Genomic DNA, 51420 nt, shown 5'->3' on the forward strand with positions numbered 1-51420 from the left:
CTTCCACCATTTCCTGCTGTGCTGTCTGTACGCTCTCGCCTTTGGCTAAGCGGTCGAGCAGCACGTCTTGCCGGAGTTTAATCACCTCCATGCCCACCAGGGCGCACTCCCGAATGGCGTGGGAGATAACGCCCCCGTGGCGCATTTCTGCCGCCTGCTCCAGCGCGAGGTATTCCGAATCCTTGAAGCGAACGCGAGCGGGGTTGTCCAAGTGCTCGCCTTCCGCTTTCCGGGTGGTGGGAATACGGGGTTCACGGTTCAGCATTGCGATTTCCTTCTTACGGTTTGCTGAGTTCGCGGCCTTCACAGGCAGGCGGTTAGGGTTAAGCGGCGATGGCGATAAGCCGCGGGCAAAGCTCGATAGCCTTCACCTTTCCGCTTGTGAGCTTTTCGGCTACCAAAGCATGCACCTCAGAAACACCATGCCGACCAGTGGCCCAGCCAGAAACAGTGCCCTGCTTGACGCCCAGGGCTTCCGCTGTTTTCTGCTGGTTACCAAAGTGCTTGATAAGTTTTTGGACTGGGTTTTCCATAGGTATGCCTAATATAGAAAGGATTACCGATATACTAGATATAGGAATACCTTTTTGCAAGCGTATAGGTTCGCCTATATCTTGCTGGGATATGACTATTGGTGAACGGGTAAAGCGTGCCCGCAAACACGCAGGACTGAATCAGAGGGAATTGGCCAAGGCCATTGGCATTACACAGCCATCTCTCTCTGAACTTGAGCGCGGCGAATCGCGCTCAAGCGCATACCTCGTACAGATTGCATCTGTTTGTGGGGTGGATGCGTCTTGGCTGGCCACCGGCTCAGGGGAAATGCTTACATTTGGTGCCAGGAGCCCTGGTGGTCCGGATGAATTAGAGTTTCACAATACCGAGATTGTCGAAGGTGGCTCCCCCCTCTCTTCTGATGACGTCGAGCTGCCATGCTTCCGTGAAGTCGAATTTTCCGCTGGCGATGGCCGCACCCAGGTAGTTGAAAACGGGGGCCACACCATGCGGTTCCCGCTAGCAAAGCTCGCTGCTCGTAGCGTCTCCCCTGAAAATGCGGCATGCGCGACGGCCACGGGCACTTCAATGATGCCAACGATTGCTGACGGGTCGCCTATTGCTATCGACAAAGGCACCCGGCACATCATCGACGGCAAGATTTACGCGCTCGATCACGGCGGAATGCTTCGCATCAAGCGCCTGTATAAACTGCCGCTTGGCCGGGTTCGGCTGGTATCAGACAACTCTGAAGAGTACCCCGAAGAAATTCATTCACTAATGGGTCCCGATGCTCCCAAGATCATCGGGCGGGTGTTCTGGTGGGAAGTGTTTGATTAAGGGGGGGCTATGTCGCGTAAATTTATCAGCACGTTAGGGGGCTTTTGGTCTGTAAGCGTCAATGGTTATATCTTCCTTCATGATAAGGAGGATTTTCATGAGCTAACTCAATCTGCTAGGGCCAAGTATGACAAAGATGATTGGCTGCAGTTTCTAGTAGCGTTATCGAACCGATCAGTGCTGCCAGATGCTCGCCTCCACGCCGCTATACAAGCTGACGCCATAAAGTCCATTCAGGACTACTTTGAAAAAAATCCCGACTCATTCCCCAGGTATGAGGCTGAAGGCCAGAAGGCCAGAAGGCAGCAGAGATTGCAGAAACTTTTCTTGAAGCATGCACGTCTTGCCCGGCATCTAAAGGGCTTTTCACGAAAGAAAGCATAGTCATAGACGGTTTAGAGTATTGGATATTGCGCGAATATTATGCGCAGAGCCTGACCGAACGGCTGACCAACAAAAAGCGCGAGGCTAAAAAGGTTACTATCGCCCCGATCAACATAGACGGTATAACGGGGAACTCTACGGATTTTAGAATTCGCGTATCCGGCGAGTGGATCAGGATATGCCCCGAAGGCGTCCGAAGGCCTTAACGAAAAAATTAACACGCTAACCCGCCCACTGAGGCGGGTGTTTTTTTGCCTATCAAAAAATATAGGTATTCCTGTTGACTGAATTGAAAGGTATGCCTATATTTAGAGCGCGAACACAGCTCACCGTGTTCAGGCCTTCACAGGCCACGCTCTTTAAAAACAGGATGAGCCTAGCCAGCCGTAGCGGGTGACGCCGCGAGAGTTCGCTAGGAGTACGCCGCCTAGGGCTGTCGAAATTCTGGGAGCGCCGGAAGGCCGCGCTAACTGCGAGAGTGAGACGAATGCCTGCCGCCTGGGCTGAGAATACAGGCGGAATCGAGGAGTGTCCTTGCCGTTCAAAGCGGGACTCATGGACGAGGGCATTCCACCGATGCTCCTGCATCAACTCCCCTGCGCAAGGATGCGCACTCATTACCCGCGCCCAGCGGGCTTTTTTCGGAATGCGGCTGCATCGGCTGCATTCCCGCGCTGCTTTCCTACACACGACTCACAGCACTGGCACTGCGAGAGCCACGAGGCAGCGCGCCCAACACAGGAGGCTTTATGGAAACGCTACCCACTAAGGCAATCACGAAAGGCGAGCTGAATAGCCGCAACGACAAAACGGCAGCCATCCGCTACAGCAAGCGCCGAGTTATTGACCAGCGTATGGCTGACAGGGCGCTGCGCCACCAACTCCGCGAGGTGTGGGATGACCCGCTTCATCTTGCGTGAGCGGTATCGCCACCTAGTAGTCCCCCGCCCCGATCTGGGGCTTTTTTGTAGCCGCAAAAATGCTAAGCGAGCAGCCAAGCGTCGCGGCTATCCCTTTGAACTCATCTTCAAGGTGAAACGACATGCCAACGAGAACGCTTAGCCTCATCGCACTTGCCGCCATCATCGGCGGCATGATCGTGGCCAGTAAGCTGGACGCATCCGATAAAGAGCGGATGCATCGGAAATACTGCCAAGAAGTGGCTGTTTGGGAAGCGGAAAAAGCACGCGGCATTGACCCGCTAGACCGTACCGGTCACCCGGACTACCGGGGTAACGCTGCAGAGGTGTGCCCAGGTATGCGCCCTGCTGAATTCACCCCCTCTTACCCTTACCCATTATTGGTTCAGTTCTGAGGTGCTTTATGAACCGTAATAAGCAAATCCATCTACGCGCCGAATCTCTAAGCGAGTCGATCCATGACGGTGACGCCGAAGGCATTGCGCGTTTTGGCACATACCTGAATGAAGTTGGCGACTTGGCCAGCGCTATCGAAGAGCTGACTGCCACCACCACCATCGCGGATATGGTCGATGCCTATATCCAGTCACCCTCTGGAGAAGCGGTGCTATTTGCTTGGGCTAAGGATGTAGCCGAAGACGAGCTGCTAGGCGAGGAAGAAGACCGCGCAGAAATGGCAGCCAACTGGAGAGCGGCATGAGCGAATGGCGACTCACAGGCAAAGCAGGCTGGGATGAAGAGACTGGCGTGGCGGTTTACTACGTCACCAAAGACAGCACCAGCTTGAACGTCAATGACCACGTTGAGCTAGGCAAACTGCTTGCAGAAGCACAAAACCAAGAGCCAAGCCGCAAAAACTAAAAAGCCCCTTTCGTGCGGCAACACGTCAGGGGCCTGGATCAACGGTAAGAAGATCAATTGGGAGTATAACCCATGAATTCAACGAGCGAAAAACCACGGCTGCGCGTGCCCGCCGTGGGGCGCTATCGCGTTGTCGATAGCACCGACCACTTGGAGCTATGGCGCCAAGTCGATAAGACGCCGACCACAGCAGTTCGCGAAGCCAGCGTAGACGGCCAGCAGATCACCACGCTGGACGCGATGCATGTCATCGAGCTGGCCACCAAAGTCTTTGGCCCTATGGGTATTGGCTGGGGCTATCGCATTGAGGATGAGCGCTTTGACGTGGGCGCTCCAGTGCTAGGTAACAAAGGTGAGCTGATCGCCCATGAGCAAACCCACACGATCCGCTTGGCGCTCTGGTACCGCTGGCAAGGCGACCGCGGCGAAGTCACTCAGTTTGGCCATACCCGCTATGTCTATCGCACCGGTACCGGCAAATGGAAAACAGATGGCGAAGCGCCAAAGAAGTCGATCACTGACGCTATCAAGAAGTGCCTGTCACTGTTGGGCTTCGCGGCAGACGTCTATTACGGCAAGTTCGACAACAAGGACTACACCCAGGCACAGCAAGCGGCTACTCGCATTGCGGTAGCCGAAGACCAGGACGCCGAAATAGAGAAGCTCCGGCAGGATTACGCGGACTGGCTCAAGCGTGAGTGCGACACCCTTCGCCACCAAATCCCCCACCCCAAGAGCATCGAGCTGGCTGCCGGCCGAATGATCGACCGCATTCCAGACAAGGCATCCATGGCCCGCGTCGAGCCCGACAAAGGCAGAGACATGATCATCAAGGCCCGTGATGAAGGTATCGCCCGGGTATACGCCGAGAAGGAAAAGGCTAAGCAACCACAAGAGGTAACGCAAAATGACTAATGCAGCCCCCAAAACCGACTACAAAGGCGAACTGGTAAAGCTGGATGCCGTTGAGCAGGCCCTGGCAGGGCTGCGTGAAAAATACGGCACCGTGCCCGACATGCAAACCAAAGAGGGCTACGACCTTTGCAAGAAAGGCATTAAAGAGCTCACCACCTACCGGACCAGCACCGATAAGCTCCGGAAGGAAATCACGAAGCCGCACCGCGACTTCATCGACCGCGTGAATCAATACGGCAAGGACCTGATTGAAAAGCTAGAAGCCATTGAGAAGCCGCTGAAAGACGCTAAGCAGCACGAAGACGAGCGCGCTGAGCGGGAAAAGCAGCAACGCATCGCCAAGCTGCGTGAGCGCATTCAGGTTGAAATACTCAGCTACAAGGATACTGCCGTTGGGCTCGACTCAAATGCTCTGGCTGAGCTGCATGATGACGCCGTGAACATCAACACGGACGGCTATTTTGACGTGACCAAAGAGGCCGAGGACGCCAAGGCGGACGTACTAAAGCACATCAGCGAAATGCACGGCCGCGCCCTTGAGAAAGAGCGCCTGGCAGCCGAGCAAGCCGAAGTGGAAGCCGAGCGCCGCCGCTTGCGCGAGGAAAACGAAAAGCGCGAAGCCGAGCAGAAGGAGCTGGAAGAGCTGCGACGCTTCAAAGCCGAGCAGGAAGCGAAGCGTAACCCCGAGCCTCAGCCACAGCCGAAACCAGAACCTGAGCCAGCTCCCCTGCCCGCTGCTGCTGAGCATAAACCGCTGAACACCAGCCGCCTGAGCGCTGCCGCCCAGCGGCATGAAGCGGAGGTTTTGCGAGGTGGCCAGATGCAAGCACCGGAGCAAGTCACGATCAGCCGCGGCGAATACGACCAGTTGCTCGCGGATCAAGCCAAGCTGCGCGCCCTGGAAGCCATGGGCGTTGATAACTGGTCAGGCTATGAGCAAGCCATGCAGCAGCTAGCCGCTTAAACCTTCCCATTATCTCTGGGGCCGGAAGGCCCCTTTTCTTTATAGCTCACGATGAGGCCTCCCAATGACTCTTACCAGCACCCCAACCACATTTCATATCCATATCCCCGTTCGCGTTCTGCTGAGCTATGGCGACAAGCGCCTCGGGGATATCGTCACGCATCCCGAAGGCGTTGACGGAGCTCGCAAGGAGCTTCGTCAAATGCTCGAAAAGGGCAAGCAAGTCTTGGTATGTGACAGCAGCTGCGACAACCGCAATCCCGACGGTTCATGCGCGGGCCACTCCAGTGCCAAAACGAAAGCCGCTTAACCCTTACCCAACCCTGGGGCCGCTGGCCCCACTACCCCCACCTCCATGAGGTAACTCGCAATGTCACACCCAACCGATGTGACCAAGTTCCTAGAGGACTTGGACGGCGGCGTATTGGCTGAACGCCTGGGTACTGTTCTGAGCCACGCAGCAGCGGCGGCAACGAACAACCCGAAGAAGAAAGCCAAAGTATCGATTGATCTGACAATCGAGAACATTGGCTCCGGCAGCCGGGTCGGCGTGGCTCATAAATTGGGCTTCAAAATTCCGACCGAGCACGGCACTCAGTCGGAAGAACACACCACCGAAACGGTCATGTGCGTGAACACTGGCGGCGAAATGACGCTAGAGCCTAAGAACCAGTTCGACATGATCGGCCACCCCCACCGCGATAAAGACTCGCACCAGGAGAAGCACTAATGTCATTGACTAAAGACGCCCTACAGCACCTTGAAGCAAACCACAAAACCGGTACCGAAGCCGCCGAGGGTCACGCACTGATTGTCGGCGACAACTTCAAGCTGGTGGACATGGAGAAGTACCAGGATAACCGCCGCCGATTCCGTGGCCAGTTCAAAACCAAGGGCTTGCGGGACTTCATTTCTTACGTATCAGCTCGTCAAGCCGATGCCCCGGTATTCATCGATCGCGACGCCATGGCGGCATGTTCCTACCTAGATATCGGCGATAAGACATTGCCTGGTCACTGCGACCACTCCGCTACGCTCAATCTACCCAAGACTCCAGAGTTCAGCGCCTACTTGAACGCTGACGGCAGCACTTTCGGGCAGGAGGAAATGGTCGAGCTGGTCGAAGACTGGGGCCACCTGCTGACGTTTGAGAACAGCAAAGGCGAAGCGCTGGAGCGCGGTAAGGTCATCCATGCGTTTCGCAAGGTCAGCTTGGATGACCTGACAAGCATCGAAAGCGATAAGCAGGAGCATTCTAGCCGTGTGGGCGTGATGAATAGCGTCACCGTGAAGAATGCTGACCGCCTGCCCACGGTGATTTACTGGAAGCTTACACCTTACGAGGGACTGACAGAGCGCTCTCTAGCGATGCGCGTTTCCAGCAAGACCAAAGGCGGGCCATCGTTTGGGCTGCGCGCAATCGCGCTGGACGCGGCCAAGGAAGAGATCGCCGCCGAGTTCGCCAAGCTGGTGACGGACGGCTTACCAGAGAGCGAATGCTTGTTGGGTACCTTCCAGCCCTAACAGCAGCACCCAACCACAGAGGGCCTTCGGGCCCTTTTCCTTTGGAGGTCACATGGCTCAGAAGTTACGCGATATCGCCGTCAAAACGGGCGAATACCAAGACCGTCAATCGGGGCAAATGAAAGGCCGCTGGCAAAATGTCGGCGCTTTGATGAAGAACGACGACGGCAGCGAGTTTATTATCATGCACCGCTGGTTTAACCCAGCAGGGCTACCTAACCCCGAAAACCGCGACAGCGTGGTGATGTCCTGTTTCAAGCCAAACCGGCAGCAAGGCAACGGGCAGACGCCCGCTAACAACGGAGGCTATCAACAGCCGCCTCGCAACCAGAATCCACCTCAAGGTCAATCCGCGCAACAAGGTCAATCGGTGCCCTATGGTGCCCCCGATCCAGCGCAGTACAACGATTTTGATGACGAGATTCCATTCTGAATGACACATCGCGCCTGACCGCACGCACATCGGCTCGGGGTGGCGCGTGGGTTACTTGTACCAATAAGCCAGTGCTGCTGAGATATGCCGCCCTCCTTGGCTCTACCCCGCAAACGTTGGCATGGCGTCAGCGAATGCGGGCCGAGTTGACTGTTAATCAGTAGGCATAGGCAAAGCCGTTTGCCCCACGATACGGGGCTCTATGATTTATTTAAATTCCTCATCTCTTTTTCTAATATCTGGACAATTTTTTTCAGATGGTCGTTTCTTTCATTATCAGGTTTCCCACCGAGCCTATTAGTATTTTCGTATTCCGCCATATCAAAAACAAACTTGTTTTCATATTTATTCCCGTAAATGTCTTCAAATAAAACACTCACATCCACACATGCCTCAAAAACCTCTTTACCAATTTCATGAAAAAGAAAAATATGGCTTTCTATGATCTGACCAATACCTAAATTCTTTATTCCTTTTTTAACAAATCCATGCTCATGAATTCTTTCTACAATCTTTCTCTCAGCATCAAAAGAATTTCCGCGGCCTTCTATTTCAAAACTGACATTGAAGGCTATACCTTTACCTAAGTTCTTAATGATTATAGTTCTATCATTTATAACTCGTCCTTCAGCAAGCTCTACAACCACTAATGGCCTAACACTACTAATCACTTCTTGTTCAATCTGCCTCTGCTGCTGGTTTCTCATCCTCCATGTTTCTATAGCTAAAACCATTGTAAGAATAGCTATAGCCACAGTTGCTCCTGAGGTTGCTACAGAACTATAAAAAACTGCCACACCTTGATCTCTAACAATGCCGCTTAGTATTAAAAAAGCAACCACTGAAACGCCAAAAGCACAGACACAGAAATATAAAAGCGTTCTTAAATAATTCATTCGGCTTCCTTTATAAACAGAAGGTAAATGTAATGTCGCGTACTCATACTATACGTCACTTTCACCTATTCTGCGGTCTAGGTGGCGGCGCCCTTGGCTTCAATCGAGGCCATGCCCGCGTTGGTAACACAGAAGCCAAGTTCCAATGCCTGGGCGGCATCGACGTAGACCCGGGTGCTATCGCTGACTTTCAGCGGCTCACCGGTACCCCCGGCACTGTGCTGGATATGTTCAGCCGCGATCAGTACGAAGCTTTTCATGGTCATGAGCCACCCAACGACTGGAAGGAAGCCACGCCTGCAGACATACAGGCAGCCGCCGACAATCAGCGCCCCAACATCATCTTTCTAAGCGCGCCATGTAAAGGCTTCAGCGGCCTGCTCTCACAGACACGCAGCACCACGCCGAAGTATCAGGCGCTGAACCAACTCACTGTTCGCGGCATGTGGCTTGCCTTGGAAGCGTGGGCAGACGATCCGCCCGAGCTGTTAATTTTCGAGAACGTGCCGCGCATTGCTAGTCGTGGCCGAGAGCTGATGAACAAAATCACCAGCATGCTGCAGCGCTATGGGTACCACGTCGCAGAAACTACCCACGATTGCGGCGAGATCGGCCACTTGGCGCAATCTCGCAAGCGCTTCCTGCTGGTGGCCCGCCACGCCGAGAAAGTACCGCCCTTCCTGTATGAGCCGATCAAGCGACCGCTTCGCGCCGTGGGCGACGTACTTGGTCAAATGCCGTTGCCTGGTGATGAGCTGGCTGGACCTATGCACCGTGTGCCTCGCTTGCAGTGGAAAACATGGGTGCGCCTAGCGTTTGTGGAAGCCGGTAGCGATTGGCGGTCACTGAACAAGCTGGCGGTAGAGGATGGCTACCTAAGTGACTACCTAATCGTGCCCGAATATCGCTCAGGCTACATGGGAGTGAACCAATGGCATGAACCCATGGGCACCGTGGCGGGACGCAGCACACCCACTAATGGCGCGTTTAGCATTGCAGACCCTCGCTTCAACCAATCTGCAAAGTGGAAGGATGGCCAAGCCTACGGCGTGCGACGATGGGATGGCCCTACCGGTGCCATTACGGGCCAGCAGTCGCCCGGGCAAGGCGCTTTTGCTGTCGCTGATCCACGCCGCAAAGGCCCCACTTATGGCAAGTACGCCATCACGCCGTGGGATAAATCAGCGGGTACCGTGATCTCTGGAAGCACAACCGGCCAAGGAGCGTTTGGCGTTGCCGATCCACGCCCGGGGCTAAGCCGGTCGAAAGGTGATCACTATTTGACCGCTGGCCACTACGGCGTTGTGCCGTGGCAATCATCGTGTGGTGCCGTTTCGGCATCCGCTGGCCATGACAACGGCCATTGGTCGGTGGCTGACCCTCGCTTGCCTGAGCCCAACTACAGGCTGGTAGCCGTGATTCGCGCACTCGACGGCACCTGGCACCGCCCCTTTACTACTTTTGAACTGGCCGCCCTTCAGGGGCTAGTGGATCCCTGCGAACACCTGGAACTTGAGGGCTTGAGCGATACCGCTTGGCGTGAGCGTATCGGCAACGCGGTGCCGGCACCTGCGGCTGAAGCTATCGCAGGCGTGATGGGTACCACTCTGCTGCTGGCTTGGTCTGGAGAAACCTTCGCGCTTGGCAGTACGCCCATCTGGGTGCGGAATGTCGCTGCCAGCCTATCGCTGCAACAAACTAGAGACGTATTAAATTAGGCCGCTGTGCAGCGGCTTTTTAATTTTTACTGACCTGTCTTTTAAAATTTCTATTTTGTATATTCTGAAACCAACAGCATCAATAGTTAATTGCAATGGCGAATTTCGATATCGGTGTATTTTTCTCCATCACTAAAGTGATATGAATATATTACAGCACCACCAGAATTAATAAAATCTGCAGTTCCGACTGAAGGATTACAAACACTCCCTCTAGCAACTTGCGTCAGCGCCTGCATGATATCTTGATCCTGCAAACCCATCTCAGCATAAACTTGCTCAAGGTATGAGCGATTGTAGTCATACATCGTATTTAAATAAACGGCGTTATCAGCAGCAAAGACAGTTTGAATTACTGTATTTGAATTGATCCTCATCGGCAGGCTAGGGGCTAACATGGAAGCCATATTTTGAGCTTGCTCACAAATTTGAGTATTTTTTTGTTCACAATAAGCTTGGGCAAATGTATTAGCACTCATAAGCATGCTTGTTAATGAAAACAACGCTGAAAACATTACCTTTTTATTCACGCTCAACAACCTCAATGATTATCTTGTAAAAGTCTTATGCACGGCGAAGTAAAAAATTCACAAGAAGCGATTAGATAAACTAAAAACTTCCCGCTAATGATTAAAACTCCACTCTCGAATAACTATCTAATTAGCAAAGCCGGAACAGCTTGCATTGTCATCATATCAATGACAACTGTGTCGTATCAATTAAAGTTTCGAGGAAATTATAAGCGTGTTCTTCCATTTGATACGAGGAGCAACGAATTTTTATGGCAAAGGCAAGCATCACGCCATCTGCCGCAGTGATTAAAAAGGAGAACCAACAATGGACGACATTACAGTCTCACCGCTGAGCTGGCCTGCGACAAAGCCACGAACCCCAGTAAATAAGCGTAATCAAGGCAGTTTCGGACAGCGCAATAGCAGTGGGTGGAGCCTCAAAGAGCTAACCGTTGCTGAGTCTCGAGACCGAGTGATGCCCGTGCTGGACAAATTTATTCGCCATTGCCAAACATATCGCGTGCCGCCTGACTCCATCAATATCAACACTGACCTAGCTTTGAGAATGAATTCCATAGGGCGCAAAAAGGATGAAGCTATGCGCGAACCGAATTGAGCTAAAAGATCTATCCAACGCCAAGAGAATCGCTGCGAGAGTCCACAAACAACGGCTTATTCCTGATACGCCACGCTGCCGATTATCGACCAGGTTATTCAAAGACTACAGCCGCCAATGAGCGGTTTTTTATTGCGAGGTGTTTATGAGCGAACTACAGCCATGCCCATTCTGTGGAGGGAAAGCCGAGCTAGTTACCTGTGCTCCAGAATACTGGGTGAGATGCCTAACATGCGGCGCAGGTAGCGATACTACCGCGAGCAGTAAACGGGCTACCGATAATTGGAATCGTCGTCCCAGCCAAGAACCTGAGCATACGGCATGCCCCGAAGGTTACAGCTTGGTGCCCACCAAGATAACGGCAGAGTCTGGTCACAAGTATGCATTGATGGGCGAGTTTTCTGAGTCGGTAACGCTGACTTGTCCTGATTGTGATACAGAGGAGCCGGACGAGCATTGCGAAATTTGTAATGGCCTCGGGGAATACGAGCAATTGGTGGCTATTGAGTGGAACACCATCAAGCGTATTCATGACCGAATAGTTTCTGCGTCCGCTCCACCAGCAGCGCCGTGTTAATTTTTCCCACCGATGAGTAGGCCGCCAACTGGCGGTTTTTTTGTGCCCGCAGGCCCTGCTCGGGCCTCGCTGTCCACCAAGGGAGACGCCATCATGGACCTGTTATTAACGCCAGGTGAGATAGAAACCCTGACTGGCCGCAAGCGAACCAAGGAGCAATGCGCCGCGCTTGATGCCATGGGGGTGCGCTGGAAGATCAACGCCAGCGGCGCGCTGATCATTGGTCGCCGGCATGTAGAGCAAGTGCTGTGCGGTGAGAACGTCAGCCAAACACCAGAAACCAAGCGACCTAATTTTGAGGCCTTACACGCATGACGCAGGAAAACCCAGGCATCCCCCGGGTGTATTGGAAAAGTGGCGCATGGCGCTATAAATGCAACGCCCGCCAGAAGGCGCTGGTGGGCAAAAGCTGGATACGCTTGGGAGAAACAGCCAAAGAAGCCCAAGCCGCCTATGAACAGTGGCTAGAGCGGCTATTCCCCAAGGCGGGCATGGGCCGCATATTCGACCGCTATGAAGCTGAGATCATCCCCGCCAAGCCTGCTGAAGCGACGCGTCGCTCCAACCTGCAGGAGCTTAAGAAGCTGCGCGCTGTGTTTGCCGAGTGCGAGCCAGGCGATATAACGGTACACGACATTTATCGTTATATGGATGCTCGCGGCGTCCAGTCGAAAACACAGGCCAACCATGAGTTGGCTCTGCTCAAGCACATCTTCCGGTACGCCCAGCGCTGGGGAATCGTGGAACACAACCCCGCCGATCCGGTGACCAAGTTCAAGCTCAGGCCACGTGACCGCTATATCACGCACGCAGAGTTCAGCCGCTTTCTAAAATTCACCTCTCCATGGGTACGTCGCTACGCCCTACTGAAATACAAAACCGGACTACGCCAACGTGACCTGCTCACGCTTCGACTGGATCAGCTCACTCCGGACGGCATCGTGTTACGCAGCAGCAAGGCAGGCAAGCAGGCCGTCATTCCCTGGGATGATGAGCTGAAGCGTTTAGTGCAGGAGATAAAGGCCGACAATCTAGGTCGTGGCAAACAAGGCCCCTCGTTGTTCTGCAAGCGGGACGGCATGCCCTACAACAAAGATAAGTTTCATAGCCGCTGGCAGTACGGGATGCGTAAAGCGATGCATGAAGGCCACGTCGAGCGGTTTACCGAGCATGATATCCGAGCCAAGCACGCGACCGATGCCGATGAGCAAGGCTATGACGCCATGACCAATTTGCAGCACAGCGACCGGCGAACGACTGAAGTCTATCTACGTGCTAAGCGAGTGCTAACGGTAAGCACGCTGGGGGCGGGAGAGTTCCTAGAAGATTAGACATTAGTCTATTATGCACTGGTCTGGCTGGAGCAGTATAACGGCAGTTGTTCCCCTCGTTATACTTTCACCTTTTTTCGTGCCTAGAAACGAGAAAAGGGAACCAGCTAAGTAACTGATTCCCTTCATGTTGTGGCGGAGGGACAGGGATTCGAACCCTGGATAGGCTATTAACCTATGCCGGTTTTCAAGACCTACCCTTTCAAGCGCCAGCTATCATAACCCGCTGATCTAAATATCATAACACGCTGGGCGCAGTGTGTACCAAACAACCGATATTCTCAATTTTAGGCAGCTAGACACATTCGAGCGCAGGTCTCTGGCACAATCTAGACACACTACTTTTTTCCAATATCCTAACACCAAGGAACCAAGTAAAGTTAAAACTGTCGGGAGAAAAGCTCTGTTGTGCAGTCGGGTGCCGTCGCCATGGATGACTGCTTAAAAACCCAATAGACGGCAGGTCTGGGCCCCCCATTCCCGACTCTAAAAGAGCCTTGGGGGAGTTGCTGGAGGGTAGCTTTATGCAAACCCAATCAACAACGCGCTCAGAAGGTCTCAATGCCAAGGCAGTAGCATATGCCACATTGTTCGGTGCCTTCATGCTTGCTATGCCAGTATGGCTGGCTATACCGGCAGCAGTGGGCGTTCTATATGTGCTGACAAGAATTTGAACCTTCGCCCCGGGGTGCTTGCACCTTTGGGGCACACCTACTCTTCTAGCCACAAACACTGCAACCCCATTACTCCGCGTCTATATCAGTAAGCCATTGATTGCAGAACGATACCATTGCATTTGATAGCCAGCCGACTCAACCAATTCGCTCTATAAATATCAACAGGTTACACTTGAGTTTTACAATAGATTGAGTGCCCCCCTATGGAGATCACATTTTCACCTGGTCCCGACTGGATTAGCCGAGCTGCAGAAATCGGAACGATAGCAGCAATATTGATTTCCATCGCGGCACTAACTGTTGCGGTAGTGGAGATGCGAAGAAATGGTAAGCAGCTCCAGCAAGAGGCCCGATTCAATTACGCCAAAAGAGCCATGAAGCTACACGACCTATTGATGCTAAATGACGGTCACTTTCTAGAGCTCGACGAACAACTGCCGGTTAAAACAGTTGGCTACACTCAAGTGCACCTTGAAAGAATATTGCCTATCGACTTTGAAAGTGTTCTTCACGAGGCGAAGGTTACACATGCGCTATCCAAAAGCTTTATTGATGATTGCCCTTCCTCTCAGATCTTTGAATACATGTATGTTTTGAAGTCATGTAAAGACAATTATCTTGAGCAAGCACGGCGCCCGCCAGCTGCCCGAGATCCTTGGTTTGTGAGCAGACTAATAAGCATGCACGCTGCTGATCAAAAGCATTATGAAATTGCCTCGTCATTAGGAGTAAACCAACCTTACAGGCATCTTCGCCAAGCACTCTTTGATGAAATCGAAAGGGCCTACCAAATTTAATAAGGCACACAAGCAGCGGATTTTGAATCCGCTGCCGCGATTATCAAAGGCCGCGCTTGCACAAGGCTTTGTCGCACAATCAACCGCTTAGCGGTTTACACCTGTTACACACAGCGCATTGGCCGCATGCAGTTTGCGACCAAAACGCGACCATCCCCCATCCCACTCCGCTAGACGGCTTGGGTATGCACTGGCTATACTCGCCCAAATAACTGTACAAATAACCAGTCAAAGAGAGGCGATGATGTCAGAGAAAACCTACGCGGCTTTGGTCGAGCGCGTTAAGCGGAAGATCAATTCACCCGCTGCTCAATCTGAGAACTGCACCGAGATCCAGCGTCAGCCGGACGACGCGGCAGAGGATTGGGCGCGGCTGCTGGCCGATCTCGGCACCGTTGAGAACGTCACCATGGTGCCGCTTGACGAGACCGCCGAGCATGTCAGGATACGGTGGAACCCCGCCGAAGCGATGTAATGTCATGGATGAACGTTATCGCGCCACTGTGTGGCGAAAGAAACTAGAGCGCGGCCGCAATGGATGGCGGCGCTTTACCTCCGCTTCACTACCGCGCTGTGTGATTGAGTTCCATATCATCCACAAAGGCTATCTCTACAGTGGAAGACACGGCACGTTTAGTTTTGATCCAGAGGAAGGACGCACACCTGGCACTGCGGCTTATGTGCTGAATCGAAGGGATTTAATGACAGAAGGCGTTTGGCGCATGGCGCGAAACCCGGATGGGGAGTGGGGAATGGTTCGCCGTCCTTGGCCGCTCACCTAAACAGCTACGCTCAACGGCAGGTCGTAATACAAATCGCTACTGCCGCCGCGTATCTTTTGCTCTTTGAAGTAGTCAAGCACCTTGCTGGGCGTTTCCGCTCTTACAAAAACGCCTTCTCTCTCAACTAGCGTGATGCATACATGAAGCTTTCTGTCATCTAGGCGGTTGCGCAAGTAAAAACTGTCTGAACCGTCAGGGTCATACCTTCTGGTTCCCTCTAAAATAAACGTGCGCACTTGCCCCCACCAGGAAACCCGCTCAGGGCCGTATTGCTGGAGGTAATCAGACATGCCTTGCTCAACAGTGGGTCCGGTTGAGGAGAAGACAAGCAGCAGCCCCCTTTCGCCGTCTTCAGCGAAGCTGACAATGTCCGGTAGCAATATATTAAATGGCTTGGTGACGCCAACCTGAGAGAGCCAGCTGCCCGAAAAACCTCCTGACGCAGCAAGGCTCATGGCAGGATGGTAGCGAATCCACTCAGCGTAGTATTGGTAGGAAGAGTTCGTATAAAGGTGCTCGCTGATTCTGGATACATCAATCGAGACGCCTGCTATCGTAAACATCTCTGAAACAGACGCAAATGGTGTGTCGGTCTGGCCCCAAATGACACTTGCGACTTCAGCGCCTTCAGCACCATCAGAATAGGGCCTTTCAGGATAACCCGGCCAACCAACAAAGCCCCCCGAAAACCCTGTGTAATTAGCAGTGAAATCGCTATTTACAGTAGCTTCGTATCTTACATCTATCTGTCTACCCAAGTGCCTCACTGTGCCCACGACGCTACATGAATGCTGGCAGGTGATGACTTCTGTACTGTCGTAAAAAAACTCACTTCCAAGGTCTTCAGTCACCACATAAGTGGCTGACCAGCTATCCGCATGGGAGACGGTGACAGTTAGCGCGGCATTATCTTTATTGACGCTTTCGGTAATCTGGTAGCTGCCCCCATTGATGGGCATTCCAAGCAGCGAGGGGGTTGTCCACTCCTCCTGGTAATAAGTGTTAGTCAGATACTCCGCGCTAGGCTTATCCCACACCTCATCAGAGATCGTGATGTAGTCCAAAGCGCTGCACATCTTCGGCGCACTCTCAAACCCCACCACCGTTGGCCCATTGATATTACCGGCGAACGCTACCAGCACCTTATCGCCCTGCTCAAATGCCGCGCCGTTGCAGTCCATGTAGAGGATCGGCACGCCGCTGTAGCTTGAACGGGCGTTGACACTGAGCGCCTGCTGGCTGCTGGTGGCGGCATCTAGCGTGATCGAGCAGGTATCACCGTCAATGCTGGTGATGGTGGCGGTGCGGTAGGTGGGGCGCCATTTTTGCCAGCCGGGTAGCATTGCGAGGTTGTAGAACGTGGCAGCGGGGGTGCTGGCCAGTGCGGGCTGCATCGCGCCATCGGCGGTGGCGCTCCACTGGTTTGCGCCCTCAAACCCTGGCTTGATGATAACGCTACCGATCTCCCCCGGCACTTCGGCAGTGGCCACTTCGCCGCTTAGGTCATCGGTGTAGTCCGCACACCACGCTTGCATTTGGCGCAGTGGCGGCAGTGAGTTAATGCGCGCTATTAGCGCCTCGTCGGCTTTGATGCGTACCTCTAGGCTGCGCTGCTCTACCCGCAACTTGTCGCGCTCGCCTGCCGTGGTCATCACTTTTTCAGCGGTTTCGGCTAGGTTGATGCTGGATCTGCCCTCCTCGGCCATCTCCTGCTGATACTGGGCAATGGCGGCGTTTTGCTCATTCACGGCGGTGGCGAACGCGCTTTGCGCGGCGTTGATCTGCTGGGTGAGCGCGTTCACCTGAGTTTGTAGCTGAGTGATACGCGCAAGCGCCTGTTGCTTTGCCACTTCGGCACGCTCTCGGGCCTCGATGATCTCTATTGTGTAGCGCCCTTCGCCCAGCGCTTGCAGGATGCGTGCTTTACCCATTGCCCACCTCGATCACTTCCATGGCCGCGCTCACGTCATTGACGAAATACTGGATCTGATCGACTCGAAAAACCGAGCCGTCGCCATCGATGGCGTAGTTGTCCGGCCTCAGCAGTAGATCCACATTACAGCGGATACGGCGCACGCCTTGGTTAGTCGAGCGCGTCTGTATGCCTTGCAAGGCGCGCTCACGCGGGTCGGCTTGCGGGAAATCGCCATAGCCGGAAAGCGTTAGCGTGTAGCGCGTGGGGCCTTCGTCGCTTCGGATTTGCTCCAGCGGCGCTTGGGCGATGGTTTCTAGGCCGTCGAACTCGTCAACGCTGGGGTAGTAGTAGCCGAGCTGCACCTGCATCATCGTGCCGTACTCGAGTAAGGGCAGTACCGTATCACCGGCCGGCACAATCGCCTGCAGGAACGACTTACCCTCACGGCGCATGGTGGCCTGAAACGATGACATCGGCACGCGCAGATCCCCAATCAGCAGCAGGTAGACCTCTACCCGTTCCAACGGGTCGAACAGCGCCCCTTGCGGGCCATCGTCGCAGCCGATAACGATTGTGCCACCGCTGCCGTTAAGTGCCCAGGTGCCCAGCGGCGAGCTATTCAGCACGCTACCGGGCAGCCGTTTGATAATGGGGATGCAATCAATCCCTCCCGCTGGCGGCTGGGCTGCGCCTAAGGCACGGCTATTAAGCGGATCGGTGTTTAGCATTTACACCTCCATGACGTACCCGCGCACCACCACCTTGATTTTGTACGCCGTGCCGGTGCCTGCCGTTACCACCGCAACGCGCAACGCGGTAATGCCATCCGTCACAAGCGGGGTGTGAGTTTCGCGCCCACCCACGGCGGTTTTGGTCACCGGCGTGGCAGCCAAGTAGGCAGCAGGGGTAACGTCATCCGGGCCGATTTGGATCTCTGGCGCGCCGCCTGGGGTATCGGATTCCACCACGACAACATCAAAGGCGTCCGGTAGAAGGATTGCATTAGAAGGTAGCTCAACCGTTGCCAGAGCGGCACCGTCAGTGAGATCTAATGCAACGGTGCCGATCACTACCTGCATAGCGGCTTGGCGAGTGGCCGTAGGCGGCGGGCCAGCAAACTCTCCAGTCTGACGATAAGCCGCAGGCAAATAGCTCACCGCATTTATCGCCAACCCTCCTACTAGACTGGCCTCAGCATCGCGGCCTACAGCAACGCTGTAGGGTGCTAGCCCCTTAGCATCCAAGCCTAAAGCCAAAGCTTCAGGCGATAATCCAGTCGCGCCATTGCCTAACGCAGTAACACCAGGAGGCTGCGCGCTCGCGCCATCACCATAGGCCGTTGATTTTGGGCTGCTGACGACGGCATTACGCCCCACAGCCGTGCCGCCTTCTGCATTGACCTGCGCGCCTTTACCTAGCGCAACCCCTTCATCAGCGCTCACAGACGAATCAATACCAATCGCGATAGAGCGAGCGCCATTAGATGACCCGTGCAGCGCGAGAGAGTCCGTGCCCCCTGCGACGGCATTTTGACCATAAGCCATTGCTCTCAGGCCCGATGCATAACCGCCCAGAATAGCAAGAGACTGATCGCCGTCACTTTGGCTGCCATCACCTATTGCATAACTGCCATCACCTATTGCGATGCCGCCATTCAACGCAAACGACTGGATACCTTGGCTATTACTACCGTCACCGAAAGCCTGGCTTTCCTCGCCGCTAGCCAAGCCACCCATCAGCGCGACCGACTTCAAGCCATACGCTCTTGAATTTAAACCAATGGCAACGCTTAAAATCCCCGCTGCCTCAGAATTAGTACCAACAGCTACCGCCCCAGCTGCAGACGCCAGAGGGCCGACATAGGACTGCCCGCCATCCTCATAAGCAGACCCAAGCGCAAGCGCCCCAGGGAATGAAGATTCAACCACAATCCCCTGCGGCATATTATTCAACTGCGCTGCCGTTAACCGCGCCTCCACCTCATCACCCGCCGTAAACGCGGAAGCCGTTGCGCCTTCCTTGGCGCGCTCGATCGTCACCATCGGCGGTGTGGCAGCCGTGGCATACACCACTTCCCGCTTGGTTTCGTTGCCTTGGCTGTCGACGGCGAACAACGTCAGCGCTATTACATCGGTACTTTCAAGTGCAGTCGCGATAACGTCCGCGCCGGTGGAAAGCTCTACCTCGGTGGCGGCGTCAGTCAACGGGGCGGCGATCTGCGCGGCGAAGTTGTTGATAAATCCAAAGCGCATGGTTACGCCTCCTCGGTGATGAGAATGATGAGTTCTTGGCGACGGTCGACAAACTCGCTGGGGATGCCGATAAAGCAGCCATCAGGAATAGAGAGCGTGACGCTGGCGTGAATCCGCACTAAGCGGCGGGCCTGGTCGACTACCTCACGCGGCAGCCCTAAGAGCGATAGCGTGACCGTGCGGTCGCCAGGGCTGTGGCCTCGGTTGGTAACGGCCACGCCGCCATCGAGCGTGCTAACCCGGCTAACCCTGCGGTTAACATCGCCCAGCGCCGTGCCGTCGAGATACGGCAATAGCATGGCCCCACGCGGGTCGTAGCCACGCGCGGCTAATCCAATGAGATACATAAAGGGGTCTCGCTAAGAGGGCTAAACGGCAGGGTTACAACCCGAGCAGGAACTCGGCACCTTCGGCATTGGCGCGCATCTGCACCTTTTCAATCACCTCCCACATGATCATTTCCAGCGCGGGCTCTAGGCCGTCTGAGCTGATCTTGATCAACCCATCGCCGTTTTGGAGCGCCTGGGTTTTGGCGTTCAGGCTTTTGATTTGGGCGGCAATGAGCTTTTCCTGCTGGTCGGCGGCTTGCTGCTGGATCTCGAGCTGTTGTTCGATGGCGTCGCGGGCAGCGAAGCGATCACCAAAGCTGAGATCTCCCAGAATGCCAAACATGCTAGCGGCCGCATCGGCGGTGGAGCTGATCGTCTCGCTGGTAGCGCTAAGAATCGCCTCCACTTTCTTGGCGTCGGTTTCCATTTTGGCAATCTGGAAATCAACGGCGAACTCCATGTTTTTGATGCGCTCGTTGCTGGCCAGCTCCTCAAGCGCCAGGGTTTGGTCCAACACGGCTTGGCGGGCTTTGAGTATCGCTTCCTCGCTGCTCAGCACTTCGCCGGTCAGCGCTTCTTGGCTATCCGCAGTTTCTGAAAGCTGCCCCTTTAATTCACTCAACGCAGATATTCCGCTATAGAGCTGATCTTCGTCTATTAACCCATTGAGAAAAGCATGATGAAGGCGGTTTGCGGCATCCTCTATCTCACCAACAGAAGCCGTAATGTCTGCGCTACCACTTACAATATGGTAAGCCGCATCCTCCATAGGGCCGGGCAGGTTAGCTAATTGATCAATTAGCGGTATATTTAATCCACTAAATGCGCTCTCAAGGTCGCTACTCGCGTTTGCCACCCCCAGGGCCGCCTCTATCGCCGCGTCGCTAATGCGCTTAACGTCCTCCGCGCTCTCCCCACCAATGCTGCCAGCGGACTCTACCACCTTGACGGCAGCCGCGACCGCTGCCTCAGAAAGCTGGTTGAAATCGGCCTCTGCCTCGCTACCCCAGCCGAAATACTGCTTGATGGTTTCGTAACCGGCAGCGATGTTCTCAACGTTGAAGATGGAGAACTCGTCACCCTGAATATTCTCAATGTCCGCTAGGTCGCTGTTGATCTTTTCAGCCAGCGTGATTGGCTGTTCGTTGAACTCCCGCAAGCGCTCCCGCGCATTAACGAACGCCTCGCCCAGCTCAAAGGCCACTAAGGCCAGGCCAGAGCCCTTGCCAAATTTCTCCATTAAACTGTCAGAGCGGGTAATGGCTTGCGCCAGCACGCCACCGGTGCCCGCCAGGGCGCCTACTGCCGTGGTCAGGCTGCCTATTACTGCCACGGTCGGCCCCACCACCAGGGCAGCGCCACCAATCACACCTAGCCACTGCTGAGTATCACTGTCTAATTCGGTAAACGCCTGAATTACCGGACCCATGACCTCGGCAACGCCTTTGAACACCTCAATCGTCCCGCTAGTGAATTCCGAGAGCGAACGGAAGCCGCTACCCAGCCCTTCAATCACGCCCTGCAGATCTTCGGCGGTGATCTCGACGTTTTCCAGATCGCCAAACAGCGCTTCTAGGCCATCAGAGAACCCGCTGTAATCGGCATTTTCCAGCGCTTCGGGGAGCGCATTTGCCACCTCAAGGGCCAAGCGCTCAATCTGTTTGAGGTGGCCGTTCAGCTCTTCAAACAGCGGATCAAGCTCGCCAGCGGCAACGGCACCATCCATCTGGCGGAATATCTCGCCAATGGCGTTGTTGATGCCGGTCATCTCTGTGAGGAACTTACCGCCAATCGTTCCCGCCATGTTATCGAAGGCGGTAGCGGTGCGTTGCGCCGTGCGCTCTGCGGTCGCCAGCTTAATGGCCACCTCTTCGGCCACGGTACTGGAGTTCTGCATCGCGGCGGCTACGTCGATGTTGCCGCGCTCCAGCGAGCCGAGCACCTCCACCATTTTGGAAGACTGTTCGATGCCGAAGAGCTGTTGGGCCACAAACAACTTCTCAGCGGCTTCCATGTCGCTGGTGGCCGCTGCCACGTCCTTCAGAATCTCGGTACTACTACGCAGCACGCCGTTGGAATCACGTTGAGCAATGCCCAGGCGTTCTAGCGTATCAGTCACCGGCGCGGTGTCGGCCCCTAGCTGCAACAAGCCGGTACGCAGCGCGTTAGCCGCCTCAGGCCCGGAACGGAATACCTCAATCACCGGAATCAGCAGCTCAGCCGTTTCCTCAAAGCTGAGCCCCAGCGTACTGGCGATGGGCGAGAGCATCCCCATGCCCTGAGCCAACTGTTCAACATCGGTGGCGTAGGTGTTGCTCGAAGCGTTCAGCACTTCCAGTAGCTGATTGGCTTCGCTGGCGGGCGCCTTAAAGCCTTTGAGAGCCTGCACCAGAATCTCACTGGATTGCGCAGCTTCAACATCACCGGCAATGACCAAATCTAGCCCATTCTTTACTAGCCCAAGCGACTCTTCAGCGGTAAAACCCGCCTGCTTGTAGTCGGCCATCGACTGAACAAGCAGATCCGACGACACGCCATAGGCGTTGGAAAGCTCGTTCAACTCAGCGGCGTAGCTCTCTGCCGAGCCGTCGCCCTCGCCTAGCGTCTTTTGCAGGTCGGCTAGTGCGGCCTCGAACTTGGTGGCTTCGGAAATCGCCTTCTGCCCAAACGCCACCGCCAGCGCGGCGGCGGCCACTTCTGCCGCCAGAATTGCTTTGGTTACGTTCGCCAGCGGTGCGGCCGCTTGCTCCACCTTGCTGGTGAAATCATCGATCTTGCCGGTGGCGGACGTGATCCCCGCCCCCATCTGGTCCACGCCCTCAAAAATAATGGCGACGGTTTTTTCTAGGTCTGCCATGGCTACCTCTTAACTAGAATGACGCCCACGGGCTATGCCTGGGCAGCGGTGGCCCAGTCATGAAAAGGCCCGCATGGCGGGCCTTGGGGTATTAAGGTGTTACTGCGCTAGTGTGCTTTGTAGGCAGCCGGTGGTTTTGGCGAGCGAGCCAACAAAGTTCTGAATGTGCGTCAGCTTTTCCTCTGCTTTGCGCTGTTGAATGCCGCGCATTTCGCAAAGATGTATGAGGGCTTTTATCTCTTCTTGCACATTGGCAATGCTGCTCACCTGAACAGCCGAACCAGTGCGGGCGGCTTCGTTGAGCTGCGCCAGCAGGCGGCGAAGGTCTGAATGGTGCATCGCATCCATGCCTACTAGCTGGTGGGCTTGCCATTCGTTCCACTGGCGAGCGAGCGGGTAATCGATCACGGCGGCCGCAGGCGCTGGCAGGGTCTGCTTGCCGAGATAGTCGCCTTCGATGATCTTGTGCGTTTCGCGTTCGATGCTGTCTTGCACAAACATCATGGCGCGGTCGATCTGTTCCTGACTGGCTTCTTCAATCGTGCTCACGCCCAGGTAGCCGTTTACCAATTTCCACATACCGGCATAGTCGGCAGCTTCGCCTTGGGCGCTGCGTAGATTGGCTAAGGTACGAACGGCACGATTGAGCGGCTTACGATCTTCCACACTGGTGGGCGCGCGGCCTAACTTCTCTGCCATCCAGTTGAAGGCGTTGATGTAGGCAACTTTGATCTGCGCGGCCTTCTGGCCAGTGAAGCCCATCACCAAAAACATGAAGCCGTCTTTATCCATTTCCACAACGCGAGATTCACGCTTGGCACCCTGGCCCAAATTGACGATTTGAACATCAGCGCAAAAATGCGCGCATGTAAATTCGCTAGGGCAATCAAGGTTATCAATCTTGCGAAGCACGTCGCGGTGACGCTTTCCAAATGCCTCAGCCACTTTCAAAGAAGTGGTTTTTAATGCGCCCTGCACGGCGTGAATGAAGGCTTCTGGCTGGCTGGAGATCTGAGTTGCACTGATAGCTGTCATGGCTGTTAACTCCCGTATCTTTAATGGAGTTCGCCTAATCACTACCACATGATGGAGGCGAACCGTACGCGGGGTGGTAGACCGGAGATACAGGAACCCGGCACACCCGAAGGTGTCCCACGCACGGCCCGCCATAACGGGCACAAAAAAAGCGCCCATTGGCGCTGTGCGCCTGTACCTTGTCGGGCTACCACACCCGAGCCACTGATTTTGCAGCGGCAAGGGAATGTTGGCCCAACTCGGCGCAGGCGTCAAGCTGCGTGTTTATTATGGTGGCGTTGCGGGCGCTTCCCAAGGGGCTTGATTGGCCTGTTTGGAAGTACAGGACTTCACAAAACTCTTTTAGTCAAACACAGTGCTTTGCGCATGAATAAGCCCTCTAAAGGTGAGCTGTTATTACCCAGGAAAAGTAAGCTCATCACCCGAAAACTGCTCTTTAATTTCTACACACCTAAATAGCTCATCATAAGAGCCTGAAGACTCAATAACTGACTCAATGCTACACGTCTGCCTAATAATGAAGGGCAAACTTTCAAACCGCCCATTTAATTCAGCAAATGCTCTTTGCTGGGCTTCCAGGCATTGAGTGCGCGCCTGCTCTTGATCAACACCTAAGCTATCCACCTCAGACGCATAATCGGCACAATATTGCTCGCTATCAAACTCTGGGAGCTTAGCAAATCCATTTGAGAACTCTGCAGCAACAGCAACCTTGTCGGCTTCTTTTAAAGCATTATTCCAGTCAATCAATGGTAACGATTCATCTTGTCCCATCAGCGCCGGGACATATATCCACCCAAAATCAGCATGACTACCCGACTGAGTGAAAGCCCGATACAGATCATCATCACCAACTCTTTCAATCTCGGTAATGAAAATAACAGTTCCAGGCTTTAGGCTCGGTGCCCTTAATGCCTCCTCAAGCCCTCCATTATTGTTTTCAAAAAATGGCGTAGCTGAAGACAACCGAAACCGCGCCAACGCTTGCGCTTCCAGGGGTTGGGTTCTAGCCTTATATGCTTCTACCCTACCACCCCGAATCTTTAGCACTGTTTCTTCAGCGCCAGCTGGGCAGCGTGAATCCTGATACGCCACTTGCCCAGTTGCATTCACGCACTTAATAATATCTGCCTGCGCCGCCAGTGGCAGCGCCAGCAACACTAACCCGCTTGCTATCCCCCGCATCACCTGCCCCTTTGCCTAATCCTCATTTAACCTAACACATTATGTTTGGCTGCGCCCCTCTTGGCGCTGGCCGTAATAAAGGCCCCAAAGATCTAGTTCTAGGTCGGTCAGCATGGCAAGCGGGAACAGGTCAGGCCGGACGCGAAACAGAAATTCGCCCTTCAGGTCGCAGAGTTTGAGGGCGAGCTGGATGCCTGGCTGCCTGAAGAGCGCTTCGGCTTTCCCGGCTCGCTGCCCATGCCGGTGAGCTGGGTAATCTTGGTAGTCAGTTCGTAGAACTCCACGGGGTACGCTTCCGCCAGCTTGACCGCTACTTGATGCGAGCACTCCGGCGCGACACTTCCGATGGTAAGCAGTTCGATTCGGCGCGCTAGGTCGTCAGGTACGCGCTCACTGGTACCGATCAGCTCTTTAATGGCGTCGGTTACCTTCTCCGCTTTATCGGAGTTCAGCGCTTCAATCACGGCGTTCTTGTTGCGGTTGCGGGCGCTGGCTTCGTTCACGCGGGCCAGCTCTTCGCCGGTTAACCCTCGCACGCGCCATACGGGTTTTTCGCCCTCTTTCAGCCCTTTGAACCACTCACGTAAATCCGGTACCGGTACATCTTCCTCACGGCGCTTGAACGATGTGCTGGCGAACTTATTAACGTCAAAATCCATGCTGCCTCCTGCTAGGCACAGTCAAAAGCACCCCGGCGCGTGGCCGGGGTGGATGCGGGCGTTACTCGAAATCCTGAGAGCCTTGCTCAGCCGATACCGTGCACGCCACGTTGACATGATCCCCCGCGGGGAACGTGCGGCCGATGCCGAGAATACCCAGCGTGAGAGAGTGCGGGCTGCGGTTGCGGTCCTGGTAGAAGCGGAACCACAGGCGCTCGTTTTTCAGCTTCACCATCGGGTCGTTGGCCGTGCCATCGCCGTAGTGCGTGAAAGACGCCTGACCCAGCGTGCGCGAAACGCTGCCTAGCGTGCCGTTGTAGATCTGCGTGGAGTTCACAGAATGCGAGGTTTCCGCTGGCACCCACGCGCTGGCACGGGGTAGCTCGGCAAAGATCGGCGTGTAACCGCGCACGCTAACCTTTTTCGCCACGCTGCCGGTGTGAATCTTTGGCAGTTCAGCGACGAAATGCACCTCACCAACCGAGGGGTCAGATTCCCACACGGGGGCGTCGTAACGCTCCTGGTGGAGGCCTACCACTTGATAGATCTGCGTATCAGACACCGGCGCGGCAGCGTCGCTGCTGACACGCACCTGCCCGATCTCGATGCTATCCACCGGGATAAAGGGCGGGCCACCTGCGCTACCCCGCTGCTCGGTAAATGTGCTGCCCTCGGTGCCCGCCACGGCCACCAGCGCACCGCTTGAATCTACGGTGATGGAGGTAATCATGTGGGTAGCGGTAGTGGCGCGCTGAATGGTCACATCCGCGCTGGCCACGTTCACCAAGCCATCCGGCTGAGCGCCTGACGCGGTAGGCATGTAAGCCGTAAGCGCAGCCACGGTGACGTTATCGTTTCCGCTACCGGCACGAATCGCGCCACCGGTCGCCAGCCCCCACGGGCGCACCTCGGCATCGAAGCCCGCGCGGCCGCTCCACGGCGCAAACGTGGCTTCAAACACCATGCCATCGCCGGTGTCGCTCATGTGCTCCCAGTCGTTGAACGTCTGGCCGGACTCATATTCCAATTTGGGGTTATCAGTGATCGCCACGGGCGTTCTCCTGTTCTGTGTGATCAGTTGCGTGGTCAATGGCCCGGCGAACGGGCACGGAAAAGCCCGCACGGTGGCGGGCTTTAAAGGGTGGTGAGGCTGATTTGTGAAACGGCTTACAGGACGACTTGAGCACCATACGCGAACATGGCGTCGGCCTGTTCGTCGGTCAGCTCCAGTTTGGCGATCATGCCCATCACCATCGGGCTAAGCCGCCGCCATTCGCCTGCGCGCTGGTACGCGGTGCGGGTTTGCCAGGGCGTTTCTGGATCGGCCATCATGGTTTCTACTGCCTCAAGGTGCCCGAAATGCTCCAGCGCGGACAAGCCCTGGTAAGGGCTAACAACCATGCGTTCACGCTCGTACTGCAAGCGCGCCTGCTCGCCATCAGCTTGGCTTGCGGGCTCGTCACCGGGGTGTACACGGTCGCCCCAATAGATAGCGCCGTTACTGTCTCGCCAGTAGTTCATGCTCACCTCACGGAGTCTGATAGGCAAAGCGGTAGTTACCCGCGCTCACGGTGCGGAACGTGACCTGATCGTTAAACCATGTGATCTTTACGTCGCTTGGAGATTGAAGTTCCCAGCCTGCTTTTAGATCCACGTTAATGGTCAGGTCACTAATGCTGGCAGCGTCAACTGTTGGGTCTGGCACAGAGAGTGCGTAGGCAAATGCGAGTGCGTCTGGCGTGCCATCTTCGGTACCGGCGAATAGCGGTTCCCACTCCGCCCAAGTGAGCGCGTTAAGCGTGGCGGCGCTCATGCCGCTGGCAAGCAGCGCGTCGGCACTGGCGGTATCTGCTGCTAGCCCGCCGAGTGATACCCACGCGGTACCGCTCCAGGCGTACCAGTCGGTGCCGTTGCGGCTGACGGCGACGCGTACCGTGCCTGCACCTGTTTCGGTGGTGGTTAGGGTGGCGGCGTTGATTTCAGACCATGCGCTGACTGATCGTGGTTGTTCAAAAGCGATTTGGTTGTAGGGTGTGTAAGTGGTAATGATAGTGGTTGGCCCAGATGACACAACGTGCAGTGACTCCATCCCCCCGATAGCAGAGATTGGTATATCTCCCGAGGTGGTAGTCCCTCTGGCAATAATATCTTCAGGTGTGGCGGGTGTGGCAACTTGCGTTAAAGCGCCCCCTGTAGCTGAGTAGTATTGCAGATTACCATCTCTGACAAGAAATGGCTCACCTGATGTGATAGACAGGGAGGTTATTAGATTAAACTGACCCACAACAACACCATACTGAGTGGCAGTGGTGCCTGTAATCACAAGCCTATAATGGGAGTAAGCATTGGTGTTACCAATATCTTCAAACAAATGTGAAACTGCGAATCCTGCCGCAGCTCCGACAACAGTATGCAACGAGACCCATGTTGTTAGGTCATTTGATGCTTCAAGAGTCCAGTCTGTGGGTGAGCTATCTGCTGATGCACTATCCTCACGGCTAACTAACTGATACCCCGTCACTAACTGCGGACTCTCAAATGATACCTGCAACCATTGAGGAGATGAGATTGTTGGCAGTCCATTAGATGCCCAATTACCTAGCGTTGGCTCTCTATCAAATGCCATCCATTTCGCAAATGATGCCGAATAATCAGAGGACGATGAAATGCTTAAATTGCTGGGGGTTGTTGCACTGGTTAGCCTCGGTACTAAATAGTATGAATTTGTATTAGGAAACGGGTCGAGTCCCGGGGGTTCGGTGTATGCTATTGATGAAATAGACAACAACTGACCATCCGCTCTAACTGGCGACGAGTAAAAACTTCCATCTGGAGCTGTGGTGTACGTTTGTCCAGTGTAAGGCGACAAATCCACATCCCAAACCAGCGCCCCCGTCTGCTGATAATCCGTTTCCGAATCTGCGCCAAACGTTTCAATAAAAATGCTCTGGTTAGTCGCAGCCGTACCCTCTTTCAGAGCAAACGCCCCCAAATCAAACGCATACTGAGCGGCAGGCAGCGAAAATACATGCACCTGCCCCGCCGCTGATCCATTTCGCCGCTCAACCGTGAAAGGCCCACCGCTGCCAGGGGAGGCGGCAGGCACCCAGGCACCATCTTTTCGATTATGAGGAATACCATTGATCGGCGCGTCTTCAATGCCTGCGGCGGGCAGCTGGGCGGCAGGTACTTTACCCGAAGCATCCAGCGTGGCCACGCCATCAGCGGTGCCTTTTTCAGTCGCGGGTATAGCGCCTACCTGAGACGCGTTGTAATCGCCCGCTTGCGGGGTGACGTTGCCAGTGCGGCCATTAAAGCTGTTGACCCCGCCTGTTTGCGCGTTGCCTAGCAGCGTCCAGTTGGCGGCAATGCTCGGGGCTGAGTCGGCATCCAGGCCCCAGGCGTCTCCGGTGTCTGACTGGTAGGCGATGGTGAGGTCGGGATGCACGGGCAGCGCTAACCGCGCCGCTTCATCGGCCACCACGACTTTACGGCCAGCGGGAATATCGGGTAGCTGAGCGGTGGGTACTTTGCCGGTGGCATCCAGCGTGGCCACGCCGCCCGCGCTGCCTTTTTGCGAGGCGTCGAGCTTGAGCGCCACTTTATTGGCTTCGGCAATCGCGAGATTCAGTTTGTTACGAACGGAGAGACCCGTTTCGCCGTTTGAAATTGTGCCGATGCTAGCCATTCCACACCTCGCTATCTATCCATTGCCCGCTGTCTTGCCATGCGCCAGTACGCAAAATCCAATTACCGGTAGGTGGCGGCGCTGGCGGCGTGGCGTTTAGCCAAATGCCCAGCCAGATACCGCGCCAGATGGGTTTAAAGATCACAGCGTCACCTCCCAAGTGCTGGCACCGGTACTCACCAGCCGAAGCGCGGTAATGGCCCCTACAGCGGAATCACCCGTTGGCTCGCTCACATCCCCCGCCGACCACGGCAGCCAAGTAGCCGTGCCCGCATCCACGGCGGCGTAATCGCTGAGTGTGTATTCCACGCGGGCCGATGCGCCGGGGGTGACCGTTACCGCTACCGGACGATCCACGGCAGGCACGATTAACGGCGCGCTGGTGGCGTCGGTCACGGTGGCCGAGTGAAACCAGCGCACATCGGTACGATCAGGCAGGCGCTTGCTCTGCATCTCTTCATACATGGGGTGTTCCTCTCTTGGGTTGCGCCTACTGCGAATACGGGTCGCCAATCCGATGCGACCAGCGCACGGTCAGCACCAGGTCAACGCCGATAATGTCGCTGCCCTCTTCGGGGTAGTAGATGGTGCCGCCTGCATAGGCAACATCCTCCGCCAGCCCGCCTAGCGTGCGGTCGCTGCCGGTGGCCGTGGCAATCAGCTCGGCTAGAATCGCGTTGCCCTGGGTGCTCCACTGGCGGTGGTCGCGGTCCGCTTGGTGCACGGTCTCCACCGTCACTTCGGTGGTAACGTCCACGCCGCCGTAGCGGTTGCGCTCCACGTTGCCATCACTGCCGTCCCAGATACTGCGCGCCGGCAGCGTGTCGATAATGCTGTTGGCGCGCTCAGCGTTCAGCCGCGCCGCCAGGGCGGCGATGATCTGCTCTCTAATCGGGGTCATATCACTGCCGTTTGAGTAGCTGTTCGGCCTCATAGCCCAGGCGCTGCATCAAGCGGTTGCCGCTAGGGGCTTGCAGGTCGTCTTTAACATCGGTGAATACTTGGCTGGTGGAAGGGCCATACAAAACCTTTAGCCCTTCGCTACGCCCCAGGCCGGGGCCGTACTGCGTGCGAATGGCAATCGCCTGCACGCCATTTTTGAACCGGATAAAGAACGCGCCGGGCATCCGCTTCTTGCCGCCGGTCGGCTTTACCTGAACACCAATATCCCCATTCTTGTACTGCCGATGGGGGTAGCGCGTGAGCAGCGTTCCGCGCGCGGGCGTTTGGATCGCGCCGTTCAAACTGTTAATCGTCGCTCGCTTAACCTTTAGCTTTTCCCGCACGTAACCCGCTTTGAGCTTGACCTGCTTGCGGATCTCTTTGCTGGCTTCGGTACGGGTGACGTTCAGCGTGTGGTTAATAGCGCGACTCATGGCGCGGGGTGCACCATTTTTTAAGTGCAACAAGTCTTGCTCGATGCGCCTAATAGCCGCTTTATCAACCGTGATTTTGATGGGGGTGGTTTGGCTCATAGCCGCTCCTGGGTGACTACCCACGTCACCAGATAACCGTCATCGTTAGCCTTCTGGCCTAACCGCCAGCCGGTGCCGTTAACGGTGACCACATCGCCGCGCCCACCTTCGCCTAGCTCGCTGGTGTAGCCCGTTAGCTCGGTGCGGGATTCCATCACCATGCCCTGCATCCCCGCCACCGTGCGCTCTACATCGCGGTCGAGTATTACGCTAACGGTGATGGGCGTGCCGTTGTGGGGGGTGTAGGTGGCGGTGTCGCTGTCGGTGAGGTGGGTCATAACCGCCTCATTGAGGCGGTTAGTCAGGTTGCCAAAGCGGCTCATTATGAGGCCGCTTCTTTTAGCTTGATCACCGCCTGCGGGCGAGTGCAGAGGTGCAGCGGGTTAGACTGCGCTTCCAGCTCAACGCCCTTGTTGTGCGACAGCGGCTCGCTTGAGCTGTACAGCGGCAAGCCCAGCGTGTTGACCGCATCCATGTAGTCAGCCGGTGCAAAGCGGGTGATAAACAGTTCATCGGTACCCATCGGGAAAGCGTAGGCTTCGGTTTCTGGGATAAACGCCTTGCCGCCAACGTGGCCACGGTAGCGCTCAAACATCAGGCCGCCGAACGTGAACGACTCGCGGCCATCGGCACGCAGGCGCTCAGACTGCTGGTACATGTAGGCTTCGCGCACTTTGGGGTGAGCCACTAGCTTGCGCCAGAAACTCGCGCCGCATAGCACGGTAGCGCCTGAGAAAAACAGATCGCCCAGGCCCTTCTCGATCTCTTCTAGCACGTCCAGGCACTTCATCTGAACATCAGTGGTGTCGGTGTTCAGCGCAAACGCGATGGTTTTTTGCGTGATACCAAACGCGCTGTAAAGGTCTGCCAGCACGGTGGTGCCGTCCGCGTCCAGAATCTGGCCTTTGATCGCGCCAATGCGGTGGTATTCGTGGGTAACATCAATGCGCTGCGCCATCTTGGCTAAGCGGGCGTTGACCACGGACTGAACCGCCTGCTCTTGGTCTTCCGTGCCGAAAGCACGCACGTTCTGCACTTCGTCAGCCAGAACAGTGGCAGTAGTCGGTAGGTGGTGCGCCGTGAAGGTAATGCCGGTGCGCTTGTTAGCGCCCACCACGGTACCGGGTGCGCCGCGCTCTTTAGCGGGTACCAAGCCCAGCTGGTGGCCTGACTTCTCAATCACCATCGACGTTGTGCGGGAGCCTTCTGCCTGGAAGATGCCCATTTCCGCGAGACGGCGCGGCTGGTATTCCACGTCGTTGATGGCGGCGGTTAGTGACGCCAAGGTAAAAATATCGTTATCAAAGATGCCCATGGTTGGCCTCTCTCAGTAAATTGGGTAACGGATGCAGGTTGCCCGGATGGGCACTCGATATGGGGGAGTTAAACGCGGCTTAGCGGATGATGACGCCTAGGCCAATCAGATCGTTGGTGCCTGCCGTGATCTGCTCTTCGGTGGCGGCATCCGGCCAAGTCAGTGCTTCGCCATGCACCTCGCAGGCGCGAACATGGACTACGCAGGGCTTGGGCGCTTCGCTGGCATCTACGCTCGCGTAAAGCACGGCCTTGGCGGTTTCGGTGCCGTCTGCGGCGGCAGGCGCTAGCTGCACGTAGTTGCCCGCGCCGTTTAGCGCCAGCACGGTGCCCGCTGCTAGGTTGCCTGCGGCCAAGGTGCCTTGCTCACGCGAGCGCGCGCCGTTGGCTTCAGATACGATGTGCTCGCCAGTGTGACGGCCTTCGGTAAATGTTTTGCTGGCCATGGGTCGGCCTCCTTCTGTGGCTAGGTAGATGCGGGGTGAGGAAAGCGGCGAGGCTTACGCCTGCGCCTTGCGGTTGATGCGGGCGTAGATCTTGTTGTGATCTATGGCCGCACGGTGTCCGCCTTCGGGCGAGTGGCTGCTGTGGATACTGCTTTGGTTGCCGCTGGCAGCGGCTACGTCGTAGATATATTCGCTGGCCTGCGCTTGTGCCATGCCGTTATCAATCAGCTTTTCCATCAGCTGCGCTTGGCCAGTGGTTTGGCAGGCTTTGACGATGGCGGTAATGCGGGTGCGCTCTGCGGCTACCGCCTCTTTAACCGAGTTATCGATCTGGATTTTCCCCGGCCCCGCTGCCTTAATCTCATCAAGCAGCGCTTGTGGTATATCTTCAATTTTGGTGAGCGATGAGGGTGCCTGCTGCCTTAGCGCAATAATCTGATCACCCAGATCAGCGGCTTGGGCCTCGGCTTCTTCTGGCGTCATATCGAACGCTAGGGCGAGGGCTTCCGCTGCTGTCATCGTGGCGGTAGTGCTGCCCGCCAGCTGCGCTTTCAGCTTGGCGATTTCACCCGCTTGCTCTAGCTGTTTCATGAACAGCTTGGGATCAGCGCAGGCAACGGCTTTCAGCTGCGAATCTGCTTCGGTGGCAAAGCCCCATTCAATGGCCTCGTCTGCCCCTAGGAAGGTGTCGCCTTGATCCAGTAGCGCGGCGATCTCTTCTTTGCCTTTGCCAGTGGTGGCGGCGTAAATATCCACCATCGCGGCATCAATAGTTTTGAGGTTGCGGGCGGTCTCTTCCATTTCTTGGGCGTTGTAGAAACCCAGCATCAGGCCGCTGGCTCGGTGGGTCATCATGGTGGAACCAATCGCCATGGAGCGTGTGTCACCGGCCATCATGATGATGGTGGCAATACTGGCGGCGGTGCCGGTTACCCGTGTGTGCACCTTGGCTTGGTGGTTGCGCAGGTAGTTGTAGATACGCACACCGCTAGCCACGTCACCGCCGGGGCTGTTGAGCTCCACGGTGATTTCGTCCAGTTCACCAAGGGCATCGATGGCGGCGATAAAATCGCGGGCCGGTTGCTCGCCGGTAAAATCAGCAATCCAATCAGGCGCCCAGTCACTGCCAATCGGTTTATCAATCGAAACTAGGGCTTTACGCGGGTTATCCGCCAAGGCTTGTGCTTTAAACCATGTCATTAGCTGTTTTCCTCTTCTTCGGTGGCGGCCACCAGCGCTTCAAGCGCTGCCTGCAGGGAGCCGTTCTTGGCGGTGATGCGTGGGTCGGAATCAAGCACCAGCTTGTGCTTGTCGGCGCTGGTGTTGCCTTTTTGGATCTCGGCGTCGAGCTGATCGAGCGACCAGCCACGTTCGCCAGCGGCTTCTGAGCGGGGCTTGAACCCGGCGCGTACCTCCATTAGGTCGGCGGTCACTTCTTTGAGCGGGTCTACCCACGCCCACTTCGGTGCTATCCAGTCAATGGCGAGGTAGCTAGCGCGGCGCTGCCAGTAGTCGGGGATGCTCAGCGCACCGCTGGTCACGGCCACATCGAGCCATTGCGCGGCGATGCGGCGACACCACTGGTGCACCAGCAGGTGTGCTTGCAGCGCCTCAGCCCGCCGGCGGAATTCCAGCAGGCCAGCGCGAATACTGGAGTAGTTGACGCCTTTCAGGTCGCCGGTTAGCTGTTCGTAGGTAATGCCTGCGCCAGCAGCCACGGCGAGTAGCTCGGTGCGCAGCCATTCGTTGTAATTCGCGCCAATGTCGGGTGGGTCAGAGAATGTTACGTCCTCGTCATCTTCCAGGTAGTGGATGCCGCCTGGGGTCAGTTCGTCCATCTCCTCGCCGCCCTCACCCGGCATGGAGACCTGGGTGCCGAAAAATGGGCCGTCGTCTTCGGGTTCGTGATCTGTTTTGCGCTTCACGAACGCCCCAAACAGATTGGCGAGCTTTTGGCGGGCGAGCGTGGCGTCCTGCATTTCGTCTATTTCGTACAGCCGCACAATGACGCTTGTTAGCTCTGGCACGCCACGTAACTGCCCAGAGCGTGTGCGGCGGTACATGTGGATGATGTTGCTAGCGGGCACCGCGACGCGGGTGTTCATCTCGCTAGTGAGCTTTTCATGCGGGTGGTGCCGCCAGAGGTGATATGCGCGGCGCTGGCCGATACCGTCAAACTCAATGCCCATACGAATCAAGCGGCCATCAAAGGCGCGGCTGTAGGCAGGGTCGAGGTGTTCGGCTTCAATCACCTGCAGCTGCATGGGCACGGCAAGGCCATCGCTCACGCGGCGGTAGCGGACGCGCCCTAGCGCTTCACCGGCTTCAAACTGTGCGCCAGCAGCCAGAGCCTGCAGGCCGTAGAAATTATCAACGCCATCGGCGTCGCATTCGTTTACCCAGCGATCCCACAGCTGCTGGATTTCATCGTTGCCCCACTGCGGCTTAATGCCGGTGCCGACCAAATTAGCAACATAAGCCTCTTTGGCTTTACGGGCGTAGGCGTTGTTGCGGATGGCGTTATGGCTGCGCGCCTGAAGCATGGGCAAGCTGCGCTCGATAGGGCCATTGGGGCCGGTAATCGTATTACCTTTGCCTGCCATGCGGCGCTTGGTGCTCGCGCCATCATATTGGGCTTTAACCCCTAGCATTGAGGCCATGCGCTTGATCGTCTTGAGCATGCTTATAGCCCCTTCGAGGTGATCACTTGCCGAGTGCGAGAGCGGCGCTGGCGGTTTTGAGCGCTAACATCCGCAGCGATGTGGCGTTCTAGGCTGCGCAGCTTGTCAATGTCGGCCTGCCCATAATCAACGGTGCGCCCGTTGTGGGTGATGCGGGTAACGCGCTGCCCGGACGCCAAATCGAGAATGGCCTGGCGCACCTGGGCGAGGTTGTCGGCGGTGTAGGCCATGATGTGGCTCCTGTTAATCTGCACCCAGCAAGCGGGCATGAAAAAGCCCGCGCGGTGGCGGGCTTGGTGTTTCTCATCAGATACTATCCGCGTGGCTTGACGACGCGCCGGCGGCGTTTCTTTGTTGGTGCTTTACTGCGCAGCTGCTCGGTCACGGTGGCGTTGTCTGCATTGGGCGCGAATACCAGCATGTTGGCGTCCCACTGTTCTGCCCAGGGTGGCGGTGCGTCCCAGTTGATCTTTTCGCCCTTGAGCAAAATAAACACCGTAAGGTTGTATACGCAGAGGTCAAACGCTTCGTTGGGGCGCTTGCCGGGGCGCGACCATTTGCCGGTGGCGGGGTCGCGTACTTCATAGGTCAGCTCTTCGTACCACCAGCGGCCTAGCCATGCGGGCGTGTGCAGGTAGCCTGCGCCTGGGTTGTCGCGGTCCATCATTGCAGCCACGGTGTCTTTCAGGGTGTCGGTGCCTAGCATGTAAAGCGGCACGTCGCCCTTGGCGCTGCTTTTTCTGTTCTTGCGGCCTGTGTTGTCGGGTAGCGTTTTGCGTACCCGGCTAGGCGTTTTGCTACTAGCTCCCTTGACCAGATAAGCGCGGCTTTGCAGGCCATCCCGCGCTAAACGCCGGTACCATTCATAGGCCTGGCTGGTAACAGACTCCTCGCCCTCGCCTTCGCCGCCGGTATCCACGGCCATGGCTGTGATGGGCATGCGGCGGTCACTGCCATCGGCTAGCCGATAGGTGCGCTTGAGCACGTCGCGGGTTAGCAGATCCCAATCTTCTGGCTGGGTGGCGGGGTTAATGGGGCGCGGTGGCTCGTCGTTATTGGGGCCGCGGTCTTCCTTGATATTGAATCGGTCGACTACCCATGTTTCACGGTTCGGCCCCCAGCCGTGAACCTGCACTACAAAGCGGCGATCCTTGCCGCCCTGCACATCAACAGCAGCGGTGAGAAAGCGCACGCCATGGGGCACGGTGCGGCGCTCCACTTGCTCGGCACGGTCTAATAGCCGCTGGCTTGAGCGTTGCGTAGCGGCACGGCGGTATTGGTATGGCCTGCCCCAGTCAGTGTTGATAACAGTTTTGAGCGTTTCCTGGCTGCTGGTTTGCTCATACGTTTCTTCGGCGCGCTTGAGCTTTTCAGCGAGGCTTGACCAGCTTTGAAACGCGGCGCTTGGGCCTTCCATCCAAAATGAGGCAATGCGGGCTTGGCGGCGCGTGCCGATCAGCTCGCCCTCTAGCGTGAGCTCCATACCCTCCGGCACCCATCGGCCATCTAGGTTGAGCTGCCGCTTTGCCTTGGGTTCAATCTCGGTTCCGCAATGCGGGCAGAACACGCATTTCGACCCCTGATTGAAGTTGTCCATCGTTGGCGTGAACCAGCGCCTGCACGCTGACTCTGGGCACTGCCAGTACCACAAGCGGCGGTCGCCCTGGTTGAACAGATCCAGAATGCCCGTGGTGGGCGGCGCCATGTGCGGTGAATCCGCAGGGCGTATCCAGTCGGGGTCAGTGATCTCACGGCCTGGGCTGGATTCGGCTAGCGTCATACCGGTAGAGCCGAATGTCTGGGTGCGCTTTCCTGCGAGCGTGAAGGCATCACCTTCGCCGTCGATGTTTTCCGCGAGGCGGTCAAAGTCGGTTATCAGCACGAACTGGTAGTCAGATGACGCCAGCACGTTCTTTGATGGCCACTTTATGCCAAGGTAGTTGCCAGCACGAAACGTCTTGTCGTGGACGTTGTTATCGTGACCGCGTGGGCTAAGCCGTTTCGCTAACTCTGGGGAGTGCTGCAACATCCGGTCGATGCGTTTCTTGCTGAACTCTCGCGCTTTCTCTTCCGAGATCTGCACAATCAAACCATCGCCTGGGTCGCAGTCGATTTTATAGGCGACGTAGCCATCCACTAGCGCGTTGGTTTTGCCTGTTCGTGCTGGGCCTGCGAATATCACGGCGTCGTATAGACGGCTACCCATGCAGTCTAATGGCTCGACCATGTAGGGCGTGGCCTCGGGACTCCAATCGCGCACAGTGCCGTCACCACCCACTACCTTCATTCGCTCGGCAGCGGCTTGGCTTGCTCTTATGCGGCGCGGCGGGCGTATTAATTCAGCAACGTCACGACGAATGGCGGCAGCGCTAGCTAGACTACTCATCAAGCGCCTCGTCATCGTCGATTATGGATTGGTACATCATTTCACGGAGCGCGTCGGTAGATTGCTCAACCAGCTCAATGGTTTCAGGCGAAAGGCCTGCGTCACGCTCTAATAGGTCGGCCAATGAATCCAGGCCGCTCGCCACGGCTTTAGCGAGCCGCGACATTTCCCTGTGGGCTTCTTCTGCTGGCACCAATAAACGGAGCTCTTTTTCCAGCTTGATGCGCTCAGTCTCTGACTGAAACCACGCTTTCCGGTCGGTCGGGATGAGGTCGTCAACATCAATTCCACCAGAGGAGCTTTGCCGACGCTCAGCTGTCAACGCATCAACTATATCGGATAGCCGATAAACAGGATTGCCGCGACGCGTTCCAGCTGGGGCGATTGCCGCATCCTTAATCACACCAGCAACAGTGCGGCGATCTCGGCCAATTGCCTCAGAGATGCGAGAAATGCTCCAGGTGTAGGCCTGCTCCGTGCTGACAACCTCTCCCATGATGAACCCTCACCTGTACATCTATACTATTTTTTAGCCCCTCTCTATGTACAGCTCGCTCAGGCCGTAACCAGCGCAACCATGCGGATTCTCACCACCTGCGGTGGAGCGGCCTGAAACCCCGAAAATTTGCCGAATTCCGGGAGTCTGCGCCCCCGTGGCCCCGGTACGGCCGCCCAGGAGGACCCGCGATTTTTTTTCGCACCAACATGGTGAAAAAACAACACAAATGAGAATTATTCTTTTTTGCTGTAGTTTTTCAGGATTTCCAGCACAGCCCCCCGGTCTGCGTTGAACTGGCGGCGCAGCGCCTCATATTCAGCGAGCAATAAGAGCAGCCCCCGATTGCTCTGCAGCTTGTGCTCAGGTGCTGGCAGCTCACTGGTTAGATACCCCGGCACTATCGGCGCTTGGCACTGAGCCCACCCCCCGGGGGGTTTGGAGTTCGCGCACCCAGTCAGCAATACCAACAGGCAGATCGTCATCGAGCCATTCGCGCGCTTCAGCATCGGTCTCTCCCAGTCGTTCAAGCGCCGCTGTGCTGGCGCGTATGTCGTCAGCAATGATGGTTAGTGCACGGTCTCGCTCTGCCAGCGCATCGTTCAGCGTTTGGATCTGCCTACGCTGAAACTGCTGGTGACGCCTGAGTATCTCTGCGCGGTCGTTCGCATGCTCGGCCTGCATCTCTGCACGGTCACGCTCAGCTGCCACGCGCTGCATGTACTGGTGCTGGAACACCGAGAGGCCTATCAGTACCGCTAACAGCCAGGGCGTTACACTGCCTAGCAAGCGGCCGATCATTTCAGCCACCTGCCGATGATCTTCTCGTATAGCGCGTCGATGCGATCACGCACCCACTCAACACCCAGGAACGCGATAGCTGCGCCCACGGCTACCGCCATGTCTTGGGGCATCCCGAGGTAGCTAAGTAGCGGCATTAGCGCTAGCGTAAGAAACCCGCACAGCACCGCCTCCAGCAAACTCTTCATGGGCCGGCCTCCTGCGTGGATGGCGCGCACCAGAGCGATCAGCATTGCAAGACCCGCCGCGTAGATTTGAGGCCATAGGCTCAGCACTACGTTTAACAGTGCCTGCCAGTTGTTAGGGTCTCGGTTAGGCATTGCGTCAGGCTCTTTAATTAAGTGCATGTTGGCCACCTCAGTAGCCGTTGAGTGTTAAGCGCCTCGGCGCTTCAGCATCGCCCGCTCGTACCATGTCTGATCTGCATCACACAGAACTCCTTTGGAGCGCTTGAACTCAAGCAGCAAACGCTCCAATGAATATTCGTGCTGGCCATAACCGGCCCCAGGCAGTGACGCCCAGATATTCCGGCACCGATGGATAGCGTCAGCAATGCGCCCCTCTTGAATGATCAGCAACGCCTTCTGCTCGCGTATCTGCTGGATTGCGCAGCGATCTTGGCTCAATGGGCCAAAATCCGGCAGGCTTAGCTGATCTCGATAATGGTTCCAGTACCGGCTTAGCTGCTGATAACGCCCTGCAGCGGTTGAGCTAAGCCCCTTCCGGATTTTTACCAGCTTGCGCGGGTGGTCGGCATAGCCATCCATGAGGATCAACTTGCCGGGTAATGACCCAACGATGACCCGATACCCGTTATCGGTACGCGGGTCGCTCAGCATGGGCTTGCCGATCTCGGCAAACGCCAAGGTGTCGAGAAAGGCGCACACGTTGACGCCGCCCGCTTGGGCAGGAGTGATAACAGGCATAGAGTCACTTGATGTAAGAAAGCGCCAGCACGAAGGGGTAAGGCGAAGCCAGGTGGCAACGCAAGGGGAAAGAGTGCCGGTTACGCTTCCGGCGCTGCACTGTCAGCCGCTCGGTCTCTGACGGTGGGCTGCGCTCAGTGAGTGCGCATACGTGTAACCCAGGCATCATTTGGTTTATTAACGGTCACTGGCTTGCCAACACCAGCTCGGGACGCGCCCGACTCCCGCCCACAAAAAAGCCCCGCCGGGTAACCGGCAGGGCTTTATGGTGTGTGGCGGCTAGCGACATTCAGCGCCAGCCTATAAAAACGATAGCTCAACCGTTCCGGCGTTGCAACACTTAAAGACAGATACAGTGAGTTATCTAAGCAGATACAGTGCTTGTTATCCCAAGCTAACCAACATAATCATTTGAGCGCGGCCCTCTAATGCTGCTCGCTTTATCGCCTGACCGTTCTTGAACAACGGCACTAAATGCTTAGTTTCGATGGGCTGGCACCAGCCCGACTCATGCTTGATCATGTCATAACACACCAGTGTCTTACCGTGCATAACGCCAGGCGAAAAACCTAACCGCTGTGCATATGTGCAACAATCATCGGCTATCTGGTCGTAACTCTTTCCCCAAGGGCCGGTAACGCGTCGATCTGTCTTAGCCGCCTGAATTAGCGCCGCCAGCAAGTTGCGCGGCGTCAAGTGGGCATAGTCGATGAACTGGCGCGCTTCTTCATGGGCGGCATGCAAGCGTATGCCGCGATCATAAGCAATGACCAGTGGGTCAGCGGCGGCAGCGCAGCCACCAGGATGCTCCCCAAGCTTTGCCGTAGAGCTAAAAGGTTGGAAACCTGGGTTCTCATGGGCGTACCAAGTCCGGCGTTCTACTTCCATATCAAGAACGCGGCTCACGAACACACGTGCCGCTTCCGGGTCATGCTCTGGGTGACTGCTACGCGCCAGCGCTCGCAGACCACGAATACTCATACGCTCATAGTTGCGCGCCATGCTCACCTCTTTCATCAATGCCATGCCCATTAGCCCTTTCTCCACTCGGTACCGCTATTCATCACCTGACGCTGCCCCACCACCTGCGTGCGAGGCCAGCTCGCGTATTCCCTTAGCACCGCCTTGGCTTCATCGATACCCCGCGCCAGCACAGCGCAATAGCCCTCATACTCGCTGCCTTCCAGCCACGTGAATTGGCTATCGCTCAGATCGGCATCACGTGGCGGGGTTGCCTTAAACTCCAGATAGAGACCGTGCCAGCCGCCACGCGCTTGACGCACCGGAAGATCGGAAACACCCGCCTTAGCGCCCTGGCGTTTCATCGCGGCCGCCGTTTTGTAGCTGCGAACGCCGCCGTTCGGTACGTGATATATCGCGTCGAACAGCTCCCCGACCGGCTGGCCGCGCATCTTCTCGCCTTGTAGCCAGCGAATTACCACGGCCTGCTCATTACCCTCCCAATCCACCGGCTTTTTACGGGGTGTGCCGTCCTGCTTTAGAGCGCGTGGGCGGCGCTTGCTGGCGGGTAGTCCGCGAACCGTCATACCGCACCCCCGGCAAAATTCAACGCCTTAACGGCTTCATCAATCGATTCGCCAAAACGCTTGGCTCTAACGTACGTGTGAACGTTGTTATAAAGGCGGCGGTTTTCCTCGCTATGCCAGAATTTCGCCGGAACATCTCGGCAAAAGTCGCTTAGCTCAAAATCGTAATAACGCTCTAAGGCCCTATGCGAGCCAAAACAGTTGTTATCCACATCGACCGGATAACCAGTGCCGTCCCAGGGATGCACCGCCCTTACTGACTGCCCACCCATAAATGAGTTACTTCCCTCACCACGAGGGCCGATGTAGCTGACGACATCACCTAATTGCACGTAGGGCTCTCGCCCCATCGCAAGTGCTGGAACACGAACCCCAGACGCAAACAGCGCCCCAAGCAGCTGCAGAAACCTACGGCGTGATAGCTCAAACATTGGAACCCCCTTGGCGTTGGCGCTGCTGGCGCTCCCACTTGCTATAAGCCGCCAGCACCTTCTCCAACATGGCGGCGGCTTCGACGTTATGATCAAGCTCCGCACGGCTCTGGATGCCACACGCCTTGCGAAGCCACCGGGTAGCGCCAGCGGCTTTATGCGTACCGTCTGGAAACTCGCTAGCGCTCAACTGGTGCTTAGCGCGCCAGCGGTGATCGAGGTACAGCCAAAAGCGCGGGTTCTGGCACAGCATCGCGGCGCGGCGGGCGTTCTGGCCGCCCTTCTGCGTGGTATCGCTCACCGCTCACCCCCTAACGTCTCAATCAGATCCGGCCGAAAATCGCACCAGTGCTTATCACCCACGACAACCACCGGCATAGCGCGATACCCCAGCGCCTTCACAGCGGAAAGCGCCTCCGGGCTTTGGGTTACGTCATGGCTTTGATACGCGATGCCGCGCTTATCCAGCGCCCGCTTGGTGGCGTAGCACGCCGGGCAGTTGGGTTTTGTGTAGACGATCACCACGGCTCGCCCTCCTCCTGGTTATCCGGCCCTTCTTCGCTGCCGCAAAACGCCAACACGGCAGACGCGACGGCAAGAAACATCCCGGCCAGCACGCCAAACAAGAAAATGATTACGCCGTCCACCGGGCACCTCCTCGTTGCCTACGGCGCAGGCAGTGCTTGCACGCGGGCAATGGCTCACGCGTGCCGGGGTCGCGGAATTCGCTGGGCGGCTTGCGGTACTGGCACTCCGGGCATTTGGGTTGCTGGTAGGATTGGCGCATCACTCGGCACCCCCTAGCGCCACCAACTGCTGCGCGGTCTCCATCAACCAGTGAAGATCTCGCCACGCTTCCGGCTCGCCTGCCTCGTGGGCCTGCTTTGCCTGCGCCAGCAACGTGGCGTTCATGGCAGCGCAGCGGTTGAGCAGATCGTCAGGTAGCGGTGCGCCGATGCGCTCCACCGTGGCGCTAAACTCTTGGGCCTCTGCCTCCTGAAACGCCTTGGTTTCGCAAGCGCTGCAACTGCCCTCTAGGAACTCCACCTCATCAGGGGTGAGTACGGCCTTGCACTCATCGCAGTGCTTGGGCTGCTCTTCCACCTTTGGCGCCGCTACCAGCACCTCCTCACCCAGCGCACGCTCTCCCTCACGCGTCGGCAGCCACGCCTCATCCCCAAACACCACCAATCCGCGCTTTTTGAGGGCCACCAGCACGTCAACGATCCGCGCTTTTTGCTTGGTATCCTTAACGCTCATGCCCACATGAACGATGGAGGTCTTAGCGCCTCGGCGCGTTTGGCGGTGCTCGTCGCAGATCAGCGCTAACACATGGCGTTCGACTTTACTCAGCGGCATAGGTAGCACCTCCGGTCACGTAATAGCTCTCCAGCAGCGGCAAGGCGGGCAGCTCGCGTGCCCCGTACAGCGTGAGGCGGTAGGCGTAACCTGACGAGCGCTCCGCAAACTGCTGTTCCACCAGCGCGTCGCACGCCACCCGCACCTGGTGCAGGGAGACGGGCAGCTTGTGGGCATGGGCCAGGGCGGTGAGGTGCCGGGCATCACAGGACGCTGAACGCGCCAGCAGGCGCAGGACGATGTTTTGATGATCGATGGGCTTTAGGATGCTCATGCCGCACACTCCAAGCCGATCAACGTAACAAGCTCAACAAAGCGAGCGCGGTACCAGTGCGGTTGCGTCTCCCTCGGGGATTGCGGGCTGACGACATTCTTTCCGTAGGCCAAGCCTTCATTGGTGATGCACCAGAAGCGCTTTTCTTTGCCGCCTGAAGACTTACGGCGGCGCTGTTCTAACAGGCCGATCTGACGCAAGCGCTCATTGAAGGCGGCAGCGGCGCATTTAACGCCATACTCACGCAGAAGCTGGGTAGCGCTAGCGGTATCCATCGCGCCCACATGACCAGGGGCGCTATCTTCGGTGTAGTCGGGCAAAAAGCTGGTATCGGCACCGGTGGCCTTGCCTGCCTTTTGGAGCATGACGACCTTGCCAGATTCGGAAGGGCGTAGAACGGTAATGGCTAGCTCACACAGCGCCATGGTGGCGGGGATGCTGGGCAGAGCGTTACCAGACTCAATCGCCTTGATCTTTTCCAGCACAGAACGGCGAACCGCTTTTGACTCTCGCATTGCCACAAGCAAGCACTGGTCATGGTTAAGCTTGTAGGCGGTGGTCTTCGTGCCGTTGTGATTTTCAACTACGAAAGTTTCGTAGTACTCCCCCTCCAGCTCATCAGTGACGCGAGCATGGAAGTCGTTGCGGCGCAGGCCGCCCTGCCCATGCTCATGGCGAGAAGCGTTAATCACATCCAGTAGCTCAAGGCTACTCATGGTCACGCTTTGGCTTTTCAACATCTGATTCATCGTTAACGACCTCCCAGGGCAGCGCGTAGCGAGCGCATCCCTTGCTCTGAATTCATACGGGGCGGCATGCCCGCCGCTTCGGCTTGGCGCTGTGCGGCTTCGCGGCTGGCGCGCTCGGCAAGCTCAGCGCGGTTCTTCTGGCTGTCGTGGCCGATCAGCGTGCGCGCTTGCAGCTGCTCGCCAGCCATCACTCGGTTAACCAGCGCCGCGTACTCGCTGCGAAACGTGCGTTCCAGCTTGCTGGTGTGGGTACCACTGCTGCCGTGGGTCAGATCCCACCAGCCCACGGCAGCGCCTGCCATGCGCACCGCTTCATGGCTCCAGCGGTGGCGGCTGGGCTGGTGAGCATTCGCCACCACCTCGCGCCACGCCTCCCCCTCACTGGGCAGGCCCATGTCTTCCGGCTTCGGCTGACACATCGCGGCAAACGCCAGCGGCGTGGGCGGCCATGCCTCGGTACCGGCGCGGGCCGCGTCTTGGATCTGCTGGCGCACACGGCGCAGGCCGATACCCAGCTGCCCTGGTGCCAGCGGCTGCAGCTCTGCCAGCCACGCACCGGTTTCATCAAACGCGCCCCACTGGCTAGCGAATTTGGAGCCGTACAGCTCGCCCAAGGCGTTGAACAGTTCGTCCACCTCAGCCGCCGTGATGCGCGGGGTACCATTCGCCGTCGAACGTGTCTCCCGCTCCTGGCGGCGCTGTTCCTTGCGAGGCGGCTCTCGCCTCTTGAGCGGTGAGACGGCGTTTTGGAGTGCTGCTGCGGCGGTTTGCATGGGCGTTGCCTCCGGTGGTGGTCAGGGCGGTTTGCTGGCGCTTGGCGTTCTCAGCGACCCAGCGCACAAAGCGGCGGGTCCAGTCGGCATGGGTGGCGGTGCGGGCGGGCTGGGCAGCGAAGTGTTCGCGGAAGTCGAGCAGCGCATCGTGAACGTTGGCATCCGGGGCTAGCCCGCGCTGCCAGCAGGCCGTGGCGTAGGTCTCCGGCTCGGGTTCCCACGCCAGTGTCATCGCGGTTTTGCGAGGCAGGGCCGGATCGTCGGCGGCGGGTTCGCCATCGTCGGCTTGCTGGGCGGCACGTTCGAACACGGTTGGCTCAGGCGCGCACGCGTCAGAGAGAGTGGGGGTTACTCTCTGTTGTAGTCTCTGTAAGAAATCTCCGTTTGGGCGGTTCTGTGCGCTCCGCTCGGGAGATTCTTGTATCTCCGGTTGGGAGTTTTCAGTTTCTCCGGTTGGGAGATTCTGGGCAGCGGCGGGGGGTTCGGGCTGTTTTTCGGCCCCTTCATCGCCCAGCGCCAGCGCTAACTGCTCGGCAAGAGCGGCGGTGTTGACGCGGTACCACGTTTTAGCAGGAACGCCCTTGCGCACCTCTTCCAGCACGCCAATCTGGGTCAGCTGCTTGCGGGCTGTCACTTGCTGCTTAGCGCTCATACCCGTTTCAGATTCCCAGCTATCGTGGTCGCCCTGCTGCTCTTTCCAGAACCAACCATCACGCTTGGATGCAGTGGGCGTATTGGTCAGGAAAAGCGCCTGGCTAAGGAAGATAGCGCCCTGCACCGTTACCCCAGGCAAGCGGGTAAACACGGGCTGATACGCCACAGGGCGGCCCAATAACGCAGGCAGCATAGCGGCAGTTATGCTCATACCGCACCCCCAAACACTGTACGCACAAACAGACCAGCGCTAAGGGCTGTGCTGTTATGCGTGGCTGCATATACTGGGATCATTGAGACGCCACCTCGTCAGCGGCTGGCTGAACAAATACAGACGGGCATAGTTGAGCAGCAGTGAACTTGCCTTCTGTTAACTTCTCGGCTCGAAGAGCCACAGCAGGAGACATGCCATGCTTTCCACGTACCCACCCTGAAACAGTTGCTTGGTCAACTTTGAGCAGTTCTGCTGTTTTAATTTGGTTGCCGAAGAAACCCACCAGACTTTGGAAGGTAGAGGTTTGGCTCATCTTTGTGCGCTCCATAATAGGCATTCCCATATAATAGGTATAGGCATACCCGTTTGCAAGCGTATGGGTTCGCCTATATAAAACGCTTATGGAATTCAAAGACCGCCTTAAAAAAGCCAGGAAGCTAGCTGGCCTCAATCAAGCCGAGCTCGCCCAAAAAATTGGCGTGCAGCAGACCAGTATCTCGGATTTAGAGCGCGGTAAGTCTAAGTCAACGTCATTTTCTACTCAGATTGCCCATGAGCTAGGCGTTAGCGCTTTATGGCTTGCCACTGGAAAAGGCGAAATGAACGCAGGCGCAGTAAGCTCTGCGACTGACAACAACGTATCTATGGCACCTACGCCGCTGCGCTACTATCGCTACCCAGTGATTTCTAGCGTCCAGGCAGGCAAGTTTGCAGAATGCGTGGTGCCTTACCCTGCGGGCATGGAAGAACAGCACGAAAGCACTGACTATGACGCCAAAGGGCCGGCTTTTTGGCTGGAGGTCTCGGGCGATTCGATGACCGCGCCAGCAGGCGTAAGGCCAAGCATTCCAGAGGGAACACTGGTATTGGTAGACACCGGCATCGAGGCCACCCCAGGCAAGCTGGTGGTAGCGCAGCTAGATGAAAGCAACGAAGCGACGTTCAAAAAATACATCATCGAAAGCGGGCAAAAATACCTAAAGCCGCTCAACCCCGCCTATCCGCTCATACCGATCAACGGTAATTGCCGGATTCTTGGCGTTGCTGTTGAGGCAAAGACAAAGCTCTAGAAGGCACCATATGAATGAAAAAGCCTTGAAAGCGCGCGAACTTAAAGGCGAGGATCTCAACAGCTTCATCGATGCAAAGGGCATTTCAACCATATGCCTTTTATGCGGAAATGATGGAGTGATGATCATGTCGCACGGCCCTGATAAGCCCCTTCAACTATTCGCTATGCCGCTTGTTCACCCGGACGCAGAGCCAGGCGACACGGCAGAAACTGCGGGATTTATTTGCAGTAACTGTGGTCACGTCACAACGTTTGCTGCGTCTCTCATCGTAGAATGGAAATATGGGGAGCCGCCCAATGACGGATAATGTAAGCTACCTTCCAGTGAAAGACAGCGGAAGCGGCACAGGAGGCGAACCCCCTATGAATGATCACCTAACAGCGCGTGTTGAGCACCTTGAGCGTGATGTTGGCGATATTAAAACGACCCTAGCCCGCATCGAGACCAAGATAGACAACTTCGCCACCAAAACAGAGATGGCGCAACTTGAAACGCGCGTCATCAAATGGAGCGTTGGCACGATTCTGGCCGCTGGCGGCCTCGTCTTTGCCATCATGCGCTTTCTTCCTGCCGCGTAATACCACGTAACATCGTTTGAAAAGCCGCCCATCGAGGCGGTTTTTTGTGCCCATACTTAAAATATGGGAATGCCTATTGACCTATTTTATGTGTTTGCCTATATTTAGAGCATCGAAATACAGGCAAGGGTCAATAAAATGCAAATCACACAAGGCAACTGGCAAGCGACCATCAACCCAGAGCGCGGCAGCTTAGGCCTCACCCGCACCCAAGCGGTTGACCTCATGCTGCTGGCGGCGGGCAACACCTATAAAGAGATTGCCAAGGCCACCGGGCGCTCACCGGAAACCGTTCACGGCAGCCTCAAGAAGGCCTACCACAAGCTGAGCGTTTACAAAGCCGCTGGCGCCGTCGCTGAGGCCATGCGCCGTGGCTGGATTGCCCCGCTACTCGTCGCGCTCATGATCAGCTGCATCAACGGCGATGCCGACGCCCTGCGCCACCGCCCACCGGCTCGCACTCGCCAGCAGGTCAGCGCCAGCCGATCTCTTGCGCGCCGTGACGTAGGGAGTGTGTACGCATGAACTTCGATACCCAACAAGCACTACTGCGCATCAAGGGCACCGCGCGCGCTATGCGTGAAGAGGCCGAAGAAGCCAGCACCAAAGGCATTCAGATTGAACCGGCCGCGCTGAATCTCTACGCCGCCCTGCTAGACAAGGCCCGCGACACGCTGGAATTCGAGCAGTCGTGCAGCCTCACCAACGACGACACCATTTGGCTCAAGACAGTGATGGATAGCTTAGCGGGATGCGTCAAACGCGCCGAAAAGAGCGGCTACCCCATCAGCGTGAGCGAGATCCGCGCCGTGATGTCAGTCGTCAACGGTGCCCGCGTGCAAGGCGGTGCCCAATGAGCGATCTACACACCCCCTGCCGCTTCATCGTGAAGCATTGGCAACTACTGGCCATGCAAGACGGCTACACGCTCCACACCACCGTCATCGAAGCGGTACCCGTAGAAGGCGGCTTCCTGCCTGCGTTCGTCGGCAAACGTGATACCCGCGTCGTGGTGCAGATGGCAACACCGCTGCCCACACAACAAGCCGCCCGTAACAGCCTGCGTGATGTTTTGTGGGGCGCTCACGTAGCAGGCCGCATCAACCTCAACCCGCTTACCGCCACTGAGGAGCAAGCCGCATGAGCAAACAAGCCACCAAGTTTTTATGGGCCGCGTTTCTGTTCGTCGCGCTGCTGGTAATGGGCCACCTCTCCAAAGGAGAAGCGCAAGAGCAAGCCGCTTGGCTGGAAGATTACTGCACCAGCGCCGCCATCTGGGCAGCGGAAGAAGCCCGCGGCGTGCCGCTCAACCAACGCACGGGCCAGCCGGACTACAAGGGCATCGCTGAAGAGAGTTGCCCGGGTATGCGCCCCGCCCTACCGGCGCTGGATGAGTACGCGCCAGCCCAGTACGCGATGCCCAGCACCGCGCCCGTTAACCAGCTTGTTCAGTTTTGAGGTGATGGCCATGAGCACCTTCCGCGTCTACGGCATGACCGAATGCAAAGCCCGCCAGCTGGCGCGCCAAGCAACTCCACCGAAGCTTGGCGAGCCGGTAGCCGACTACGAGGAGCGCGTCCAAGAGCGCTTTGAAAAGATCATGGACAGCGCTCGCCAAGTGCCACTCAGCGCCGCGTTCGATGCGCCTCAATACGCCGAGCAGTTCATTCAAATGGCGAAGAAGTCAGGCAGGGCGCGCGACCTGCATATCAAGTACCCAAAGAAAGTGCAGGTCATGAAGCGCAAGAAGCCCGTTATACAAACCGTCTGGCAGGAGTACATGCCGTGAACAAAGCAAGCCCCATCGATACGCGCCGCTCGCTAGAGGCCGCCAGCGCCTTCGCCAAAGCGGGCATCCCGTTTGTGCCAGTTCCGGTGCTGAACGCCCGTCAGAAATCAGAGGCTGGCGTGCTGGCCACCCAGCGCCTTGAGCAGATTGAGAAGGAGTGCCAGTGATCGACCAAGCCGCGTTTGACCGAATTTTCAAACAGCCAGCGCCCGCCAAGGGCGACGATCAGAACACAGAGAGACCGTCATGCAGTTAACCATGGATGACCAATCAGAATTCACAGCGCCAGCGCAGTGGAGCCAGGAAACGAAAACGCCTGAAACTCTCAAGAATGCACGCTGCGCATGCTGTAGAAAAGCACCCGACTCTCTCACTCCATTAAGCGCTGGATGGGCTTGGGACACGTTAGAACCGACAAACCCTTGGCTCTGGTGCCCAGAGTGCAGCCCATCAAATAAGGACGCCTAACATGTGGTTCAAAAACCTACACCTCTACCGCCTGCATGGCGTTAAGGCTCGCAGTCTTGGCGAAATCGACACGCTGCTTGCACAGCGCTCAGCCAAGCCCCTTGGCAATTCCGACGCTCGACGCATTGGCTGGACGCCACCAGCAGGCCACTTAGGTGGTGGACAGATGCTACACCCACTCCAAGGGCGCCTACTGATCAGCGCCCTACGCCAAGAGCGCCTACTGCCCGCATCGGTCGTGGCTGAGGAAGTAGCCGAGAAGGTCGCGGAGATCGAAGAAAGCGAAGGCCGCAAGGTCACGCGTAAAGAGAAAACCGCGCTCAAGGAACAGGTCACCGAAGAGCTAATGCCTCGCGCTTTCGTGCGCAGCCAGAAAATAGACCTCTGGTGGGATACTGAGCGCAACATGATCGGCGTGAACACCAGCAGCCGGGCACGCGCTGAAGACGTACTAGACCTACTGCGCGAAACCCTTGGTAGCTTGAAGGCCACGCCCTTGAGCAGCCAAACGCTACCCATCCGCGCAATGACCACTTGGCTAAGCGACCCCGCCAGCAGACCGGCTGACCTGCAGCTAGGCGACAACTTTGAGCTCAAAGCAAAAGGCGATGACGGCATAGTGCGCGCCCGCCAAGTGGATCTCGACAGCAGCGAAATGCAGCAGCTACTCGAAAGCGGCAGGCAATCCAGCAAATTGGCGCTCAGCATCGAAGGCCAGCTCTCTTTCATCCTGCATGACGACCTAGCCCTGAAGTCGTTGCGCTTCGGTGATGCGCTGATTGAAGAAGCCGACCACGCCGACGATGGCGACGACGCCCTAGCCCGCCTGGAAACCGACTTCATCTTGATGGCGGGCAGCCTGCGCCAGAACGTAGAGCGCCTTCTTGAATGGCTCGGTGGCGAGACTGAGCGCCAGCCAGCAGCGGATAAAGGCGAGGTGCAGCCATGAGCGCCATTTACGTCAACGACCCCGCCAACGGCGAAAGCGTCACGCTCAGCGAGCTAGGCCGCCGCTACGGCCTCTCCCCCGCGTGCCTATCCCGACGCTACGAGCGCGGCTATCGCGGCAAAAAATTGGTCGAGCTAGTCAGCCGCGAAGAAGTGGCACGCGCCAAACACGCCGAATACCGCGAAAAGCTGGAGCGTCAGCAGCAGTTAGTCGATGCGAATACCGCCGCGTTGATGCGGCCGCTGAACCATATTGCGGATGTCAGCAAAATGGTGGGAGGAAGCCAGCATGTCTAAAGCGATTATCAAAGCCTTTGAAGAGCGCCTTCGGCAGATCAATGAGGAGGGCTTTACTGCTGAGCATGACGACGCTTACACGCAAGGCCAGCTAGCAAGCGCTGCCGAATGCTATGCCAGAACAGTCTTCTGGAGTCACGTTGCCCCAGGTGTTACTCCGCCTATCCCGCTCTACTGGCCTTTTGATGAAGCATGGTGGAAACCCAGCACCGACCCCCAGCGCAACATTATCAAATCCATTGCGCTACTGGTCGCTGATTATGACCGCATCGAGCGCGCTAAAACGGTCGATGAGCAGCCCAGAGAAAAAACGGTTTGGTCGAACAACGATGAAGAGTTCAACCACGAAGACCTGCACGAATTGATCTCTGATAAAGACCTAGAGGCTGGCGATACCGTCTACGTAGGCGAAGCGATCAAGCACCAGCCTAGCGCCTTTGCTGTGCGCAGTGCGCTCGGCGTCATTGAGGGCATGCAGGACAATGCACACGACTTTGCCGACGAATGGAGCGCAGGCTTTGCCGACTGCAGCCAGCCCCAAATCGACCTGCTGCAGGGGTTAATCGACGCCTGGGCAGA

Annotated in this window: 74 protein-coding genes (2 of these 74 running past the window's edge); 32 read left to right on the forward strand and 42 right to left on the reverse strand. The window is 56.7% G+C overall.

Features of this window, described 5'->3' with window-relative positions; all coding sequences use genetic code 11:
- Both ACIGG6_RS02235 and ACIGG6_RS02240 read right to left on the reverse strand, forming a co-directional pair.
- On the reverse strand, positions 1 to 265 hold the 5' portion of the coding sequence (locus ACIGG6_RS02235) for a hypothetical protein (protein WP_399841786.1). It extends 65 nt beyond the left edge of the window; 265 of the gene's 330 nt are visible here — the first part of the coding sequence; it begins with the start codon at positions 263 to 265; the stop codon falls past the left edge of the window.
- Between the two features lie 58 nt (positions 266 to 323).
- Positions 324 to 533 (reverse strand): transcriptional regulator, encoded by a 210-nt coding sequence (locus tag ACIGG6_RS02240; RefSeq protein WP_399841789.1) that lies wholly within the window; start codon positions 531 to 533, stop codon positions 324 to 326.
- Positions 534 to 624: 91 nt separating this feature from the next.
- Here ACIGG6_RS02240 and ACIGG6_RS02245 point away from each other — a divergent pair, with 91 nt between their 5' ends.
- The 12 genes from ACIGG6_RS02245 to ACIGG6_RS02300 all read left to right on the forward strand — a co-directional run bounded on the left by ACIGG6_RS02245 (position 625) and on the right by ACIGG6_RS02300 (position 7336).
- Positions 625 to 1335: an XRE family transcriptional regulator gene (locus ACIGG6_RS02245; protein ID WP_399841792.1), complete on the forward strand. Its 711-nt coding sequence runs from the start codon at positions 625 to 627 to the stop codon at positions 1333 to 1335.
- A 9-nt stretch (positions 1336 to 1344) separates the two neighbouring features.
- On the forward strand, positions 1345 to 1719 hold the full coding sequence (locus ACIGG6_RS02250) for a hypothetical protein (protein ID WP_399841794.1): 375 nt from the start codon (positions 1345 to 1347) through the stop codon (positions 1717 to 1719).
- Between the two features lie 749 nt (positions 1720 to 2468).
- On the forward strand, positions 2469 to 2639 hold the full coding sequence (locus tag ACIGG6_RS02255; protein ID WP_399841797.1) for a hypothetical protein: 171 nt from the start codon (positions 2469 to 2471) through the stop codon (positions 2637 to 2639).
- A gap of 122 nt (positions 2640 to 2761) precedes the next feature.
- Positions 2762 to 3034, forward strand: a complete 273-nt coding sequence (locus ACIGG6_RS02260) for a hypothetical protein (protein ID WP_399841799.1) — start codon at positions 2762 to 2764, stop codon at positions 3032 to 3034.
- An 8-nt stretch (positions 3035 to 3042) separates the two neighbouring features.
- Positions 3043 to 3339: a hypothetical protein gene (locus tag ACIGG6_RS02265; RefSeq protein WP_399841801.1), complete on the forward strand. Its 297-nt coding sequence runs from the start codon at positions 3043 to 3045 to the stop codon at positions 3337 to 3339.
- Positions 3336 to 3500 (forward strand): hypothetical protein, encoded by a 165-nt coding sequence (locus ACIGG6_RS02270; RefSeq protein WP_399841803.1) that lies wholly within the window; start codon positions 3336 to 3338, stop codon positions 3498 to 3500. The genes ACIGG6_RS02265 and ACIGG6_RS02270 overlap by 4 nt, the downstream gene beginning before the upstream one ends.
- A gap of 72 nt (positions 3501 to 3572) precedes the next feature.
- Positions 3573 to 4415, forward strand: a complete 843-nt coding sequence (locus tag ACIGG6_RS02275; RefSeq protein WP_399841806.1) for a hypothetical protein — start codon at positions 3573 to 3575, stop codon at positions 4413 to 4415.
- Positions 4408 to 5379: a hypothetical protein gene (locus ACIGG6_RS02280; protein WP_399841809.1), complete on the forward strand. Its 972-nt coding sequence runs from the start codon at positions 4408 to 4410 to the stop codon at positions 5377 to 5379. The genes ACIGG6_RS02275 and ACIGG6_RS02280 overlap by 8 nt, the downstream gene beginning before the upstream one ends.
- Before the next feature lie 64 nt (positions 5380 to 5443).
- Positions 5444 to 5689 carry a hypothetical protein gene (locus ACIGG6_RS02285; protein WP_399841812.1) on the forward strand — a complete coding sequence of 82 codons (246 nt, stop codon included), beginning with the start codon at positions 5444 to 5446 and terminating at the stop codon, positions 5687 to 5689.
- A 60-nt stretch (positions 5690 to 5749) separates the two neighbouring features.
- Positions 5750 to 6109 (forward strand): hypothetical protein, encoded by a 360-nt coding sequence (locus ACIGG6_RS02290; protein ID WP_399841815.1) that lies wholly within the window; start codon positions 5750 to 5752, stop codon positions 6107 to 6109.
- Entirely contained in the window at positions 6109 to 6903 is a 795-nt protein-coding gene (locus ACIGG6_RS02295) for a DUF2303 family protein (protein WP_399841817.1), read from the forward strand. Before ACIGG6_RS02290 ends, ACIGG6_RS02295 begins: the two co-directional genes overlap by 1 nt.
- 52 nt (positions 6904 to 6955) lie before the next feature.
- Positions 6956 to 7336 (forward strand): hypothetical protein, encoded by a 381-nt coding sequence (locus ACIGG6_RS02300; RefSeq protein ID WP_399841820.1) that lies wholly within the window; start codon positions 6956 to 6958, stop codon positions 7334 to 7336.
- 200 nt (positions 7337 to 7536) lie between these two features.
- Here ACIGG6_RS02300 and ACIGG6_RS02305 read toward each other — a convergent pair whose 3' ends face one another.
- Positions 7537 to 8232 carry a hypothetical protein gene (locus tag ACIGG6_RS02305; RefSeq protein WP_399841823.1) on the reverse strand — a complete coding sequence of 232 codons (696 nt, stop codon included), beginning with the start codon at positions 8230 to 8232 and terminating at the stop codon, positions 7537 to 7539.
- Between the two features lie 32 nt (positions 8233 to 8264).
- On the opposite strand from ACIGG6_RS02305, the gene ACIGG6_RS02310 reads away from it, so the two are divergent.
- Complete coding sequence (locus ACIGG6_RS02310) at positions 8265 to 9950, forward strand: DNA cytosine methyltransferase (RefSeq protein ID WP_399841826.1); 1686 nt, start codon at positions 8265 to 8267, stop codon at positions 9948 to 9950.
- 86 nt (positions 9951 to 10036) lie between these two features.
- Here ACIGG6_RS02310 and ACIGG6_RS02315 read toward each other — a convergent pair whose 3' ends face one another.
- A complete protein-coding gene (locus ACIGG6_RS02315) occupies positions 10037 to 10480 on the reverse strand; it encodes a hypothetical protein (protein WP_399841829.1) in 444 nt (147 codons plus the stop codon).
- Positions 10481 to 10787: 307 nt separating this feature from the next.
- On the opposite strand from ACIGG6_RS02315, the gene ACIGG6_RS02320 reads away from it, so the two are divergent.
- The 7 genes from ACIGG6_RS02320 (at position 10788) to ACIGG6_RS02350 (ending at position 15242) form a co-directional block, all read left to right on the forward strand.
- On the forward strand, positions 10788 to 11078 hold the full coding sequence (locus ACIGG6_RS02320; RefSeq protein WP_399841832.1) for a hypothetical protein: 291 nt from the start codon (positions 10788 to 10790) through the stop codon (positions 11076 to 11078).
- 145 nt (positions 11079 to 11223) lie between these two features.
- Positions 11224 to 11655 (forward strand): Lar family restriction alleviation protein, encoded by a 432-nt coding sequence (locus ACIGG6_RS02325; protein WP_399841835.1) that lies wholly within the window; start codon positions 11224 to 11226, stop codon positions 11653 to 11655.
- Between the two features lie 93 nt (positions 11656 to 11748).
- A complete protein-coding gene (locus tag ACIGG6_RS02330; RefSeq protein ID WP_399841837.1) occupies positions 11749 to 11970 on the forward strand; it encodes a DUF4224 domain-containing protein in 222 nt (73 codons plus the stop codon).
- Positions 11967 to 12986, forward strand: a complete 1020-nt coding sequence (locus ACIGG6_RS02335) for a tyrosine-type recombinase/integrase (protein ID WP_399841840.1) — start codon at positions 11967 to 11969, stop codon at positions 12984 to 12986. Before ACIGG6_RS02330 ends, ACIGG6_RS02335 begins: the two co-directional genes overlap by 4 nt.
- A gap of 880 nt (positions 12987 to 13866) precedes the next feature.
- Positions 13867 to 14460, forward strand: a complete 594-nt coding sequence (locus ACIGG6_RS02340) for a hypothetical protein (RefSeq protein WP_399841843.1) — start codon at positions 13867 to 13869, stop codon at positions 14458 to 14460.
- Between the two features lie 241 nt (positions 14461 to 14701).
- Complete coding sequence (locus ACIGG6_RS02345) at positions 14702 to 14935, forward strand: DUF1654 domain-containing protein (protein ID WP_399841846.1); 234 nt, start codon at positions 14702 to 14704, stop codon at positions 14933 to 14935.
- Positions 14936 to 14939: 4 nt separating this feature from the next.
- The gene (locus ACIGG6_RS02350) at positions 14940 to 15242 is read left to right on the forward strand and encodes a hypothetical protein (protein ID WP_399841849.1); all 303 of its coding nucleotides are present in this window, start codon (positions 14940 to 14942) and stop codon (positions 15240 to 15242) included.
- On the opposite strand, the gene ACIGG6_RS02355 is transcribed toward ACIGG6_RS02350, so the two are convergent.
- The 38 genes from ACIGG6_RS02355 to ACIGG6_RS02540 form a co-directional block, all read right to left on the reverse strand.
- Positions 15239 to 17173, reverse strand: coding sequence for a hypothetical protein (locus ACIGG6_RS02355; RefSeq protein WP_399841851.1), 1935 nt, complete (start codon positions 17171 to 17173; stop codon positions 15239 to 15241). The genes ACIGG6_RS02350 and ACIGG6_RS02355 overlap by 4 nt on opposite strands.
- Positions 17166 to 17885 carry a hypothetical protein gene (locus ACIGG6_RS02360; protein WP_399841853.1) on the reverse strand — a complete coding sequence of 240 codons (720 nt, stop codon included), beginning with the start codon at positions 17883 to 17885 and terminating at the stop codon, positions 17166 to 17168. The genes ACIGG6_RS02355 and ACIGG6_RS02360 overlap by 8 nt, the downstream gene beginning before the upstream one ends.
- A complete protein-coding gene (locus ACIGG6_RS02365) occupies positions 17886 to 19409 on the reverse strand; it encodes a hypothetical protein (RefSeq protein ID WP_399841856.1) in 1524 nt (507 codons plus the stop codon).
- A 2-nt stretch (positions 19410 to 19411) separates the two neighbouring features.
- Positions 19412 to 19756 (reverse strand): hypothetical protein, encoded by a 345-nt coding sequence (locus ACIGG6_RS02370; protein ID WP_399841859.1) that lies wholly within the window; start codon positions 19754 to 19756, stop codon positions 19412 to 19414.
- Positions 19757 to 19790: 34 nt separating this feature from the next.
- Positions 19791 to 22595, reverse strand: a complete 2805-nt coding sequence (locus ACIGG6_RS02375) for a phage tail tape measure protein (protein ID WP_399841862.1) — start codon at positions 22593 to 22595, stop codon at positions 19791 to 19793.
- Between the two features lie 99 nt (positions 22596 to 22694).
- Positions 22695 to 23630 (reverse strand): Rha family transcriptional regulator, encoded by a 936-nt coding sequence (locus tag ACIGG6_RS02380; RefSeq protein WP_399841865.1) that lies wholly within the window; start codon positions 23628 to 23630, stop codon positions 22695 to 22697.
- 396 nt (positions 23631 to 24026) lie between these two features.
- Positions 24027 to 24791 (reverse strand): DUF4124 domain-containing protein, encoded by a 765-nt coding sequence (locus ACIGG6_RS02385; RefSeq protein ID WP_399841867.1) that lies wholly within the window; start codon positions 24789 to 24791, stop codon positions 24027 to 24029.
- Between the two features lie 185 nt (positions 24792 to 24976).
- Positions 24977 to 25474, reverse strand: a complete 498-nt coding sequence (locus ACIGG6_RS02390; RefSeq protein WP_399841869.1) for a hypothetical protein — start codon at positions 25472 to 25474, stop codon at positions 24977 to 24979.
- Between the two features lie 61 nt (positions 25475 to 25535).
- Complete coding sequence (locus ACIGG6_RS02395) at positions 25536 to 26525, reverse strand: hypothetical protein (protein ID WP_399841872.1); 990 nt, start codon at positions 26523 to 26525, stop codon at positions 25536 to 25538.
- Between the two features lie 116 nt (positions 26526 to 26641).
- A complete protein-coding gene (locus ACIGG6_RS02400) occupies positions 26642 to 26995 on the reverse strand; it encodes a hypothetical protein (RefSeq protein WP_399841875.1) in 354 nt (117 codons plus the stop codon).
- A 7-nt stretch (positions 26996 to 27002) separates the two neighbouring features.
- Positions 27003 to 29162 (reverse strand): discoidin domain-containing protein, encoded by a 2160-nt coding sequence (locus ACIGG6_RS02405; RefSeq protein WP_399841877.1) that lies wholly within the window; start codon positions 29160 to 29162, stop codon positions 27003 to 27005.
- Positions 29155 to 29307, reverse strand: a complete 153-nt coding sequence (locus ACIGG6_RS02410; protein ID WP_399841879.1) for a hypothetical protein — start codon at positions 29305 to 29307, stop codon at positions 29155 to 29157. Before ACIGG6_RS02410 ends, ACIGG6_RS02405 begins: the two co-directional genes overlap by 8 nt.
- Positions 29304 to 29627, reverse strand: coding sequence for a hypothetical protein (locus ACIGG6_RS02415; protein ID WP_399841881.1), 324 nt, complete (start codon positions 29625 to 29627; stop codon positions 29304 to 29306). Before ACIGG6_RS02415 ends, ACIGG6_RS02410 begins: the two co-directional genes overlap by 4 nt.
- A gap of 25 nt (positions 29628 to 29652) precedes the next feature.
- The gene (locus ACIGG6_RS02420; RefSeq protein WP_399841883.1) at positions 29653 to 30063 is read right to left on the reverse strand and encodes a hypothetical protein; all 411 of its coding nucleotides are present in this window, start codon (positions 30061 to 30063) and stop codon (positions 29653 to 29655) included.
- A 1-nt stretch (position 30064) separates the two neighbouring features.
- A complete protein-coding gene (locus ACIGG6_RS02425) occupies positions 30065 to 30637 on the reverse strand; it encodes a phage tail protein (protein ID WP_399841886.1) in 573 nt (190 codons plus the stop codon).
- Complete coding sequence (locus ACIGG6_RS02430; RefSeq protein WP_451923646.1) at positions 30634 to 30960, reverse strand: head-tail joining protein; 327 nt, start codon at positions 30958 to 30960, stop codon at positions 30634 to 30636. The genes ACIGG6_RS02425 and ACIGG6_RS02430 overlap by 4 nt, the downstream gene beginning before the upstream one ends.
- Positions 30960 to 31952 carry a major capsid protein gene (locus ACIGG6_RS02435; protein WP_399841892.1) on the reverse strand — a complete coding sequence of 331 codons (993 nt, stop codon included), beginning with the start codon at positions 31950 to 31952 and terminating at the stop codon, positions 30960 to 30962. The genes ACIGG6_RS02430 and ACIGG6_RS02435 overlap by 1 nt, the downstream gene beginning before the upstream one ends.
- Positions 31953 to 32031: 79 nt before the next feature.
- Positions 32032 to 32397: a head decoration protein gene (locus ACIGG6_RS02440; RefSeq protein WP_399841894.1), complete on the reverse strand. Its 366-nt coding sequence runs from the start codon at positions 32395 to 32397 to the stop codon at positions 32032 to 32034.
- A 54-nt stretch (positions 32398 to 32451) separates the two neighbouring features.
- Positions 32452 to 33597, reverse strand: a complete 1146-nt coding sequence (locus tag ACIGG6_RS02445; RefSeq protein ID WP_399841895.1) for a head maturation protease, ClpP-related — start codon at positions 33595 to 33597, stop codon at positions 32452 to 32454.
- A complete protein-coding gene (locus tag ACIGG6_RS02450) occupies positions 33597 to 35078 on the reverse strand; it encodes a phage portal protein (protein WP_399841898.1) in 1482 nt (493 codons plus the stop codon). Before ACIGG6_RS02450 ends, ACIGG6_RS02445 begins: the two co-directional genes overlap by 1 nt.
- A 2-nt stretch (positions 35079 to 35080) precedes the next feature.
- Complete coding sequence (gpW, locus tag ACIGG6_RS02455; protein WP_399841901.1) at positions 35081 to 35308, reverse strand: gpW family head-tail joining protein; 228 nt, start codon at positions 35306 to 35308, stop codon at positions 35081 to 35083.
- A gap of 83 nt (positions 35309 to 35391) precedes the next feature.
- Positions 35392 to 37464 (reverse strand): phage terminase large subunit family protein, encoded by a 2073-nt coding sequence (locus ACIGG6_RS02460; RefSeq protein WP_399841904.1) that lies wholly within the window; start codon positions 37462 to 37464, stop codon positions 35392 to 35394.
- Positions 37457 to 37960, reverse strand: a complete 504-nt coding sequence (locus ACIGG6_RS02465) for a DUF1441 family protein (RefSeq protein WP_399841906.1) — start codon at positions 37958 to 37960, stop codon at positions 37457 to 37459. The genes ACIGG6_RS02460 and ACIGG6_RS02465 overlap by 8 nt, the downstream gene beginning before the upstream one ends.
- A 378-nt stretch (positions 37961 to 38338) precedes the next feature.
- Positions 38339 to 38761: a hypothetical protein gene (locus tag ACIGG6_RS02470; RefSeq protein WP_399841908.1), complete on the reverse strand. Its 423-nt coding sequence runs from the start codon at positions 38759 to 38761 to the stop codon at positions 38339 to 38341.
- Positions 38758 to 39108 (reverse strand): phage holin, lambda family, encoded by a 351-nt coding sequence (locus ACIGG6_RS02475; RefSeq protein WP_399841910.1) that lies wholly within the window; start codon positions 39106 to 39108, stop codon positions 38758 to 38760. Before ACIGG6_RS02475 ends, ACIGG6_RS02470 begins: the two co-directional genes overlap by 4 nt.
- Positions 39109 to 39135: 27 nt before the next feature.
- Positions 39136 to 39687: a glycoside hydrolase family 104 protein gene (locus ACIGG6_RS02480; RefSeq protein ID WP_399841911.1), complete on the reverse strand. Its 552-nt coding sequence runs from the start codon at positions 39685 to 39687 to the stop codon at positions 39136 to 39138.
- 384 nt (positions 39688 to 40071) lie between these two features.
- On the reverse strand, positions 40072 to 40689 hold the full coding sequence (locus ACIGG6_RS02485) for a hypothetical protein (protein WP_399841913.1): 618 nt from the start codon (positions 40687 to 40689) through the stop codon (positions 40072 to 40074).
- A gap of 29 nt (positions 40690 to 40718) precedes the next feature.
- Positions 40719 to 41234 (reverse strand): VRR-NUC domain-containing protein, encoded by a 516-nt coding sequence (locus tag ACIGG6_RS02490; protein ID WP_399841915.1) that lies wholly within the window; start codon positions 41232 to 41234, stop codon positions 40719 to 40721.
- Complete coding sequence (locus tag ACIGG6_RS02495; RefSeq protein ID WP_399841917.1) at positions 41231 to 41665, reverse strand: hypothetical protein; 435 nt, start codon at positions 41663 to 41665, stop codon at positions 41231 to 41233. The genes ACIGG6_RS02490 and ACIGG6_RS02495 overlap by 4 nt, the downstream gene beginning before the upstream one ends.
- Positions 41658 to 41966: a hypothetical protein gene (locus ACIGG6_RS02500; protein WP_399841919.1), complete on the reverse strand. Its 309-nt coding sequence runs from the start codon at positions 41964 to 41966 to the stop codon at positions 41658 to 41660. Before ACIGG6_RS02500 ends, ACIGG6_RS02495 begins: the two co-directional genes overlap by 8 nt.
- Positions 41963 to 42190 (reverse strand): glutaredoxin family protein, encoded by a 228-nt coding sequence (locus ACIGG6_RS02505; protein WP_399841921.1) that lies wholly within the window; start codon positions 42188 to 42190, stop codon positions 41963 to 41965. Before ACIGG6_RS02505 ends, ACIGG6_RS02500 begins: the two co-directional genes overlap by 4 nt.
- Positions 42184 to 42312 carry a hypothetical protein gene (locus ACIGG6_RS02510; RefSeq protein ID WP_399841922.1) on the reverse strand — a complete coding sequence of 43 codons (129 nt, stop codon included), beginning with the start codon at positions 42310 to 42312 and terminating at the stop codon, positions 42184 to 42186. Before ACIGG6_RS02510 ends, ACIGG6_RS02505 begins: the two co-directional genes overlap by 7 nt.
- Positions 42313 to 42451: 139 nt before the next feature.
- Positions 42452 to 43024, reverse strand: a complete 573-nt coding sequence (locus tag ACIGG6_RS02515; RefSeq protein ID WP_399841925.1) for a hypothetical protein — start codon at positions 43022 to 43024, stop codon at positions 42452 to 42454.
- Positions 43011 to 43298, reverse strand: coding sequence for a hypothetical protein (locus ACIGG6_RS02520; protein WP_399841926.1), 288 nt, complete (start codon positions 43296 to 43298; stop codon positions 43011 to 43013). The genes ACIGG6_RS02515 and ACIGG6_RS02520 overlap by 14 nt, the downstream gene beginning before the upstream one ends.
- Positions 43295 to 44047 carry a hypothetical protein gene (locus ACIGG6_RS02525; RefSeq protein WP_399841929.1) on the reverse strand — a complete coding sequence of 251 codons (753 nt, stop codon included), beginning with the start codon at positions 44045 to 44047 and terminating at the stop codon, positions 43295 to 43297. The genes ACIGG6_RS02520 and ACIGG6_RS02525 overlap by 4 nt, the downstream gene beginning before the upstream one ends.
- Positions 44048 to 44049: 2 nt before the next feature.
- A complete protein-coding gene (locus ACIGG6_RS02530; protein ID WP_399841931.1) occupies positions 44050 to 44682 on the reverse strand; it encodes a replication protein P in 633 nt (210 codons plus the stop codon).
- 1 nt (position 44683) lies between these two features.
- Positions 44684 to 45685 (reverse strand): DnaT-like ssDNA-binding domain-containing protein, encoded by a 1002-nt coding sequence (locus tag ACIGG6_RS02535; protein WP_399841934.1) that lies wholly within the window; start codon positions 45683 to 45685, stop codon positions 44684 to 44686.
- A 79-nt stretch (positions 45686 to 45764) separates the two neighbouring features.
- Positions 45765 to 46001: a YdaS family helix-turn-helix protein gene (locus ACIGG6_RS02540; RefSeq protein ID WP_399841935.1), complete on the reverse strand. Its 237-nt coding sequence runs from the start codon at positions 45999 to 46001 to the stop codon at positions 45765 to 45767.
- 88 nt (positions 46002 to 46089) lie between these two features.
- Here ACIGG6_RS02540 and ACIGG6_RS02545 point away from each other — a divergent pair, with 88 nt between their 5' ends.
- The 12 genes from ACIGG6_RS02545 to ACIGG6_RS02600 all read left to right on the forward strand — a co-directional run.
- The gene (locus ACIGG6_RS02545; protein ID WP_399465071.1) at positions 46090 to 46758 is read left to right on the forward strand and encodes a LexA family protein; all 669 of its coding nucleotides are present in this window, start codon (positions 46090 to 46092) and stop codon (positions 46756 to 46758) included.
- A gap of 10 nt (positions 46759 to 46768) precedes the next feature.
- Complete coding sequence (locus tag ACIGG6_RS02550; RefSeq protein ID WP_399841937.1) at positions 46769 to 47068, forward strand: hypothetical protein; 300 nt, start codon at positions 46769 to 46771, stop codon at positions 47066 to 47068.
- Complete coding sequence (locus ACIGG6_RS02555; RefSeq protein WP_399841939.1) at positions 47058 to 47339, forward strand: hypothetical protein; 282 nt, start codon at positions 47058 to 47060, stop codon at positions 47337 to 47339. The genes ACIGG6_RS02550 and ACIGG6_RS02555 overlap by 11 nt, the downstream gene beginning before the upstream one ends.
- A 138-nt stretch (positions 47340 to 47477) precedes the next feature.
- Positions 47478 to 47864, forward strand: coding sequence for a hypothetical protein (locus tag ACIGG6_RS02560; protein ID WP_399841941.1), 387 nt, complete (start codon positions 47478 to 47480; stop codon positions 47862 to 47864).
- Positions 47861 to 48196: a hypothetical protein gene (locus tag ACIGG6_RS02565; protein ID WP_399841944.1), complete on the forward strand. Its 336-nt coding sequence runs from the start codon at positions 47861 to 47863 to the stop codon at positions 48194 to 48196. The genes ACIGG6_RS02560 and ACIGG6_RS02565 overlap by 4 nt, the downstream gene beginning before the upstream one ends.
- The gene (locus ACIGG6_RS02570; RefSeq protein ID WP_399841946.1) at positions 48193 to 48483 is read left to right on the forward strand and encodes a hypothetical protein; all 291 of its coding nucleotides are present in this window, start codon (positions 48193 to 48195) and stop codon (positions 48481 to 48483) included. Before ACIGG6_RS02565 ends, ACIGG6_RS02570 begins: the two co-directional genes overlap by 4 nt.
- Positions 48480 to 48797, forward strand: coding sequence for a hypothetical protein (locus ACIGG6_RS02575; RefSeq protein ID WP_399841947.1), 318 nt, complete (start codon positions 48480 to 48482; stop codon positions 48795 to 48797). Before ACIGG6_RS02570 ends, ACIGG6_RS02575 begins: the two co-directional genes overlap by 4 nt.
- A 10-nt stretch (positions 48798 to 48807) precedes the next feature.
- The gene (locus ACIGG6_RS02580; RefSeq protein WP_399841949.1) at positions 48808 to 49128 is read left to right on the forward strand and encodes a hypothetical protein; all 321 of its coding nucleotides are present in this window, start codon (positions 48808 to 48810) and stop codon (positions 49126 to 49128) included.
- Positions 49125 to 49295 (forward strand): DUF1382 family protein, encoded by a 171-nt coding sequence (locus tag ACIGG6_RS02585; RefSeq protein ID WP_399841951.1) that lies wholly within the window; start codon positions 49125 to 49127, stop codon positions 49293 to 49295. Before ACIGG6_RS02580 ends, ACIGG6_RS02585 begins: the two co-directional genes overlap by 4 nt.
- A 302-nt stretch (positions 49296 to 49597) precedes the next feature.
- Positions 49598 to 50545, forward strand: a complete 948-nt coding sequence (locus ACIGG6_RS02590; RefSeq protein WP_399841954.1) for a recombination-associated protein RdgC — start codon at positions 49598 to 49600, stop codon at positions 50543 to 50545.
- A complete protein-coding gene (locus tag ACIGG6_RS02595; RefSeq protein ID WP_399841956.1) occupies positions 50542 to 50841 on the forward strand; it encodes a hypothetical protein in 300 nt (99 codons plus the stop codon). The genes ACIGG6_RS02590 and ACIGG6_RS02595 overlap by 4 nt, the downstream gene beginning before the upstream one ends.
- On the forward strand, positions 50834 to 51420 hold the 5' portion of the coding sequence (locus ACIGG6_RS02600; RefSeq protein ID WP_399841957.1) for a hypothetical protein. Its footprint extends 85 nt past the window's final position; the window shows 587 of its 672 coding nt (coding positions 1-587); it begins with the start codon at positions 50834 to 50836; its stop codon lies off the right edge, out of view. Before ACIGG6_RS02595 ends, ACIGG6_RS02600 begins: the two co-directional genes overlap by 8 nt.

Origin of the sequence: Vreelandella lionensis, from assembly GCF_044543515.1 — a bacterium.
Lineage (GTDB): Bacteria > Pseudomonadota > Gammaproteobacteria > Pseudomonadales > Halomonadaceae > Vreelandella > Vreelandella lionensis.

What these genes read in the sequence shown, in the direction of transcription:
- ACIGG6_RS02240 (WP_399841789.1), bottom strand. Translation starts at nt 533, where the DNA reads ATGGAAAACCCAGTCCAAAAACTTATCAAGCACTTTGGTAACCAGCAG.
- ACIGG6_RS02245 (WP_399841792.1), top strand. Translation starts at nt 625, where the DNA reads ATGACTATTGGTGAACGGGTAAAGCGTGCCCGCAAACACGCAGGACTG.
- ACIGG6_RS02250 (WP_399841794.1), top strand. Translation starts at nt 1,345, where the DNA reads ATGTCGCGTAAATTTATCAGCACGTTAGGGGGCTTTTGGTCTGTAAGC.
- ACIGG6_RS02255 (WP_399841797.1), top strand. Translation starts at nt 2,469, where the DNA reads ATGGAAACGCTACCCACTAAGGCAATCACGAAAGGCGAGCTGAATAGC.
- ACIGG6_RS02260 (WP_399841799.1), top strand. Translation starts at nt 2,762, where the DNA reads ATGCCAACGAGAACGCTTAGCCTCATCGCACTTGCCGCCATCATCGGC.
- ACIGG6_RS02265 (WP_399841801.1), top strand. Translation starts at nt 3,043, where the DNA reads ATGAACCGTAATAAGCAAATCCATCTACGCGCCGAATCTCTAAGCGAG.
- ACIGG6_RS02270 (WP_399841803.1), top strand. Translation starts at nt 3,336, where the DNA reads ATGAGCGAATGGCGACTCACAGGCAAAGCAGGCTGGGATGAAGAGACT.
- ACIGG6_RS02275 (WP_399841806.1), top strand. Translation starts at nt 3,573, where the DNA reads ATGAATTCAACGAGCGAAAAACCACGGCTGCGCGTGCCCGCCGTGGGG.
- ACIGG6_RS02280 (WP_399841809.1), top strand. Translation starts at nt 4,408, where the DNA reads ATGACTAATGCAGCCCCCAAAACCGACTACAAAGGCGAACTGGTAAAG.
- ACIGG6_RS02285 (WP_399841812.1), top strand. Translation starts at nt 5,444, where the DNA reads ATGACTCTTACCAGCACCCCAACCACATTTCATATCCATATCCCCGTT.
- ACIGG6_RS02290 (WP_399841815.1), top strand. Translation starts at nt 5,750, where the DNA reads ATGTCACACCCAACCGATGTGACCAAGTTCCTAGAGGACTTGGACGGC.
- ACIGG6_RS02295 (WP_399841817.1), top strand. Translation starts at nt 6,109, where the DNA reads ATGTCATTGACTAAAGACGCCCTACAGCACCTTGAAGCAAACCACAAA.
- ACIGG6_RS02300 (WP_399841820.1), top strand. Translation starts at nt 6,956, where the DNA reads ATGGCTCAGAAGTTACGCGATATCGCCGTCAAAACGGGCGAATACCAA.
- ACIGG6_RS02305 (WP_399841823.1), bottom strand. Translation starts at nt 8,232, where the DNA reads ATGAATTATTTAAGAACGCTTTTATATTTCTGTGTCTGTGCTTTTGGC.
- ACIGG6_RS02310 (WP_399841826.1), top strand. Translation starts at nt 8,265, where the DNA reads ATGTCGCGTACTCATACTATACGTCACTTTCACCTATTCTGCGGTCTA.
- ACIGG6_RS02320 (WP_399841832.1), top strand. Translation starts at nt 10,788, where the DNA reads ATGGACGACATTACAGTCTCACCGCTGAGCTGGCCTGCGACAAAGCCA.
- ACIGG6_RS02325 (WP_399841835.1), top strand. Translation starts at nt 11,224, where the DNA reads ATGAGCGAACTACAGCCATGCCCATTCTGTGGAGGGAAAGCCGAGCTA.
- ACIGG6_RS02330 (WP_399841837.1), top strand. Translation starts at nt 11,749, where the DNA reads ATGGACCTGTTATTAACGCCAGGTGAGATAGAAACCCTGACTGGCCGC.
- ACIGG6_RS02335 (WP_399841840.1), top strand. Translation starts at nt 11,967, where the DNA reads ATGACGCAGGAAAACCCAGGCATCCCCCGGGTGTATTGGAAAAGTGGC.
- ACIGG6_RS02340 (WP_399841843.1), top strand. Translation starts at nt 13,867, where the DNA reads ATGGAGATCACATTTTCACCTGGTCCCGACTGGATTAGCCGAGCTGCA.
- ACIGG6_RS02345 (WP_399841846.1), top strand. Translation starts at nt 14,702, where the DNA reads ATGATGTCAGAGAAAACCTACGCGGCTTTGGTCGAGCGCGTTAAGCGG.
- ACIGG6_RS02350 (WP_399841849.1), top strand. Translation starts at nt 14,940, where the DNA reads ATGGATGAACGTTATCGCGCCACTGTGTGGCGAAAGAAACTAGAGCGC.
- ACIGG6_RS02355 (WP_399841851.1), bottom strand. Translation starts at nt 17,173, where the DNA reads ATGGGTAAAGCACGCATCCTGCAAGCGCTGGGCGAAGGGCGCTACACA.
- ACIGG6_RS02360 (WP_399841853.1), bottom strand. Translation starts at nt 17,885, where the DNA reads ATGCTAAACACCGATCCGCTTAATAGCCGTGCCTTAGGCGCAGCCCAG.
- ACIGG6_RS02365 (WP_399841856.1), bottom strand. Translation starts at nt 19,409, where the DNA reads ATGCGCTTTGGATTTATCAACAACTTCGCCGCGCAGATCGCCGCCCCG.
- ACIGG6_RS02370 (WP_399841859.1), bottom strand. Translation starts at nt 19,756, where the DNA reads ATGTATCTCATTGGATTAGCCGCGCGTGGCTACGACCCGCGTGGGGCC.
- ACIGG6_RS02375 (WP_399841862.1), bottom strand. Translation starts at nt 22,595, where the DNA reads ATGGCAGACCTAGAAAAAACCGTCGCCATTATTTTTGAGGGCGTGGAC.
- ACIGG6_RS02380 (WP_399841865.1), bottom strand. Translation starts at nt 23,630, where the DNA reads ATGACAGCTATCAGTGCAACTCAGATCTCCAGCCAGCCAGAAGCCTTC.
- ACIGG6_RS02390 (WP_399841869.1), bottom strand. Translation starts at nt 25,474, where the DNA reads ATGGATTTTGACGTTAATAAGTTCGCCAGCACATCGTTCAAGCGCCGT.
- ACIGG6_RS02400 (WP_399841875.1), bottom strand. Translation starts at nt 26,995, where the DNA reads ATGAACTACTGGCGAGACAGTAACGGCGCTATCTATTGGGGCGACCGT.
- ACIGG6_RS02405 (WP_399841877.1), bottom strand. Translation starts at nt 29,162, where the DNA reads ATGGCTAGCATCGGCACAATTTCAAACGGCGAAACGGGTCTCTCCGTT.
- ACIGG6_RS02415 (WP_399841881.1), bottom strand. Translation starts at nt 29,627, where the DNA reads ATGTATGAAGAGATGCAGAGCAAGCGCCTGCCTGATCGTACCGATGTG.
- ACIGG6_RS02420 (WP_399841883.1), bottom strand. Translation starts at nt 30,063, where the DNA reads ATGACCCCGATTAGAGAGCAGATCATCGCCGCCCTGGCGGCGCGGCTG.
- ACIGG6_RS02425 (WP_399841886.1), bottom strand. Translation starts at nt 30,637, where the DNA reads ATGAGCCAAACCACCCCCATCAAAATCACGGTTGATAAAGCGGCTATT.
- ACIGG6_RS02430 (WP_451923646.1), bottom strand. Translation starts at nt 30,960, where the DNA reads ATGAGCCGCTTTGGCAACCTGACTAACCGCCTCAATGAGGCGGTTATG.
- ACIGG6_RS02435 (WP_399841892.1), bottom strand. Translation starts at nt 31,952, where the DNA reads ATGGGCATCTTTGATAACGATATTTTTACCTTGGCGTCACTAACCGCC.
- ACIGG6_RS02440 (WP_399841894.1), bottom strand. Translation starts at nt 32,397, where the DNA reads ATGGCCAGCAAAACATTTACCGAAGGCCGTCACACTGGCGAGCACATC.
- ACIGG6_RS02445 (WP_399841895.1), bottom strand. Translation starts at nt 33,597, where the DNA reads ATGACATGGTTTAAAGCACAAGCCTTGGCGGATAACCCGCGTAAAGCC.
- ACIGG6_RS02450 (WP_399841898.1), bottom strand. Translation starts at nt 35,078, where the DNA reads ATGCTCAAGACGATCAAGCGCATGGCCTCAATGCTAGGGGTTAAAGCC.
- gpW (WP_399841901.1), bottom strand. Translation starts at nt 35,308, where the DNA reads ATGGCCTACACCGCCGACAACCTCGCCCAGGTGCGCCAGGCCATTCTC.
- ACIGG6_RS02460 (WP_399841904.1), bottom strand. Translation starts at nt 37,464, where the DNA reads ATGAGTAGTCTAGCTAGCGCTGCCGCCATTCGTCGTGACGTTGCTGAA.
- ACIGG6_RS02465 (WP_399841906.1), bottom strand. Translation starts at nt 37,960, where the DNA reads ATGGGAGAGGTTGTCAGCACGGAGCAGGCCTACACCTGGAGCATTTCT.
- ACIGG6_RS02470 (WP_399841908.1), bottom strand. Translation starts at nt 38,761, where the DNA reads ATGATCGGCCGCTTGCTAGGCAGTGTAACGCCCTGGCTGTTAGCGGTA.
- ACIGG6_RS02475 (WP_399841910.1), bottom strand. Translation starts at nt 39,108, where the DNA reads ATGCACTTAATTAAAGAGCCTGACGCAATGCCTAACCGAGACCCTAAC.
- ACIGG6_RS02480 (WP_399841911.1), bottom strand. Translation starts at nt 39,687, where the DNA reads ATGCCTGTTATCACTCCTGCCCAAGCGGGCGGCGTCAACGTGTGCGCC.
- ACIGG6_RS02485 (WP_399841913.1), bottom strand. Translation starts at nt 40,689, where the DNA reads ATGGCGCGCAACTATGAGCGTATGAGTATTCGTGGTCTGCGAGCGCTG.
- ACIGG6_RS02490 (WP_399841915.1), bottom strand. Translation starts at nt 41,234, where the DNA reads ATGACGGTTCGCGGACTACCCGCCAGCAAGCGCCGCCCACGCGCTCTA.
- ACIGG6_RS02495 (WP_399841917.1), bottom strand. Translation starts at nt 41,665, where the DNA reads ATGTTTGAGCTATCACGCCGTAGGTTTCTGCAGCTGCTTGGGGCGCTG.
- ACIGG6_RS02515 (WP_399841925.1), bottom strand. Translation starts at nt 43,024, where the DNA reads ATGCCGCTGAGTAAAGTCGAACGCCATGTGTTAGCGCTGATCTGCGAC.
- ACIGG6_RS02520 (WP_399841926.1), bottom strand. Translation starts at nt 43,298, where the DNA reads ATGAGCATCCTAAAGCCCATCGATCATCAAAACATCGTCCTGCGCCTG.
- ACIGG6_RS02525 (WP_399841929.1), bottom strand. Translation starts at nt 44,047, where the DNA reads ATGAATCAGATGTTGAAAAGCCAAAGCGTGACCATGAGTAGCCTTGAG.
- ACIGG6_RS02535 (WP_399841934.1), bottom strand. Translation starts at nt 45,685, where the DNA reads ATGAGCATAACTGCCGCTATGCTGCCTGCGTTATTGGGCCGCCCTGTG.
- ACIGG6_RS02540 (WP_399841935.1), bottom strand. Translation starts at nt 46,001, where the DNA reads ATGAGCCAAACCTCTACCTTCCAAAGTCTGGTGGGTTTCTTCGGCAAC.
- ACIGG6_RS02545 (WP_399465071.1), top strand. Translation starts at nt 46,090, where the DNA reads ATGGAATTCAAAGACCGCCTTAAAAAAGCCAGGAAGCTAGCTGGCCTC.
- ACIGG6_RS02550 (WP_399841937.1), top strand. Translation starts at nt 46,769, where the DNA reads ATGAATGAAAAAGCCTTGAAAGCGCGCGAACTTAAAGGCGAGGATCTC.
- ACIGG6_RS02555 (WP_399841939.1), top strand. Translation starts at nt 47,058, where the DNA reads ATGACGGATAATGTAAGCTACCTTCCAGTGAAAGACAGCGGAAGCGGC.
- ACIGG6_RS02560 (WP_399841941.1), top strand. Translation starts at nt 47,478, where the DNA reads ATGCAAATCACACAAGGCAACTGGCAAGCGACCATCAACCCAGAGCGC.
- ACIGG6_RS02565 (WP_399841944.1), top strand. Translation starts at nt 47,861, where the DNA reads ATGAACTTCGATACCCAACAAGCACTACTGCGCATCAAGGGCACCGCG.
- ACIGG6_RS02570 (WP_399841946.1), top strand. Translation starts at nt 48,193, where the DNA reads ATGAGCGATCTACACACCCCCTGCCGCTTCATCGTGAAGCATTGGCAA.
- ACIGG6_RS02575 (WP_399841947.1), top strand. Translation starts at nt 48,480, where the DNA reads ATGAGCAAACAAGCCACCAAGTTTTTATGGGCCGCGTTTCTGTTCGTC.
- ACIGG6_RS02580 (WP_399841949.1), top strand. Translation starts at nt 48,808, where the DNA reads ATGAGCACCTTCCGCGTCTACGGCATGACCGAATGCAAAGCCCGCCAG.
- ACIGG6_RS02590 (WP_399841954.1), top strand. Translation starts at nt 49,598, where the DNA reads ATGTGGTTCAAAAACCTACACCTCTACCGCCTGCATGGCGTTAAGGCT.
- ACIGG6_RS02595 (WP_399841956.1), top strand. Translation starts at nt 50,542, where the DNA reads ATGAGCGCCATTTACGTCAACGACCCCGCCAACGGCGAAAGCGTCACG.